At 67.5% G+C, this 55,596-nt stretch carries 52 protein-coding genes and 1 tRNA gene (1 of these 53 only partly in view); 8 read left to right on the forward strand and 45 right to left on the reverse strand.

Annotated elements, in window-relative coordinates; translation table 11 throughout:
• Nucleotides 1–20, forward strand: partial view of a hypothetical protein gene (locus AC3FMM_RS28095; protein ID WP_115710171.1) — the 3' portion only. Its footprint begins 262 nt before the window's first position; only the last 20 of its 282 coding nucleotides appear in the window; its start codon lies off the left edge, out of view; its stop codon occupies nt 18–20.
• A gap of 79 nt (nt 21–99) precedes the next feature.
• Here AC3FMM_RS28095 and AC3FMM_RS28100 read toward each other — a convergent pair whose 3' ends face one another.
• From AC3FMM_RS28100 to pncB, 5 genes are all read right to left on the reverse strand, one after another.
• Nucleotides 100–1,599, reverse strand: coding sequence for a DNA recombination protein RmuC (locus AC3FMM_RS28100; protein WP_115710173.1), 1,500 nt, complete (start codon nt 1,597–1,599; stop codon nt 100–102).
• Between the two features lie 9 nt (nt 1,600–1,608).
• Nucleotides 1,609–2,604 (reverse strand): 2-hydroxyacid dehydrogenase, encoded by a 996-nt coding sequence (locus AC3FMM_RS28105; protein WP_488687773.1) that lies wholly within the window; start codon nt 2,602–2,604, stop codon nt 1,609–1,611.
• A gap of 4 nt (nt 2,605–2,608) precedes the next feature.
• On the reverse strand, nt 2,609–4,033 hold the full coding sequence (locus AC3FMM_RS28110; protein WP_473703210.1) for a sodium:proton antiporter: 1,425 nt from the start codon (nt 4,031–4,033) through the stop codon (nt 2,609–2,611).
• 156 nt (nt 4,034–4,189) lie between these two features.
• Entirely contained in the window at nt 4,190–4,876 is a 687-nt protein-coding gene (locus tag AC3FMM_RS28115) for a LutC/YkgG family protein (protein ID WP_488687774.1), read from the reverse strand.
• Nucleotides 4,877–4,960: 84 nt separating this feature from the next.
• Nucleotides 4,961–6,139 carry a nicotinate phosphoribosyltransferase gene (gene pncB / locus AC3FMM_RS28120; protein WP_115710180.1) on the reverse strand — a complete coding sequence of 393 codons (1,179 nt, stop codon included), beginning with the start codon at nt 6,137–6,139 and terminating at the stop codon, nt 4,961–4,963.
• Between the two features lie 367 nt (nt 6,140–6,506).
• Here pncB and fdxA point away from each other — a divergent pair, with 367 nt between their 5' ends.
• The 3 genes from fdxA (at nt 6,507) to AC3FMM_RS28135 (ending at nt 8,341) form a co-directional block, all read left to right on the forward strand.
• A complete protein-coding gene (fdxA, locus tag AC3FMM_RS28125) occupies nt 6,507–6,830 on the forward strand; it encodes a ferredoxin FdxA (RefSeq protein ID WP_029046281.1) in 324 nt (107 codons plus the stop codon).
• Nucleotides 6,831–6,916: 86 nt separating this feature from the next.
• On the forward strand, nt 6,917–8,026 hold the full coding sequence (locus AC3FMM_RS28130; protein WP_240987681.1) for an NAD(P)/FAD-dependent oxidoreductase: 1,110 nt from the start codon (nt 6,917–6,919) through the stop codon (nt 8,024–8,026).
• Between the two features lie 239 nt (nt 8,027–8,265).
• Nucleotides 8,266–8,341 (forward strand) — tRNA-Asn (locus tag AC3FMM_RS28135).
• A gap of 97 nt (nt 8,342–8,438) precedes the next feature.
• On the opposite strand, the gene AC3FMM_RS28140 is transcribed toward AC3FMM_RS28135, so the two are convergent.
• The 12 genes from AC3FMM_RS28140 to AC3FMM_RS28195 all read right to left on the reverse strand — a co-directional run bounded on the left by AC3FMM_RS28140 (nt 8,439) and on the right by AC3FMM_RS28195 (nt 21,904).
• Nucleotides 8,439–9,206 carry an IclR family transcriptional regulator gene (locus AC3FMM_RS28140; protein WP_115680656.1) on the reverse strand — a complete coding sequence of 256 codons (768 nt, stop codon included), beginning with the start codon at nt 9,204–9,206 and terminating at the stop codon, nt 8,439–8,441.
• 59 nt (nt 9,207–9,265) lie between these two features.
• Nucleotides 9,266–10,426, reverse strand: coding sequence for a CaiB/BaiF CoA transferase family protein (locus AC3FMM_RS28145; RefSeq protein WP_115710182.1), 1,161 nt, complete (start codon nt 10,424–10,426; stop codon nt 9,266–9,268).
• Between the two features lie 12 nt (nt 10,427–10,438).
• A complete protein-coding gene (locus AC3FMM_RS28150) occupies nt 10,439–11,605 on the reverse strand; it encodes an acyl-CoA dehydrogenase family protein (protein ID WP_115710184.1) in 1,167 nt (388 codons plus the stop codon).
• Nucleotides 11,606–11,645: 40 nt separating this feature from the next.
• On the reverse strand, nt 11,646–12,623 hold the full coding sequence (locus tag AC3FMM_RS28155) for a Bug family tripartite tricarboxylate transporter substrate binding protein (RefSeq protein ID WP_115680658.1): 978 nt from the start codon (nt 12,621–12,623) through the stop codon (nt 11,646–11,648).
• Nucleotides 12,624–12,670: 47 nt separating this feature from the next.
• The gene (locus tag AC3FMM_RS28160) at nt 12,671–13,060 is read right to left on the reverse strand and encodes a cupin domain-containing protein (RefSeq protein WP_115710186.1); all 390 of its coding nucleotides are present in this window, start codon (nt 13,058–13,060) and stop codon (nt 12,671–12,673) included.
• 178 nt (nt 13,061–13,238) lie between these two features.
• Nucleotides 13,239–13,934 (reverse strand): two-component system response regulator KdpE, encoded by a 696-nt coding sequence (gene kdpE / locus AC3FMM_RS28165; RefSeq protein ID WP_115680660.1) that lies wholly within the window; start codon nt 13,932–13,934, stop codon nt 13,239–13,241.
• A gap of 31 nt (nt 13,935–13,965) precedes the next feature.
• Complete coding sequence (locus tag AC3FMM_RS28170; RefSeq protein WP_488687775.1) at nt 13,966–16,830, reverse strand: DUF4118 domain-containing protein; 2,865 nt, start codon at nt 16,828–16,830, stop codon at nt 13,966–13,968.
• Between the two features lie 99 nt (nt 16,831–16,929).
• Nucleotides 16,930–17,559 (reverse strand): potassium-transporting ATPase subunit KdpC, encoded by a 630-nt coding sequence (kdpC, locus tag AC3FMM_RS28175; protein WP_115710189.1) that lies wholly within the window; start codon nt 17,557–17,559, stop codon nt 16,930–16,932.
• A 38-nt stretch (nt 17,560–17,597) separates the two neighbouring features.
• Complete coding sequence (gene kdpB / locus AC3FMM_RS28180) at nt 17,598–19,796, reverse strand: potassium-transporting ATPase subunit KdpB (RefSeq protein WP_488687776.1); 2,199 nt, start codon at nt 19,794–19,796, stop codon at nt 17,598–17,600.
• 40 nt (nt 19,797–19,836) lie between these two features.
• A complete protein-coding gene (gene kdpA, locus AC3FMM_RS28185) occupies nt 19,837–21,666 on the reverse strand; it encodes a potassium-transporting ATPase subunit KdpA (protein WP_488687777.1) in 1,830 nt (609 codons plus the stop codon).
• A complete protein-coding gene (locus AC3FMM_RS28190) occupies nt 21,666–21,755 on the reverse strand; it encodes a potassium-transporting ATPase subunit F (protein WP_111517532.1) in 90 nt (29 codons plus the stop codon). Before AC3FMM_RS28190 ends, kdpA begins: the two co-directional genes overlap by 1 nt.
• Nucleotides 21,755–21,904 (reverse strand): hypothetical protein, encoded by a 150-nt coding sequence (locus AC3FMM_RS28195; RefSeq protein ID WP_172581745.1) that lies wholly within the window; start codon nt 21,902–21,904, stop codon nt 21,755–21,757. Before AC3FMM_RS28195 ends, AC3FMM_RS28190 begins: the two co-directional genes overlap by 1 nt.
• A 451-nt stretch (nt 21,905–22,355) precedes the next feature.
• Between AC3FMM_RS28195 and rpsU the strand changes: the two genes are divergently transcribed.
• The 4 genes from rpsU to AC3FMM_RS28215 all read left to right on the forward strand — a co-directional run bounded on the left by rpsU (nt 22,356) and on the right by AC3FMM_RS28215 (nt 24,898).
• The gene (gene rpsU / locus AC3FMM_RS28200; RefSeq protein WP_010814647.1) at nt 22,356–22,568 is read left to right on the forward strand and encodes a 30S ribosomal protein S21; all 213 of its coding nucleotides are present in this window, start codon (nt 22,356–22,358) and stop codon (nt 22,566–22,568) included.
• 163 nt (nt 22,569–22,731) lie between these two features.
• A complete protein-coding gene (nodI, locus tag AC3FMM_RS28205) occupies nt 22,732–23,643 on the forward strand; it encodes a nodulation factor ABC transporter ATP-binding protein NodI (RefSeq protein WP_115680665.1) in 912 nt (303 codons plus the stop codon).
• Between the two features lie 13 nt (nt 23,644–23,656).
• Nucleotides 23,657–24,508, forward strand: a complete 852-nt coding sequence (locus AC3FMM_RS28210) for an ABC transporter permease (protein WP_115680666.1) — start codon at nt 23,657–23,659, stop codon at nt 24,506–24,508.
• Between the two features lie 39 nt (nt 24,509–24,547).
• Nucleotides 24,548–24,898 (forward strand): hypothetical protein, encoded by a 351-nt coding sequence (locus AC3FMM_RS28215; protein WP_240987682.1) that lies wholly within the window; start codon nt 24,548–24,550, stop codon nt 24,896–24,898.
• 4 nt (nt 24,899–24,902) lie between these two features.
• Here the strand turns inward: AC3FMM_RS28215 and AC3FMM_RS28220 are convergent, their stop codons facing one another.
• From AC3FMM_RS28220 to sdhC, 28 genes are all read right to left on the reverse strand, one after another.
• Nucleotides 24,903–26,108: an O-succinylhomoserine sulfhydrylase gene (locus AC3FMM_RS28220; protein ID WP_116313282.1), complete on the reverse strand. Its 1,206-nt coding sequence runs from the start codon at nt 26,106–26,108 to the stop codon at nt 24,903–24,905.
• Nucleotides 26,109–26,452: 344 nt separating this feature from the next.
• Nucleotides 26,453–27,982 (reverse strand): amidophosphoribosyltransferase, encoded by a 1,530-nt coding sequence (gene purF, locus AC3FMM_RS28225; RefSeq protein WP_115680667.1) that lies wholly within the window; start codon nt 27,980–27,982, stop codon nt 26,453–26,455.
• 103 nt (nt 27,983–28,085) lie between these two features.
• Nucleotides 28,086–28,583: a CvpA family protein gene (locus AC3FMM_RS28230; RefSeq protein WP_488687778.1), complete on the reverse strand. Its 498-nt coding sequence runs from the start codon at nt 28,581–28,583 to the stop codon at nt 28,086–28,088.
• A gap of 39 nt (nt 28,584–28,622) precedes the next feature.
• Nucleotides 28,623–29,363 carry an SPOR domain-containing protein gene (locus tag AC3FMM_RS28235; RefSeq protein WP_115710191.1) on the reverse strand — a complete coding sequence of 247 codons (741 nt, stop codon included), beginning with the start codon at nt 29,361–29,363 and terminating at the stop codon, nt 28,623–28,625.
• Nucleotides 29,364–29,470: 107 nt separating this feature from the next.
• Nucleotides 29,471–30,781 carry a bifunctional tetrahydrofolate synthase/dihydrofolate synthase gene (gene folC / locus AC3FMM_RS28240; protein WP_115710192.1) on the reverse strand — a complete coding sequence of 437 codons (1,311 nt, stop codon included), beginning with the start codon at nt 30,779–30,781 and terminating at the stop codon, nt 29,471–29,473.
• Nucleotides 30,782–30,928: 147 nt separating this feature from the next.
• Complete coding sequence (gene accD / locus AC3FMM_RS28245) at nt 30,929–31,801, reverse strand: acetyl-CoA carboxylase, carboxyltransferase subunit beta (RefSeq protein ID WP_062800953.1); 873 nt, start codon at nt 31,799–31,801, stop codon at nt 30,929–30,931.
• Between the two features lie 175 nt (nt 31,802–31,976).
• Complete coding sequence (gene trpA / locus AC3FMM_RS28250; RefSeq protein WP_115710193.1) at nt 31,977–32,777, reverse strand: tryptophan synthase subunit alpha; 801 nt, start codon at nt 32,775–32,777, stop codon at nt 31,977–31,979.
• 1 nt (nt 32,778) lies between these two features.
• A complete protein-coding gene (locus AC3FMM_RS28255; RefSeq protein WP_115710194.1) occupies nt 32,779–33,693 on the reverse strand; it encodes a DNA-methyltransferase in 915 nt (304 codons plus the stop codon).
• Nucleotides 33,693–34,886 (reverse strand): tryptophan synthase subunit beta, encoded by a 1,194-nt coding sequence (trpB, locus tag AC3FMM_RS28260; RefSeq protein ID WP_115710195.1) that lies wholly within the window; start codon nt 34,884–34,886, stop codon nt 33,693–33,695. Before trpB ends, AC3FMM_RS28255 begins: the two co-directional genes overlap by 1 nt.
• Nucleotides 34,887–35,010: 124 nt before the next feature.
• Nucleotides 35,011–35,733, reverse strand: coding sequence for a phosphoribosylanthranilate isomerase (locus AC3FMM_RS28265; RefSeq protein WP_115710196.1), 723 nt, complete (start codon nt 35,731–35,733; stop codon nt 35,011–35,013).
• Nucleotides 35,720–36,538 (reverse strand): tRNA pseudouridine(38-40) synthase TruA, encoded by an 819-nt coding sequence (gene truA / locus AC3FMM_RS28270; RefSeq protein WP_488687779.1) that lies wholly within the window; start codon nt 36,536–36,538, stop codon nt 35,720–35,722. The genes AC3FMM_RS28265 and truA overlap by 14 nt, the downstream gene beginning before the upstream one ends.
• Nucleotides 36,539–36,667: 129 nt before the next feature.
• Complete coding sequence (locus AC3FMM_RS28275) at nt 36,668–39,478, reverse strand: motility hub landmark protein FimV (protein ID WP_488687780.1); 2,811 nt, start codon at nt 39,476–39,478, stop codon at nt 36,668–36,670.
• A 320-nt stretch (nt 39,479–39,798) separates the two neighbouring features.
• Nucleotides 39,799–40,935: an aspartate-semialdehyde dehydrogenase gene (asd, locus tag AC3FMM_RS28280; RefSeq protein ID WP_112773928.1), complete on the reverse strand. Its 1,137-nt coding sequence runs from the start codon at nt 40,933–40,935 to the stop codon at nt 39,799–39,801.
• A 90-nt stretch (nt 40,936–41,025) separates the two neighbouring features.
• On the reverse strand, nt 41,026–41,157 hold the full coding sequence (locus AC3FMM_RS28285) for a hypothetical protein (protein WP_012353360.1): 132 nt from the start codon (nt 41,155–41,157) through the stop codon (nt 41,026–41,028).
• A 99-nt stretch (nt 41,158–41,256) separates the two neighbouring features.
• Entirely contained in the window at nt 41,257–42,324 is a 1,068-nt protein-coding gene (gene leuB / locus AC3FMM_RS28290; protein ID WP_473703219.1) for a 3-isopropylmalate dehydrogenase, read from the reverse strand.
• A gap of 22 nt (nt 42,325–42,346) precedes the next feature.
• Nucleotides 42,347–42,997 carry a 3-isopropylmalate dehydratase small subunit gene (gene leuD / locus AC3FMM_RS28295; protein WP_115710199.1) on the reverse strand — a complete coding sequence of 217 codons (651 nt, stop codon included), beginning with the start codon at nt 42,995–42,997 and terminating at the stop codon, nt 42,347–42,349.
• A gap of 19 nt (nt 42,998–43,016) precedes the next feature.
• On the reverse strand, nt 43,017–44,426 hold the full coding sequence (leuC, locus tag AC3FMM_RS28300) for a 3-isopropylmalate dehydratase large subunit (RefSeq protein ID WP_115710201.1): 1,410 nt from the start codon (nt 44,424–44,426) through the stop codon (nt 43,017–43,019).
• Nucleotides 44,427–44,777: 351 nt separating this feature from the next.
• A complete protein-coding gene (locus AC3FMM_RS28305; RefSeq protein ID WP_012353364.1) occupies nt 44,778–45,479 on the reverse strand; it encodes an ABC transporter ATP-binding protein in 702 nt (233 codons plus the stop codon).
• The gene (gene livG / locus AC3FMM_RS28310) at nt 45,479–46,252 is read right to left on the reverse strand and encodes a high-affinity branched-chain amino acid ABC transporter ATP-binding protein LivG (RefSeq protein ID WP_116313283.1); all 774 of its coding nucleotides are present in this window, start codon (nt 46,250–46,252) and stop codon (nt 45,479–45,481) included. Before livG ends, AC3FMM_RS28305 begins: the two co-directional genes overlap by 1 nt.
• A gap of 23 nt (nt 46,253–46,275) precedes the next feature.
• Nucleotides 46,276–47,538 carry a high-affinity branched-chain amino acid ABC transporter permease LivM gene (locus AC3FMM_RS28315; RefSeq protein ID WP_115680681.1) on the reverse strand — a complete coding sequence of 421 codons (1,263 nt, stop codon included), beginning with the start codon at nt 47,536–47,538 and terminating at the stop codon, nt 46,276–46,278.
• Between the two features lie 34 nt (nt 47,539–47,572).
• Complete coding sequence (livH, locus tag AC3FMM_RS28320) at nt 47,573–48,499, reverse strand: high-affinity branched-chain amino acid ABC transporter permease LivH (protein WP_012353367.1); 927 nt, start codon at nt 48,497–48,499, stop codon at nt 47,573–47,575.
• A 254-nt stretch (nt 48,500–48,753) separates the two neighbouring features.
• Entirely contained in the window at nt 48,754–49,869 is a 1,116-nt protein-coding gene (locus tag AC3FMM_RS28325; RefSeq protein WP_115710203.1) for a branched-chain amino acid ABC transporter substrate-binding protein, read from the reverse strand.
• 534 nt (nt 49,870–50,403) lie between these two features.
• Nucleotides 50,404–51,705 (reverse strand): citrate synthase, encoded by a 1,302-nt coding sequence (gene gltA / locus AC3FMM_RS28330; protein WP_018005206.1) that lies wholly within the window; start codon nt 51,703–51,705, stop codon nt 50,404–50,406.
• Nucleotides 51,706–51,748: 43 nt separating this feature from the next.
• Nucleotides 51,749–52,036, reverse strand: a complete 288-nt coding sequence (locus tag AC3FMM_RS28335; RefSeq protein WP_115680683.1) for an FAD assembly factor SdhE — start codon at nt 52,034–52,036, stop codon at nt 51,749–51,751.
• Between the two features lie 78 nt (nt 52,037–52,114).
• Complete coding sequence (locus AC3FMM_RS28340; protein WP_010814619.1) at nt 52,115–52,816, reverse strand: succinate dehydrogenase iron-sulfur subunit; 702 nt, start codon at nt 52,814–52,816, stop codon at nt 52,115–52,117.
• Between the two features lie 34 nt (nt 52,817–52,850).
• Nucleotides 52,851–54,629 carry a succinate dehydrogenase flavoprotein subunit gene (gene sdhA, locus AC3FMM_RS28345; RefSeq protein WP_111517512.1) on the reverse strand — a complete coding sequence of 593 codons (1,779 nt, stop codon included), beginning with the start codon at nt 54,627–54,629 and terminating at the stop codon, nt 52,851–52,853.
• Between the two features lie 3 nt (nt 54,630–54,632).
• Entirely contained in the window at nt 54,633–54,998 is a 366-nt protein-coding gene (gene sdhD / locus AC3FMM_RS28350; RefSeq protein WP_012353372.1) for a succinate dehydrogenase, hydrophobic membrane anchor protein, read from the reverse strand.
• Between the two features lie 11 nt (nt 54,999–55,009).
• Nucleotides 55,010–55,420, reverse strand: a complete 411-nt coding sequence (sdhC, locus tag AC3FMM_RS28355) for a succinate dehydrogenase, cytochrome b556 subunit (protein WP_062802218.1) — start codon at nt 55,418–55,420, stop codon at nt 55,010–55,012.
• Nucleotides 55,421–55,596: the final 176 nt, after the last annotated feature.

Below are 55,596 nucleotides of genomic sequence, written 5' to 3' on the forward strand. Positions count from 1 at the left end.
CCCCCGAAGAAGACCGCTGAACGGCGCAGCGCCAGTCCCGGCCGGGACCCAGGCCGGCCGCCTCACCCGCTTCCCTCCGACACCTGCCCCGCGGCACGCTCAGGCCCGGCTGTTTTCCGCGTTCTCAGGGCTTTCCGGCATGCCGTCCGCCGGCGCATCAAGCCCGAGCCCCAGCAACTGCTGCGCGGCCTCGCCCGGCAGCGCTTCCACCGTGCGCAGCTTGCGCGCCATCTGCCGCGTGCGCACCTCCGCCTGCTCGATATTGCGCGCAGCACGTTCCAGCGTATCGCGGGTCTTGGCCAGCACGTCGCCAAACTTGCCGAATTCGGTCTTGACCGCGCCCAGCACCTCCCACACCTCGCTCGAGCGCTTTTCCAGCGCCAGCGTGCGGAACCCCATCTGCAGGCTGTTCAGCAGCGCGGTCAGCGTGGTTGGACCGGCCACGGTCACGCGATAGTCGCGCTGCAGCTGGTCGGTCAGGCCGGGACGGCGCAGCACCTCGGCATAAAGCCCTTCGGTCGGCAGGAACAGGATGGCAAAGTCGGTGGTCTGCGGCGGCGCCAGGTATTTTTCAGCGATGGTCTGGGCCTCGCGCCGCAGCGCCGTTTCCAGTTCGCGGCCGAACGCCAGTACGCCGTCCGGATCGCCGCGCTCCTGCGCGTCGACCAGGCGCTCGTACTGCTCCTTGGGAAACTTGGCGTCGACCGGCAGCCAGACCGGCGCATGGTCCCCACCCGCCGCCTTGCCGGGCAGGCGGATGGCAAACTCCACGCGCGCGCCCGAGTTGCGCACGGTCTCGACGTTCTTGCCGTACTGCTCCGGCGTCAGCATCTGCTCCAGCAGCATCTCCAGCTGCACCTCGCCCCAGGTGCCGCGCGACTTCACGTTGGTCAGCACCTTCTTCAGGTCGCCCACGCCCTGCGCCAGCACCTGCATTTCACCCAGGCCGCGATGCACTTGCTCGAGGCGGTCCGACACCAGCCGGAACGATTCGCCCAGGCGCTGCTCCAGCGTCGCGTGCAGCTTCTCGTCGACGGTGCGGCGCATTTCCTCGAGCTTGGCGGCGTTGTTGGCCTCGATGTCCTGCAGCTTCCGCTCCAGCGTGGCACGGACCTCGGCCAGGCGCCGCTCGTTGGCCTCGGACAGTTGCGCCAGCTGCTGCTGCAGGCCGTCGCCAAAGCGGCGCAGCGTGCCGGCCTGCTCGTCGCGCGCCTGCTGCGACTGCAGCATCAGGTGCTGGCGCACCTGTTCCAGTTGCTGGGTGTTGGTCTCGGTCAGCTTGGCCAGCTGCTGCGCAAAGGTGTCGATCTGGTTGTTCTGCAGCGTGGCGATGCCGGTCAGCTGCGACGACAGCGCCTGCTGGAAGCGCAGCATCTGCTGCGCCGACTCGCCGCGGCTGCCGCGCGCGGCCTCGGCCACCTCGGTGCGCACCTCGCGCTCCAGCCGCTCCATGCCGCGGGCCTGCTCCAGCCGCATCTCGTCGAGTTGCCGCGCCATGCCGGCGCCGGATGACCCGGCCTGCTGGCGCAGCAACACGATCACCAGCAGCACGACCGCGAGCAGCGCCGCGGCCAGCGTCAGGAACGGAATCAGGGTCATGCGAAAACCTCAGCGGCGATGCGCCATCACTTCAGGGTTGATCACGGTGGGCGGATGGCCGGCCTGCGGGCCCTGGTCGAGCGCCGCGATCAGGTTGTCGGCCGCGAGCATGGCCATGGCGCGTCGGGTTTTCTCGGACGCGCTGGCGATATGCGGCGTCAGCACGACGTTGGCCACCTTCAGCAGGTCTGGATGGACGGCCGGCTCGCCCTCGAACACATCCAGGCCGGCGCCGAAGATGCGCTTGTCGCACAGTGCCTGCGCCAGCGCGGCATCGTCGACGATGCCGCCGCGCGCCAGGTTCACCAGCGTCGCGGTGGGCTTCATCAGCGCCAGCTCGGCGGCACCGATGGCATGGTGGCTCTGCGGGCCGTACGGCAGCACCAGCAGCAGATGGTCGGACTGGCGCAGCAGGTCTTCCTTGCCGACATAGCGGGCGTTGAGCGCGCGCTCGGTCTCGGCCGGCAGCTGGCTGCGGTTGTGGTACAGCACGTTCATGCCAAACCCGCCCGCACGCCGCGCCAGCGCCTGGCCGATGCGGCCCATGCCGAGGATGCCCAGCGTGCTGCCGTACAGGTCCATGCCGACCAGCATGTCGTAGCTCCAGCGCTGCCACTTGCCGGCGCGCAGGTAGTGCTCGGCCTCGGTGACGCGGCGCGCGGTTGCCATCAGCAGGGCCCAGCCGAAATCTGCGGTGGTCTCGGTCAGCACGTCCGGGGTATTGGTGGCGACGATGCCCGCGGCGGTCAGGGCCGGCAGGTCCAGGTTGTTGTAGCCGACCGCCATGTTGCACACCGCGCGCAGCGCCGGCAGCCCGGCAACGACGCCGGCGTCGATGCGGTCGGCGGCGTTGGCCAGCACGCCGGCCTTGCCGGCCAGCCGCGCCTTCAGGGCCGCGGCGTCGAGCACCGCGTCCTGCTGGTTGTCGTCGACATCGAAATACTGCGCCAGGTGCGCGATGACCTCGGGATAGATGGCGCGGGTGACCAGGACGGACGGCTTCATGGCATCAGATATGGAAGAAGAGGAAGGTCATGATGACGAACAGCGGCACCAGGAAAATGCCCGAATACAGCATGTAGCCGAAAAAGCTCGGCATGCGCACGCCGCGGTTTTCGGCAATCGCCTTGACCATCAGGTTGGGCGCATTGCCAATATAGGTGTTGGCGCCCATGAACACCGCCCCGGCCGAGATCGCGGCCAGCGTCGAGGCATCTCGCGTCATCAGCGTGGCGGGGTCGCCACCGGCGGTATTGAAGAACACCAGGTAGGTCGGCGCATTGTCCAGGAAGGAAGACAGCACGCCCGTCGCCCAGAAATACATGCTGTCGACCGGCTGCCCGTTGGCGTCGCTGACCGCCCGGATCACGCCCGAGAACGCGCCGTCGGTGCCCGCCTTCAGCATGGCGATCACCGGGATGATGGTCAGGAAGATGCCAGCGAACAGCTTGCCGACCTCGAGGATGGGTTCCCAGTTGAATTCATTGCCCACGCGCGCCGAGCGCGGCGTGACCAGCAGCGACACCACCGCCACCACCACCAGCAAGGCGTCGCGCACCGCGGCCTGCAGCGGCACCTCGGTGCCGAGGATATCGAACGAGATCCCGGGCTTCCACAGCCCGCTCATCAGCACCAGGCTGACCACGGCGAGCAGCAGCACGAAGTTGAACTTGCCTTCGATGGCAATGCCGTCCGAATCGGGGGTGGGATCGTGGCGCGGCGGCAGTTCCTCTTCCTTGTTGCGGTAGTAGTACCGGTCGACCAGGTAGAACAGCAGCAGCAGCGCCGCGCAGACGAAGAGCGTTTCCGGAAAGATGTTCTGCAGGGTCCAGAAGAAGTCAACGCCCTTCAGGAAGCCGAGGAACAGCGGCGGGTCCCCCAGCGGCGTCAGCGCGCCGCCGGCATTGGCCACCAGGAAGATAAAGAACACCACCACGTGCGCCACGTGGCGGCGGTTGTCATTGGCGCGCAGCAGCGGCCGGATCAGCAGCATGGCGGCGCCGGTGGTGCCCATGAAGCTGGCCAGGAACGTGCCCAGCGCCAGCATGCCGGTGTTGAGCCCCGGCGTGCCGTGCAGGTTGCCGCGCACGCAGATGCCGCCGGCAACGATATAGAGCGTGGTGATCAGCGCGATGAACGGAATGTACTCGGCCAGCAGCGCGTGCACGGTGCTGACGGCAGCGGCCTGCGCGCCGAACAGAAACGCGAACGGCAGCAGGAACAGCAGTCCCCAGCCGGCGGCGATCTTGCCGTAATGGTGGTGCCAGAACTTCGGGCCGAGCAGCGGCCACAGCGCGATCGACAGCAGGATGCCGGCAAAAGGCAGTCCCCACAGCGGCGACAGCGACGCCCCGTCGAGATCGGCGGCATGGCCGGCGGCGGGAAACGCGGCCAGCATGGCCAGCAGTGGCAACAGCACGGGGGCATGTCGCATCAGGCAGGATCTCCTCGGAAATGCAGCGGTCATGGGCGCGCGCGGCGCGATGCCAAAGCGCGCGGGCAAGCCTGCAAGTGTAATGCAAGCCCTTGCCGCGATTCCCTTGCAGCGTGCATTTTCGGATTGCGGCGCGCTGTCCTCGCGCCCTCCGGCTCAGGCCGCGTCGACCAGGATCACATGCACCCGGTACGGGCCGTGGGCGCCCAGCACGATGGTCTGCTCGATATCGCCGGTGCGCGACGGACCGCTGATGATGTTGGTGGCGCGCGGCAGCTCGCCGCGCTCGCTGCGCACCAGCGCAAACGCATCCTCCAGGCCGGCGACGATGCGCGAGCGCGGCACCACCGCGACATGGGTCTCGGGCAGCAGCGCGGCCGAGGCGAAGGTGGCGGGGCCGGACAGCAGCATCAGCGAGCCGGTCTCGGCAATCGCGCAGAAACATCCGGTGATGCCGACCAGGTCGCCATGCTCGCGGTCGGCCGCGGCGTCGCGCACCGGCGGGCGGCACTCCACTGCCAGCCCTGCGTCCTGCCAGGGCAACCGGCCGAATTCATCCCACGCGACCGCGCGGCGCACCAGGCCCAGGCTGTCGAGATAGCGCACCGTGGCGGCGGGCACCTCGGCCAGGGTCGCGACGCGGTCCACGGTCGAGGCCATGCGCTGCGCCTGCGCCAGGAAGGCTTCGGCCAGGTCCGGCGCCGCGGCCGGACGCGGGCCCTGCGGGTGGCGGGCCAGGTAATCGGCCACGGCGCCGCGTTCTCCCGCGCTGGGCCGGGCCGGCCTGCCCTGGGCGGCACGGATGCGGGCAAAGATGCGGTCGCGGGCGTCGTTGGTTTCCATGGGGCCTGGCTGGAGTGGCAATGCGCAAGGGCGCGATGCGGCGATTATAGGGTCGATACAGCGGCGCAGCTGTGTTGAGGCCGGCTACGCGGCCGGCTGCACCGAATACACCTGGCGCAGGTAGGCCAGGTAGCCGGGATCGTCGCACATGGTCTTTTCCGGCGTGTCAGACAGCTTGGCCACCGGCTGCCCGTTACAGCGCACCATCTTCAGCACGATCTGCAGCGGCGTGTAGCCCAGGTCGTTGGTCAGGTTGGTGCCGACCCCGAACGCCAGCCGGCAGCGGCCGTGGAAGCGCTGGTACAGCTCGATCACGCGCGGGATGTCCAGGCTGTCGCTGAAGATCAGCGTCTTGGTGCGCGGGTCGACGCGGTTGGCGGCATAGTGGGCCACCATGCGCTCGCCCCACAGCAGCGGATCGCCGGAATCGTGGCGCACGCCGTCGAAGAGCTTGCAGAAATACAGGTCGAAGTCGCGCAGGAAGGCATCGAAGCCGTAGGTGTCGGACAGCGCGATGCCCAGGTCGCCGCGGTATTCGCGCGCCCAGCGTTCCAGCGCAAACACCTGCGAGTCGCGCAGCCGCGGCCCCAGCGCCTGGCAGGCCTGCAGGTATTCGTGCGCCATCGTGCCCAGCGGCACCATATTATGCAGGCGCGCGAAGTGGACATTGCTGGTGCCGGCCAGCTGCGGGCCCAGCAGGCGCCGCATGGTCAGCAGCACCTCTTCCTGCCAGTCGCGCGAGAAACGACGACGCGTGCCGTAGTCGGCGATCACGCAATCGCCCAGCTCGGGCGTCTTCAGCAACGCCAGCTTGGTTTCCAGCCGGCGCCGGCCTTCGGCCAGGTCGGGCTCGGGCTGGGTGCGGCGGAAATAGACTTCGTTGACGATGGCCAGCACCGGCACCTCGAACAGGATGGTGTGCAGCCACGGGCCGGTGATGGCAATTTCGATCTCGCCGTTGCCCTGCGGCGACGGGCGCACCGAGACATATTTCTCGTTCAGGTGGAACAGTCCGAGAAAATCGACGAAGTCGCTCTTGATGAAGCGCAGGCCGCGCAGGTAGGCCAGCTCTTCCTCGGTGAAGCGCAGCTGGCACAGGTGCGCCACCTCGGCGCGGATCTCGTCGATATACGGAGTCAGGTCGATACCCGCGTTGCGGCACTTGAAGCGGTATTCCACTTGCGCCTGCGGGAACTGATGCAGCACCACCTGCATCATCGTGAATTTGTACAGGTCGGTGTCGAGCAGGGACTGGATGATCATAGCGGGCCAGACGGCGATGCCGGGGTCAGAACGCCATGCTACCTGAAGTCTGCCCGCAGCCGAATGGCGCGGTGCTGCCGCGCGGCATGCCGGCGAACAGACAAAGCCGCCAGCCGGCCGCCCTGCGTCAAATCAAAAGTACATAAAGAAATAAGAAAACTATCTGATCCGGCTATATAGGCCGGCTATCCTTGCCAGAAGGCTCGGCTACAATATCGGTTTCCGAAAGGCCTCGGCCGGCGTTCGCCCAGCCCATGCTGCCCTGCGGCACGCGGGTACCTCCATGTGATGGATTGGGCGCGTCACGCCGGCAAGAAGCGGCCCCACAGTTTCCCATTAAAAGCCGACCCGTTTTCCTGGAACCGAAATGACTCACGTTGTCACCGAATCCTGCATCCGTTGCCGCTACACAGACTGCGTTGACGTGTGTCCGGTCGATTGTTTCCGCGAGGGCCCCAACTTCCTGGCCATCGACCCGGATGAGTGCATCGACTGCGCCGTGTGCGTGGCCGAGTGCCCGGTGAACGCCATTTACGCCGAGGAAGACGTGCCGGGCGACCAGCAGCAGTTCATCGAACTGAATGCCGAGCTGGCGCGCGCCTGGCCCTCCATCACCAAGACCAAGGCCCCGCTGGCCGAGGCCGAAGAGTGGAAGGACACCACCGACAAGCTGCAGTACCTGGAGCGCTGAGCGCACCGGGCAGCATAGAAAGCCGTCCCCACGCGCTTTCCGCAATGCCGGGCACCCGCGTGCCCAACCAACGTATCAGGACGAAAATGGACTTGAGCATTCCAAATCCCGTTGCCGACACGACCAAACAGGTCGAGGGCGGCAGCCCCGCGGGCGGCCAGCCGCTGGAAATCGACGCGCTGATCGTCGGTGCCGGCCCGGTCGGTCTGTTCCAGGTGTTCGAACTGGGCCTGCTCGAAATCAAGGCCCACGTCATCGATTCCCTGAAGGTCGTTGGCGGCCAGTGCGTCGAGCTGTATCCGGACAAGCCCATCTACGATATTCCGGCCGTGCCCAGCTGCACCGGCCAGGAACTGACCGACAACCTGCTCAAGCAGATCGAGCCGTTCGAGCCCACCTTCCACCTGGGCCAGGAAGTCTCCGTGGTCGAGCGCCGTGAAGACGGCCGCTTCTTCGTCGAGACCTCGCTCGGCACGCGCTTCATCACCAAGACCATTTTCATCGCCGCCGGCGTGGGCTCGTTCCAGCCGCGCACGCTGAAGGTCGACGGCATCGACAAGTTCGACGGCAAGCAGCTGTTCTACCGCGTCAAGGACCCGAGCCGCTTCCACGGCCGCAACCTGGTGATCGTCGGCGGCGGCGACTCGGCGCTGGACTGGACCCTGGACCTGGTCGGCAAGGCCGAGTCGGTGGTGATGATCCACCGCCGCGACGGCTTCCGCGCCGCGCCCGCGTCGGTCGCCAAGATGAAGGAACTGTGCGAGCAGATGGAAATGCAGTTCGTGGTCGGACAGATCAGCGGCTATGAAGAGAAGGACGGCGTGCTCACCGAGATCAAGGTGAGCGGCGCCGACGGCGTGACCCGCCGCCTGCCGCTGGACGACCTGCTGGTGTTCTTCGGGCTGTCGCCCAAGCTGGGCCCGATCGCCGAATGGGGCCTGGACCTTGAGCGCAAGCAGATCAAGGTGGACACGGAGAAATTCCAGACCAATATCCCCGGCATCTTCGCGGTCGGCGATATCAACACCTACCCCGGCAAGAAGAAGCTGATCCTGTCGGGCTTCCACGAGGCTGCGCTGGCTGCGTTCGGTGCTGCGCCGTATATCTTCCCGGAAAAGAAGATCCACATGCAGTACACCACCACCTCGCCGAAGCTGCACAAGGTGCTGGGCGTGGAATCGCCGGTGTTCGACTGACCGGCCATGGCCCACGAAAAAAAGCCGCCGCGAGGCGGTTTTTTTCTGGCACAAAGCCGGAACCGTCGCTATAATGCGGCCTCGCTGTTCAGCGCCACGGTCCCGGGCCGGCAACCAGCCACCCTGCACCACGCGCCAGCAAGCCAGCCTTCGCCGAGCCCCTCCCCTGACAGGAAGTTAATGTCGAAAGGGTGTTGACGAAGAAAAGAGAAACTGGCTATAATTTCTTTCTCAGCTGTTCCCCGATAGCTCAGTCGGTAGAGCGACGGACTGTTAATCCGCAGGTCCCTGGTTCGAGCCCAGGTCGGGGAGCCAACCGATACGGAAGCCCGGTGCAAACGCACCGGGCTTTTTCGTTTGTGGGTCGCAAATGGCTTTGGTTCGGGGCTGCCGCAGCGCCCCGCCCTTTGTTTTACTCCTGCAGCGTAGCGCCGGCGGCCTTCAGCGCCACGACGATCGCCTCTGCATTGGCTTCGACCCGATGCAGCGGCCCAGCCACCGACATCCCGTAGACCACGCCGCCGAGCGATACCGGCATCGCGATGGCCCCCAGGTCGGGGAACGACTCGCCGAAATTCGGATACCACCCCTGCGCCTGCCATTGCTGCATCGCCGCCTCGAATACCCGCAGCGAGTCCACCGTGCGGCCGGTGCGCGACGCAAAGGAAGCGCCGGCCAGCAATTCCGCGCGGCTTTCCCTGGTCATGGTGCCGAGGATGGCGCGGCCGATGGAATTCACATGCGCGTCGCGCAGCTCGCCCGGCGCGGCGATATAGCGCACCGGGTTGGGGGATTCGCGCACCTCCAGATACAGCACGCGCCCGTCGTCCTGCAGCTTGCCGAACACCACGGTCTCGCCGGTGGTGTCGCGCAGCGATTCCAGCACCGGCTGCACACGCTCCAGCAGCGGGTCGTTGCGGGCGATGCGTTGCGCGATATCGAGCAGCCGGCGGGTCGGATAGTAGCCCTGGCGGCGCCCGGTCTCGTACAGATAGCCCAGCGAAGCCAGCGTGCGGATCAGCCCCAGGCAGCTCGACATCGGCGCGCCCAGCAGCTTGGCCAGTTCGGTCAGTGTCAGCGAGCGCCCTTCGCGCGCATAGATTTCCATGATCTCGATCACGCGCAGCGCCGTCTTGACGCTGCCGTAACCGGACTTCTCCGCCGCTTCGTTTGCTGCCATCGTTGGCTTCCTCGACTTCAGTATCCGTTGGCCGGGATTGTACGCGGCGGCAGCGCGGGTCAGTCCTCCTGACGGGCGGCTGGCGGCAAGGCTTGCGGCCAGCTGCGGATATTGCCGGGCGTACGCGAGAAGCGCGTGGGAATGCCCACGCCGCGCAGGCGCCCTTCGCTTGGATGGTCGTATTCGAACATCATGCCGGTGGCGCTCAGGTGCGGGTCGTCGGCGAGGCTGTCGAAATGCGGCACCTCGCTGTGCGGGATGTCGGCATCGCGCAGCAGCGCCAGCCATGCGGCGGTGGTGCGCTGCGCGACGATCTCGGCCAGCGTGGCATAGAGCGCGTCGATATTGGCGCTGCGCGCGGCCGGCGTGGCGTAGCGCGGATCGCTGGCCAGCGGCGCATGGCCGGAGACATCGAAGAAGCGCTGCCATTGCGCGCTGGTGTACGGCAGCAGCGCGATATGCCCGTCGCGGGTGCGGTACGGCTTGCGGTGCAGCGACATCACGCGCGGATAGCCGGCCGGCCCGAGCGGCGGCACGAAGGTCTGCCCGGCCAGCTGTTCCGTGGCCAGGAACGACACCAGCGTCTCGAACATCGGCACCTCGATGGCCTGGCCGCGGCCGGAGCGCTCGCGCTCGTACAGCGCCATCGGAATCGCATAGGCCACGGTCAGCCCGGCGACCTTGTCGGCGAGGATGGTGTTGACGTACTGCGGCCCTTCGTTCGAGTTGGCGCCCTGGAACTGCGCCATGCCGCTGCGCGCCTGGATGATGTCGTCGAACGCGGGCGCGCCGGCGTACGGCCCTGACTCCGAATAGCCATAGGCACCGCAGTAGATCAGCCGCGGATGGTCCGCGCACAGCGAGGCATAGTCCAGCCCGAGCTTGCGCAGCGACTGCGGCCGCACGTTCGAGACAAAGACGTCGGCGCCGGCGATCAGCGCCTTCAGCGCCGCCAGGTCGTCGGGCTGCTTCACGTCCAGCACCACGAACTGCTTGTTGCGGTTCAGGTTCAGGAAGCTGGCGCCCATGGCGGCGTGCCGCGCCGGCTCGGCATGGCGAAACACATCGCCCGCCGGCGGCTCGACCTTGATCACCTCGGCGCCCATGTCGCCGAGGATCTGGGTGGCATACGGCCCCATCGCCACCGAAGTCATGTCGATCACGCGGATCCCGGCCAGCGGCCCGGTCGGCGCACTGCCCTGCACTGCCTTGTCTTGCATCGCCGCTCCCGTTCAGTACGACTTGGGCAAGCCCAGCACGCGCTCGGCGATAAAGCACAGGATCAGCTGCGGGCTGACCGGCGCGATGCGCGGGATATAGGACTCGCGCAGCAGCCGCTCGACCCGGTACTCGCGCGAGTAGCCCATGCCGCCCAGCGTCAGGATCGCGGTCTGGCAGGCATTGTGGCCGGCCTCGGCGGCGAGGTACTTGGCGGCATTGGCCTCGGCCCCGCACGACTGGCCCGCGTCGTAGCGCGCCGCGGCCTTGAGCATCATCAGGTTGGCCGACTCCAGCTGCATCCACGCCTGCGCCAGCGGATGCTGCACGCCCTGGTTCATGCCGATGGGGCGGCCGAACACCACGCGCTCCTTGGCGTACTGCGTGGCGATGGCCAGCGCCGCGCGTCCCAGCCCGATGGCCTCGGCCGCGATCAGGATGCGCTCCGGATTGAGCCCGTGCAGGATGTACTCGAAGCCCTTGCCCTCTTCGCCGATGCGGTCTTCGTCCGGAATGAACAGGTCGTCGATAAACAGCATGTTGGTGTCGACGGCGGCGCGGCCCATCTTGTCGATCTCGCGGATCTCGATCTTGCTGCGGTCGACCCTGGTGTAGAACAGCGACAGGCCCTCGGTCGACTTCTTCACCGACTCCAGCGGCGTGGTGCGCGCCAGCAGCAGCATGCGGTCGGCCACCTGCGCGGTCGAGATCCAGATCTTGCGGCCGCTCACCGAGTAGCCGCCCGGCACCTTGCGCGCAAAGGTCTTGAGCTTGGTGGTGTCCAGCCCGGCGTCGGGCTCGGTCACGCCGAAGCAGGCCTTCTCCTGGCCGGCGATCAGCGGCGGCAGGAAGCGGCCCTTCTGCGCGTCGGTGCCGAACACCACCACCGGGTTCAGGCCGAATACGTTCATGTGCACCGCCGACGCGCCGGTCATGCCCGCGCCCGACTGCGAGATGGTCTGCATCACCAGCGCCGCTTCCAGGATGCCCAGCCCCGCGCCGCCGAAGGCCTCGGGCATGGCCACGCCGAGCCAGCCACCTTCGCACAGCGTCTGGTAGAACTCATGCGGATAGGTGCCGGACTTGTCGAGGCGGTCCCAGTATTCCATGTCGAATTGCGCGCAGACCTGCTGCACCGCCTCGACGATGGAGGCCTGTTCTTCGGAGAGATCGAAATTCATCGCGTTACCTGCTTGCTGTCGTTGTCTGTTCGACGGTGTCTTATTCCGGCTGGATGCCTGCGTCCTTCACCAGCCGCGCCCACTTCTGCAACTCGGCCACGACGAACTGGTTGAGCTCGGCCGGCGTGCTGCCGAAGGGCTCGAAGCCGAGCGCGTGGAACTGTGCCGCATGCTGCTTGCTGGTCGCAATCGCGACCAGCTCGCGGTTCAGGCGCTCGACCACCGGGGCCGGCACTCCGGCCGGGCCGAACACGCCGTTCCACGAGGTCACGTCAAAACCCTTCAGTTCCGGCACGCTCGCCAGCGGCGGCAGGTCCGGCAGCAGCGCGCTGCGCTGCGCGGTGGTGACCGCCAGCGCGCGCAGCTTGCCGGCGCGCACGTTGGCGATGCCGGCGGCAAAGTCGACGAACATGGCCTGCACCTGGCCGCCCATCACGTCGGTCATCGCCGGCGGCGTGCTCTTGTACGGCACGTGCAGCATCTTCAGCCCCGCCATCTTCGACAGCGTCGCGCCCGAGACGATGCCGGTGCTGTTGCCGCTGGCATAGGTCAGGCCCGGATGCGCCTTGGCGTAGTCGACGAACTCGCGCAGCGTCTTGACCGGCAGCGCCGGGTTGACCACCAGCATGAACGGCAGGTTGCCCATGCGCGAGATCGGCGTGAAATCCTTGACCGGGTCATAGCGCAACTGCTTCATCAGCGACGGGTTGGCCGAATGCGTGGTGTTGGTGGTCATGAACAGCGTATAGCCGTCGGCGGGCGCCTTGGCCACGAACTCGGCGGCGATGGTGCCGTTGGCGCCGGGCTTGTTGTCCACCACCACCGGCTGCTGCAGCGACTCGCCCAGGTATTTGGCGGTCAGGCGCGCCACGGCATCGGTGCCGCTGCCGGCGGCAAACGGCACCACCAGGCGCAGCGGCTTGGCGGGGAATTCATCGGCGGCCAGCGCCGGGTTGGCGGCCAGCGCCGCGCTGCAACCCAGCAACAGGCCGGCAAAAGCGTTCTTGAAGGACTTCACGGTGGTTGTCTCCTGTCGTTATGTGCCCTGCCCGTGAGCGCCGCCGGTCAGGCGGGCCGTATCACGCGGTCAGGGGATTCCTCGTAGGGCGGGGAATAGATCACCAGAATCTTCGCCGGCTCGTCGCTGACCACCGTGAAGACGTGCATCTGGTCCGGCGGGAAGAAACAGCAGTCGCCCGGACCCAGCTCGCGGCGCTGGCCGCCGACCTCGGCGACGGCGCGTCCTTCGAGCACGTAGCAGACCTGCTCGATGCCGGGATGCGCGTGCGGCAGCGCGCCCTTGCCCTTCTCGATGGTGCCGTGGATCACTTCCAGGTGGCGCGAACCGACCGTTTCCGGCGCGACCAGCCGGCGGTTGAGCGTGCCGACATGGTTGGCGGGGTGGTAGCCCTCGACCTCGGCGGTCGAGATGAAATACACAGGTTGGTGGGGCATGCGGGTCTCCTGCCTGAATTCATGTTTATGAATAATAGTTTATACAGATGAATTTATCCGTCAAAGGTTTTTTAGTGCGTTTGCGGGTTTACCGGGAGCGGATGGCATGGACGAGCGCCGCCCTCACGCGGCGCGTGATCGATCGCAAACGGATGGTGTGAAGTGGGCTTCCCCGGGCTCAGCCGGCGAAGCGGTAACCCACGCCGACCTCGGTCAGCAGCCACGCCGGCTGGGCCGGGTCGGCCTCCAGCTTGTGCCGCAGGTGCCCCATGTAGACGCGCAGATAGTGGCTGCTGTCGGCATGGGACGGTCCCCACACTTCGCGCAGCAGCTCGCGGTGCGTCATGACCTTGCCGCGGTGCGCCAGCAGCACGGCAAGCAGGCGGTATTCGATCGGGGTCAGGTGCACCGCCTCGCCGCCGCGCGTGACCTGCCGGTTGGCGAGGTCGACGGCGACATCGCCGAACGCCACCTGCGCCCGCCCCTGCGCGCCGGCGCGCGCATGCCGGCGCAACAGCACACGCAGCCGCGCCACCAGCTCGCCCACGCCGAAGGGCTTGGTCAGGTAGTCGTCGGCGCCGGCGTCGAGCGCGCGGATCTTCTCGGTCTCGTCGGTGCGCGCCGACAGCACCAGCACTGGCACTTCGGTCCAGGTGCGCAGCTCGCCGATCATCGACACGCCGTCGCCGTCGGGCAGGCCCAGGTCCAGGATCACCAGGTCGGGCTGGCGCGTGCCGGCCTCGATCAGGCCGCGCTGCAGCGTATCGGCCTCGTGCACGATGCAGCCCTCGTCCTGCAGCGCCGCGCGCACGAAGCGGCGGATATGGGGCTCGTCTTCCACCAGCAGCACCGTGGGCGAAAACTCGAATGGCATGACGCGTTGCTTCCTTGCAAGTTGGGCGGCTTCAGGCCGGCACGCCGGCCGCTTCGGGTTCCAGCACGGGCGGGGTGCCGCGCGGCAGCGTGACCACGAAGCGCGCTCCGGCCCCATCGACCTTCGCGGCCTGCGCCGGATGCACCGGCTCGACCCGGATGCTGCCGCCGTGCGCCTGCACGATCGCCTCGCACACGGCCAGGCCCAGGCCCACGCCGCTGGTGACGGATTCGCGCTCGCCGCGCGTGAATTTTTCGAACACCTGGCGTGCCATCGCGGCCGGCACGCCGGGGCCGTCGTCCTCGACGATCAGATGCACCGACGCTTCGGTGACCTCGCCGCGCAGCCGGATCTCGGTGCCCGGCGCGGTGTACTTGGCGGCGTTCTCGAGCAGGTTGCACAGCACGCGCTCGATCAGCACGCCATCGCATTCCACCAGCGGCAGCGCCGACAGGTCGGCCACCACCACGCGGTGCCGCGCGAGCGCATCGCGCAGCGATGCCAGCGCCGCGCCGGCCAGTTCCTCGAACGACTGCCAGGTCTTGCGCAGCGCCACGTCGGGGCCCTGCAGGCGGGCCATGTCGAGCAGGTTGGCCACCATCGCATGCATGCGCCGCGCCTGGTCGCGCATGGCACCGACCGTTTCGGCCACGCCCGGCGCCAGCGGCGGCGTGCCGCGCTGCAGGGTCTCGGCCATGCCGATCAGGCTGGTCAGCGGCGTGCGCAGGTCATGCGACACCGCCGCCAGCAGCGAGCTGCGCAAACGTTCGGACTCCATCGTCAACAGGGCCTGCTGCGCGACCTCGACGTAATGCAGCCGCTCCAGCGCAATCGCGATCAGCGTGGCGAAGACATCGGCCTGGCGCCGCAGCGCTGGCTGCGCGAAGGCACGCCAGGCGCGCGGCTCGACTGCGAGCACGCCGCGCACCTGCATCGGCGCTTTCAGCGGCAGGTACAGCACCGTGCCCGCCGGCAGCGTGTCGGTGCCGGTGCCGGCCGGCTGGCCGTGGTTGAACACCCATTGCGCCAGCACATGGTCGATGGCGTCGCTCTGCGCCGCGACGCCGGCTTGTGCATCGCTCTCGGCATCGGTTGCAGCAGGCAGCAAGCGCCCTTTCGGGCCGGCCAGGAAGAACGCCGTGCGCGCGTCGAACGCCGCGCGCAGGAAGCGGCTGCCGATGGCGATGATCTGTGCATCGGTCAGCGCCGCCGACAGTTCGCGCGCCAGTTCGTACAGCGTGCGCGCGTCGGTCTCGCGCTGGACCGACACGCGCGCCTGCTCGCGCAGCCCGGCGGTGAGCTGCCCGATCACCAGCCCCACCGCCAGCATCACCAGGAAGGTCACCAGGTATTGCACGTCGCTGACCGCGAACGACAGCTGCGGCGGCACGAAGAAGAAGTCGAACGCGCCCACCGCCACCAGCGCGGCGAAGGCGCCGGCGGTGCGTCCGTGGCGCAGCGCCACCCCCGCCACCGCCAGCAGGAACAGCATGGCGATATTGACCAGGTCGAACCATGGCCGCGCCAGCGCCGACAGCGCGGTGGCGCCGGCGCACCAGGCCACCGCCCACAGCAGGCCGGGCCACTGCGCCGGACCGACCTCTTCAACTTGCGGTTGGACGCCATGCGCATTGCGGACGGCATCGGGCGCATCATGCCGGACCCCGTCGGCGGCGACGCGGATCACGTCGACCTCCGGACACGCGGCCGCCAGCGCATCGGCAAAGCTGCTGCGCCCGAACAGCCAGGCGCGCGCACCCAGCCACGGCGCCAGCAGCTGCGCCAGCCACGCATGCAGGCGGCCCGGCAGCGCACCGCCACGGTCACGCCAGCGCGCCGGGGTGCGGCCGATCATGACCTTGGTCAGGTTGTGCCGCCGCACATAGCCGGCCACCGCCGCCACCATGTCGCTGCCGGCCAGGGTCTCGGTGCGCGCGCCCAGCGACTCGGCCAGCCGCGTGGCCTCGTCGAGCTGCGCGCGCAGCGGGTCAGGCACCGGCGCCAGCCGCGGCACCGACACTGTCACCACATGGCAGTCGCAATCGAGCTGCGCCGCCAGCCGGCGCGCGCTGCGCACCACCTGCGCGGCATCGCTGCCGAGGCCGATGCAGGCCAGCACGGCTTCGCGCGTGCGCCACACCGGCTCGATCGACGCCTGCTGGCGGTAGGCGCGCACATCGTCGTCGACGCGGTCGGCGGTGCGGCGCAGCGCCAGCTCGCGCAGCGCGATCAGGTTGCCCTTGCGGAAGAAGTGCTGCACCGCGTGGCGGGCCTGTTCGGGGACGTACACCCGGCCTTCGCGCAGCCGGCGCAGCAGCTCGTCGGCGGGCAGGTCGACCAGCACCACTTCGTCGGCCTCGTCGAAGACCGCGTCGGGCACGGTCTCGCGCACGCGGATGCCGGTGATGCCGGCCACCGCCTGGTTCAGGCTGTCGAGGTGCTGGACGTTGACGGTGGTCCAGACGTCGATGCCGGCCGAGCGCAGCTCGGCAATGTCCTGCCAGCGCTTGGGATGGCGGCTGCCGGGCGCGTTGCTGTGGGCCAGTTCGTCCACCAGCACCAGCGCCGGCCGGCGTGCCAGCGCGGCGTCGAGGTCGAATTCCTGCAGCGCGCGGCCACGGTGCTCGAGCACGCGCCGCGGCAGTTGCTCGAGGCCTTCGGCCAGCGCCTCGGTCTCGGCGCGGCCATGGCTTTCGACCACGCCCACCACCACATCGCCGCCCTGTTCACGCAGCGCGCGTGCCGCCGCCAGCATCGCAAAGGTCTTGCCGACCCCCGCCGAGGCGCCGAAGTAGATGCGCAGGCGTCCGCGCGCGGCGCGTTCGCCGTCGGCCTGCAGGCGTTGCAGCAGGTGGTCGGGATCGGGGCGGAGGTCGTCGGCTGGGCGCGCGGGCATGGTGGGCGCGCTCACGTTGCGGCAGCGCGAGCGCAGCCAGATTGTGCCATGCAGGCCGGCGCGAGGCCCGCCGCGAGGTTCGCCGCGAGGTTTGCCGCCTCAGCGCGCCGGCAGCGCATCCAGTGCCAGGTTCAGCTGCAGCACGTTGACTCCGGCCTCGCCCAGCACCGGCAGCAGCGGCCTGTCGGTATGCGCCGCGATCAGCGCGCGCACCTGCGCGAGCGGCACACCCCGCGCCCGCGCCACGCGCGCCGCCTGGTACTCGGCCGCGGCCACGCTGATATGCGGGTCCAGGCCGCTGCCGGAGGCGGTGACCAGGTCCACCGGCACCGGCGCGGTGTTGCCGGGATCGGCCGCGCGCAAAGCCTCGATGCGCGCGCGTGCCGCGTCGGCCAGCGCCGGGTTCGACGGCCCCAGGTTGGAGCCGCCGGAAGCCCCGCCGTTATAAGGCATTGGCGCGGTCGCCGAGAGCCGGCCCCAGAAGTCCCCGGGCGCGGAGAACGGCTGGCCGATCAACTCGGATCCCAGCACCTTGCCGTCGCGCACGATCAGCGAGCCGGCCGCCTGGTGCGGAAAGGCCGCGCCGGCAATCATGGTGATCGCCGCGGGGTACAGCAGGCCGGTCAGCAGCGACAGCGCCAGCAGGATGACCAGCGCCGGGCGCATCAGGCCGCCCTGTTCTTCGGTGTGCGCGGCGTGCGCGGTGTCGGCAGTGATTGGATTGGACATGGTTGCTCCGAACATTGTTTGGGTCGGGTCGGGTCGGATCAGGCCCAGCCCATGGCGGCCAGGCCCAGGTCGATCAGCTTGATGCCGGCAAACGGCAGCGCGATGCCGCCCAGCCCGTACACCAGCAGGTTGCGGCGCAGCAACGCGGCGGCGCCGAGCGCGCGGTAGCGCACGCCACGCAGCGCCAGCGGGATCAGCACCACGATGATCAGCGCGTTGAAGATCACCGCCGACAGGATCGCCGATGCCGGCGTGGCGAGCCCCATCACGTTGAGCAGGCCGAGCTGCGGATAGGTGGTGGCAAAGGCCGCGGGAATGATCGCGAAATACTTGGCCAGGTCGTTGGCCACGCTGAAGGTGGTGAGCGCGCCGCGGGTCATCAGCATCTGCTTGCCGATGCCGACGATCTCGATCAGCTTGGTCGGGTTGCTGTCGAGGTCGACCATGTTGCCGGCCTCGCGCGCGGCCTGGGTGCCGCTGTTCATGGCGACCGCGACGTCGGCCTGCGCCAGCGCCGGGGCGTCGTTGGTGCCGTCGCCGGTCATCGCCACCAGCCGCCCTTCGGCCTGATACTGGCGGATCAGCGCCAGCTTGGCTTCGGGCGTGGCCTCGGCAAGGAAGTCATCGACGCCCGCCTCGGCGGCGATCGCGGCGGCGGTCAGCCGGTTGTCGCCGGTGATCATCACGGTGCGGATGCCCATGCGGCGCAGTTCGCCGAAGCGCTCGCGGATGCCGCGCTTGACCGTGTCCTTCAGCTCCACCACGCCCAGCACGCGCACCTCGGCCCCGCCCAGCTCGGCCACCACCAGCGGCGTGCTGCCGGCCCGCGCCACGTCCTCGACCGCGTGCGTGACCGCATCGGGAAACTTGCCCGCATGCTCGGCCACGTAGCGGCGCACGGCATCGGCCGCGCCCTTGCGCACGCTGCGCCGCGACGCGCCGTCGTCGAGGTCGACGCCGCTCATGCGCGTCTGCGCGCTGAACGGCACGAACACCGGCCGCGCCGCACCCATGCCCGGGGCGTCGGCGCCGGCCTGCCGGCGCGCCAGCGCCACGATGCTGCGGCCCTCCGGGGTTTCATCGGCGAGCGACGACAGCCACGCCGCGGCCGCCAGCTGGCGTTCGCTCACGCCCGGTGCCGGCAGCATCCGCGCGGCTTGGCGGTTGCCCAGCGTGATCGTGCCGGTCTTGTCGAGCAGCAGCACGTCGACGTCGCCGGCCGCTTCCACCGCGCGGCCCGAGGTCGCGATCACATTGGCCGCCATCATGCGGCTCATGCCGGCCACGCCGATCGCCGACAGCAGCCCGCCGATGGTGGTCGGGATCAGGCACACCAGCAGCGCCACCAGTACCGTCACCGTGACCGGCAGCCCCGCGCCCGTCACCAGCACGCTGTAGGCGGAGAACGGCAGCAGCGTGGCCGTGGCCAGCAGCAGCACCATCGACAGCCCGACCAGCAGGATGGTCAGCGCCAGCTCGTTGGGTGTCTTCTGGCGCCGCGCGCCTTCCACCATCGAGATCATCCGGTCGATAAAGCTCTCGCCGGGATTGGTGGTGATGCGCACCACGATCCAGTCGGACAGCACGCGGGTGCCGCCGGTGACCGACGAGAAATCGCCGCCGGATTCGCGGATCACCGGTGCCGACTCGCCCGTGATGGCGCTTTCGTCGACCGAGGCCACGCCTTCGATGACCTCGCCGTCGCCGGGGATCATGTCGCCGGCTTCGGCCAGCACCACGTCGCCGCGGCGCAGCGTGGTGGCCGGGCGCACCTGCATGGCACCGTCGCGGCGGCCCTCGGTCAGCACGCGCGCGCTCGCGGTGCGCTTGAGCCCGCGCAGCGACGCGGCCTGCTGGCGGCTGCGCCCCTCGGCCAGGGCCTCGGCAAAGTTGGCAAACAGCACGGTGACCCACAGCCAGATCGTGACCGCGACGATAAAGCCGGCGCTTTCCGGGGCATGCGGCTGCGGCGCGACCATCGCGCGCAGCGCCAGCAGCGTGGTCAGGACGGCGCCGGCATAGACCACGAACATCACCGGGTTGCGCAGCTGCTCGCGCGGCGACAGCTTGCGCAGCGCCGCGAGCAGCGCCGGGCGCACCAGCTCGGGCGACAGCAGGCGGCGCGGCGCGCGCGCGGGGTCGTGCGCGGCATCGTGGGCTGGATCATGGGCGGCGCCGTCCTCGGCGCGCTCCGGGGCGGCCTGGGGCCGCGTGGTCAGGGTATCGGGTTGCATCATGGGAACAGGTTCGCGAGTGGCGATTCGTCAGGACTGGCGATCAGCGCGCGGCGCCGGCCAGCACGCCCTGCAGGTGTTCGGCGACCGGACCCAGCGCCAGCGCCGGGACATAGGTCAGCGCGCCCACCATCAGCACGGCGCCGGCCAGCAGCACCACGAACAGCGCGCCGTGCGTGGGCATGGTGCCGCCGGTGGCCGGCAGCTTCGGCTTGGCCGCCAGCGAGCCTGCCAGCGCCAGTACCGGGATCACGATCCAGAAGCGGCCGAACCACATCGCCGCGGCCAGCAGCGTGTTGTAGAACGGGGTGTTGGCCGACAGTCCCGCGAACGCGCTGCCGTTGTTGTTGGCCGCCGACGACAGCGCGTACAGGATCTCGGAAAATCCGTGCGTGCCCGGGTTGAGCACCCCCGCGCGGCCCGCCCCCGCCATCACCGCCACCGCTGTGCCCAGCAGCACCAGCAACGGCGTGACGAGGATCACGATCACGGTCATCTTCATCTCGAAGGCCTCGATCTTCTTGCCGAGGTATTCCGGCGTGCGGCCGATCATCAGGCCGGCGATGAACACCGCCAGCACCGCATAGACCAGCATGCCGTACAGGCCGGAGCCGACCCCGCCGAACACCACCTCGCCCAGCTGCATCAGCAGCATCGGCACCATGCCGCCCAGCGCAGTGAAGGAATCGTGCATGGCATTGACCGCGCCGCACGACGCCGCCGTGGTGATCGCCGCGAACAGCGCGGAGGCGGCCACGCCGAAGCGCGTTTCCTTGCCTTCCATATTGCCGCCCGCCTGCAGCGCGGAGCCCGCGTGGTCCAGCGGCAGCGCGGACAGTACCGTCCCGGCGCGCTGCTCGGCGAGCGCGGCCAGGCACGCCATGGCCACGAACAGCAGCGTCATTGCCGCCAGCACCGCCACGCCCTGGCGCCGGTCCTGCACCATCTCGCCGAAGGTGAAGCACAGCGCGGCCGGGATCAGGAAGATCGCCAGCATCTCGATCAGGTTGGACAGCGCGGTCGGGTTCTCGTACGGATGCGCCGAGTTGGCGTTGAAGAAGCCGCCGCCGTTGGTGCCCAGCATCTTGATCGCCTCTTGCGACGCCACTGGCCCCATCGGCAGCGTCTGCGTGTGCGCCGTGGCGGCACGGGTCAGCGCCGGGCCTTGCGCATCGGCAACCGGATTGCCGGCGGCGTCCGTGACCGGCTGGCTGTAGGTCACCGGACGCAGCAGCGCGGCGTCGCGATAGCCGCTGAAGTTCTGGATCACGCCCTGGCTCGCCAGCATCAGCGCAATGGCCGAGGCCAGCGGCACCAGCACGTACAGCGTGATGCGTGTCAGGTCGACCCAAAAGTTGCCGATGCCGCCGGCGCGCTGGCGCGCAAAGCCGCGGATCAGCGCGAACACCACGGCGATGCCGGTGGCCGCCGAGACAAAGTTCTGCACCGTCAGCGCCAGCATCTGCGTCAGGTAGCTCATGGTCGATTCGCCGGCATAGCCCTGCCAGTTGGTGTTGGCAACGAAGCTGACGGCGGTGTTGAAGGCCGAGTCCGGCGACACCGCGCCGAAGCCCTGCGGGTTCAGCGGCAGCCAGCCCTGCAGGCGCTGCAGCGCATAGACCGCCACCGCGCCGAGCAGGTTGAAGGCAAGCACGGCCAGCGCGTAGCGCCGCCAGCCCATCTGCGCGCCGCCCCGCTCGCCGCCAGGCACGCCGGCGAGCCGGTACAGCGCGCGCTCGAGCGGCCGGCCCCAGCCGGTCAGGCGGTAGCGGTCGTCTTCGACCGCGCGGCGCAGGTAGCGGCCAAGCAAAGGGGCCAGGGCCAGCAGGATGGCCAAGTACAGGGCCAGCAGGCCCGGGAAATCGGTCGGCATCAGAACTTCTCCGGACGGCACAGCGCAATCAGCAGGTAGAGGAAGATGGCCACGGCAAGCACGCCGGCCAGCAGTTCAGTCCAGTCCATCAGCGGTCTCCGGCGGTGGTGGCGCCCGGCTGGGGCCGGTCCGCGGCAGATACCGGCCGCGCCGGGCCGCACAGCCATGCGCACAGCGCGACCAGGGCGACGCTGGCGGCGCCGAAGGCAATCAGAACGAGCAGGAACATCGCATCCATGTCGAGCAGAATCGTGAGTGGCAGACGTCACCCAGATTAGGGATGCGGGGATAAAAACGGGGTAGAAAGGCCCGCTGCGGCTGTAAAAACGGTATAAAGACGGCTTGCGATCCGGCGCCGACGCAGCGGAACGCTGAAGTGGCCTGGCGATAACTTCCAGGCCCGGCCGCCGCGCCTGCGTTGCACTGCATTCTTGACAGCGCCGTCGTATACATGCCATAGTTACGGGCGTATAGCATTCATGGAAACCGGTACTGTCAGGCTCCAGTTATGTTCGGACCTGGCGCTATCACCCCTGACACTGGTTGCACGGACTGAAACGTCCACATCTTTCAGGTTCGCGGGGGCGCACCAGGGCATTGGCCCGGCGTGCAATACCAGTCGCTCCGGCGACCGCAGTTTCCCCCCGTGTGAACCAGCCGCCCCGGCGGCAATCCCCTAAAGGACTGAATTGACTAAGATCGTCTTGAAACCCGGTGAGCCCGTTGAAGTTGCAATGCGGCGTTTCCGTCGCGCCATTCTGCAGACTGGCCTGATCGTTGAACTCAAGAGCCGTACCGCTTACGAGAAGCCGACGACCGAGCGCAAGCGCAAGAAGAAGGCCGCCGAAGCACGCCTGCGCAAGCGCCTGCGCATGCAGATGCTGCCGAAGAAGATGTACTGATTCCGGTACGCTTCGCCGCCTGGCCTAGCCAGGCAAAAAAACCGCCAGTTCGCTGGCGGTTTTTTTATTCCCGCGCCTGCTGCACCGCGCCAACCGAGGCCGGCGCGGATGACCGGCATAATGGCGGATATTGCGCCGTTGCGGCGCCACACCGGACCCTGCCTTGACTGCCATCCTCGAATTGCGCAAGGTGCGCAAGCAATACGGCGACACGGTCGTGGTCGACGACCTCGACCTGCAGGTTTTCCGCGGCCAGTGCTTCGGCCTGCTGGGCCCCAACGGCGCTGGCAAGACCACCACGCTGCGGCTGCTGCTGGGCCTGACCACGCCGCTGGCGGGCACGCTGACGCTGTGCGGCGAGCCCATCCCCGAGCGCGCGCCGCAGGCGCGCATGCGCGTGGGCGTGGTGCCACAGTTCGACAATCTCGACCCCGACTTCTCGGTGATCGAGAACCTGCGCATCTTCGGCCGCTACTTCGGGCTGTCGTCGGCCGAGATCGAGCGGCGCGTGCCGAAGCTGCTGGAATTCGCGCGGCTGGAAAACCGCGCCGACGCGCAGGTGCGCGACCTCTCCGGCGGCATGCGCCGGCGCCTGACCGTGGCGCGCGCGCTGATCAACGACCCGGACCTGCTGGTAATGGACGAGCCCACCACCGGCCTCGACCCGCAGGCGCGCCACCTGATCTGGGAGCGGCTGAAGTCGCTGATGGCCAGCGGCAAGACCATCCTGCTGACCACGCACTTCATGGAGGAAGCCGAGCGGCTGTGCAACTACCTGTGCGTGATCGACGGCGGCCGCAAGATCGCCGAAGGCAAGCCGCACGAGCTGATCGACAGCCAGATCGGCTGCGACGTGGTCGAGGTCTATGGCGATGAACTGGAAACGCTGCGCGGCACGCTGACACCGCTGGCGCAGCGCACCGAAATGAGCGGCGAGACGCTGTTCTGCTACGTGCGCGAGCCCGCCCCGCTGCTGGCGGCGCTGCACGGCAGGAGCGGCGTGCGCTACCTGCACCGCCCGGCCAACCTCGAGGACGTGTTCCTCAAGCTGACCGGCCGCGAGATGCGGGACTGAAACAAGGGACGACATGAGCGAACAGGACCCCCGCGCGGACGCCGCCGATGCCTCCCCCGCCGCCGCCATGGCGTCGCGCCAGACCTATCCGCAGCCGCTGCTGCCGCGCAACCTGCGCAACTGGATGATGGTCTGGTACCGCAACTACATGGTGTGGAAGAAGCTGGCGATTCCGTCGATGATCGGCAACCTGGCCGACCCGATGATCTACCTGTTCGGCCTCGGCCTCGGGCTCGGGCTGATGGTGGGCCAGGTCGACGGGGTGTCGTATATCGCCTTCCTGGCGGCCGGCACCACCGCGTCCAGCGTGATGATGTCGGCCAGCTTCGAGTCGATGTATTCGGCGTTCTCGCGCATGCATGTGCAGCGCACCTGGGAAGCGATCATGCATGCGCCGCTGACGCTGGGCGACGTGGTGCTGGGCGAGATCGCCTGGGCCGCCAGCAAGGCGGTGCTGTCGGGGCTGGCCATCATGCTGGTGGCGGGCGCTCTCGGCTATGCGCAGATGCCGGGGGCGCTGCTGGCGTTGCCGGTGATCGTGCTGGCCGGGATCGCCTTCGCCGCGCTGGCGATGATCGTCACCGCGCTGGCGCCGAGCTACGACTTCTTCATGTTCTACCAGACCCTGGTGATGACGCCGATGCTGCTGCTGTCGGGCGTGTTCTTCCCGCTGGAACAGCTGCCCGAAGGCGTGCAGGCCGCCGCCAAGGCGCTGCCGCTGGCGCACGCCGTGGCGCTAATCCGGCCGCTGATGCTGGGCCGCCCGCTCGACGGCGCCAGCCTGCACCTGGCGGTGCTGGCCGCCTATGCGGTCATCGCGCTGGTGGTGTGCCTGGTGCTGCTGCGCCGCCGGCTGCTGCGCTGACTCGACCCCATGCCAGGCACAACCAATACCAAGAGTTTTATGCCGTCTTTATTTCTCCGCCTGCGTCGCAACCTGCGCAACCATAGCGAAACCTGCGCCACCCTGCCGCGCATCGCCCCGATGCTGGCGGCCGCCTGCGCCGTCGCGTCGCTGTCCGCTTGCATGGTGGTCGGCGCCACCGTGGCGGTCGGCAGCGCCGCGGTGTCGACGGTGGCGACGGTGGGCTCGGCCGCGGTCAGCGTGGCCTCGACCGCGGTCGGCGCCACCTACGACGTCACCGCCGCCGGCGTCAAGGCGATGGCCGGCAGCGACGAGCCCGCGCCGCTAGCGCAGCCACCGCAAGGGCCAGTCCTGCAAGAACAGGCCCCGGTGGTCGCGGCGACCGAGTAGCGCCTCAGTCGCCCAGGCCGCGCAGCAGGTCGGCCTTCAGGTCCTCGACCGACTCCAGCCCCACCGCCAGGCGGATCAGCCCTTCGCCGACGCCCGCGGCCGCCTTGGCCTCGGGGCTGACGCGCGCATGCGTGGTGGTGTACGGGTGCGTGATGGTGGTGCGGGTGTCGCCCAGGTTGCCGGTGATCGAGCACAGCCGCGTGTTGTCGATCACGCGCCAGGCATTGGCGCGCTGCTGCTCGGGCGTGGCACCCTTGAGCTCGAACGAGACGATGGCGCCACCGCCGCTTTGCTGGCGCATCGCGATCTGGTGCTGCGGGTGCGACGCCAGCGCCGGGTGGAACACGCGCGCCACCGCCGGATGCGATTCCAGGAACTGCGCCAGCGCCAGCGCGCTCGCCGAATGGCGCTCCATGCGGATTGCCAGCGTCTCCATGCCCTTGAGCAGCACCCAGGCATTGAAAGCCGACAGCGTCGGCCCGGCGGTGCGCACGAACGGGAACACCTTGCCCATGATGAAGTCGTGCGTGCCCAGCACCGCGCCGCCCAGCACGCGGCCCTGGCCGTCGATATGCTTGGTCGCGGAATGCACCACGATGTCGGCGCCGAACTTCATCGGCTGCTGCAGCGCGGGCGAGCAGAAGCAGTTGTCGACCACCAGCAGCGCCTTGGCGTCGTGGGCGATATCCGCCACCGCGGCGATGTCGGCCACCTCGGTCAGCGGGTTCGATGGCGTCTCCAGGAAGAACAGCCTGGTGTTGGGCCGCACCGCGGCGCGCCACGCTTGCAGGTCGGTCGGATCGACAAAGGTGGTCTCGACGCCGAACTTGGCGAAGATATTGTTGAACAGCGTCATGGTCGAGCCAAAGATCGCGCGCGAGCTGACCAGATGGTCGCCGGCCTGCATCGACGACAGCACCACCGACAGGATCGCGCTCATGCCCGAGGCCGTCGCCATGCAGGCCTGCGCCCCTTCCAGCGCGGCCAGGCGCGACTGGAACATCGACACGGTCGGGTTGGTGAAGCGCGAATAAGTGTAGCCCTCTTCCGAGTTGGCAAAGCGCTCGGCGGCCTCGGCGGCGCTGTTGAAGCAGAAGCTCGAGGTCAGGTACATGGCCTCGGAGTGCTCCATGAACTCGCTGCGCAGCGTGCCGGCGCGCACGCCGAGGGTATCGATGCCGAGCGATTCGGGATTGAGCGGTTGGTTCATGCTGGTGGCGCGGTCGTACCCGCGCAAATGCGATGGTTGCGACAAGCTGCGCAGCGCCCGGCGGACGGCGCGCGGCCATGAAAAAAGCCCGTGCGATCGGATGGTCGGATCGACGGGCTTGCTGTCCTGCGTATGCGTATGGCCTTGGGCTTCAGGCTGTGGCGGCCGGCTTCCGGGCATCGTCGCGCCGGCAAGGCGCTGCGCAGCGGGAAATCTTGCTGGCCACCATCTCTTTAGCTGTTTCGGGCTGTACCCGCGTCCGCAAGCTGACTGTCAAATCGACGCCCGGCCATGTTACGGCCGGGCATCGCATTCGTCAACGCGCGCCAACGCGGTGGCGGGGCTTACTCGTTGCCGCCGGAGCGCTGCAGGTGCAGTTGCGAGCGCTCGGTGTCGCCACCGGTGCCGTCGCGGTCGGCCTGGCTGCGCGCGGTTTCCAGGCGGTCGAGGTAGGCCTCGTCGATATCGCCGGTGATGTAGCGGCCGTCGAAGCACGAGGCGTCGAAGTCCTTCAGCGCGGGGTTGATGTCGCGCACCGCCTGCTTCATCGCCTCCACGTCCTGGTACACCAGCTTGTCGGCGCCGATGATCTTCGCGATCTCTTCGTGCGTGCGGCCATGCGCCACCAGTTCGCTGCGGGTCGGCATGTCGATGCCGTACACGTTGGGGAACTTCACCGGCGGCGCGGCCGAGGCGAAGATCACCTTGTTGGCGCCGGCGTCGCGCGCCATCTGCACGATCTCGAACGAGGTGGTGCCGCGCACGATCGAGTCGTCGACGATCAGCACGTTCTTGCCCTTGAACTCCACGCCCATGGCGTTGAGCTTCTGGCGCACCGACTTCTTGCGCACCGCCTGGCCCGGCATGATGAAGGTGCGGCCGACGTAGCGGTTCTTGAAGAAGCCTTCGCGGTAATTGACGCCCAGGCGGTTGGCCACCTGCATCGCGGCCGGCCGGCTGCTGTCGGGGATCGGCATGACCACGTCGATATCGCCGGCCGACACTTCCTGGCGGATCTTCTCGGCCAGGTAGTCGCCCATGCGCAGGCGCGCGTCGTAGACCGGCACGCCGTCGATGCACGAATCCGGGCGGGCCAGGTAGACGTATTCGAAGATGCACGGCGTCAGCACCGGGTTGTCGGCGCACTGCTTGCTGTAGAGCTTGCCGTCGAGGTCGATGAAGATGGCCTCGCCCGCCCCCACGTCGCGCTCAAACTTGTAGCCGATGCCTTCCAGCGCCACCGACTCCGAGGCCACCATCCATTCCTTGCCGGTGGGGGTCTCGACGCTGCCCAGGCACAGCGGGCGGATGCCGAACGGGTCGCGCACGGCCAGCATGCCGTAGCCGGCGATCTGCGCGGCGATCGCGTACGAGCCGCGCACGCGCCGGTGCATACCCGCCACGGCCTTGAAGATCATTTCCGGATCGAGCGCCATGCCGTTGCTGGCGCGCTGCAGCTCGTCGGCCAGCACGTTCAGCAGCACTTCGGTGTCCGAATGCGTGTTGATGTGGCGGCGGTCGCGGCGGAACATTTCCTCGCGCAGCTGCTGCCAGTTGGTCAGGTTGCCGTTATGCGCCAGGATGATGCCGTAGGGGGCGTTGACGTAGAACGGCTGCGCCTCTTCCTCGCTCGAGGCCGAGCCGGCGGTCGGGTAGCGCACCTGGCCGATGCCTGCCGTGCCCGGCAGGCCGCGCATGTTGCGGGTGCGGAAGACATCGCGCACCAGGCCGTTGGCCTTGTGCATGTGGAAGGTACTGCCGTTGGCGGTGGCGATGCCGGCAGCATCCTGTCCGCGGTGTTGCAACAACAGCAGGCTGTCGTAAATCAGTTGGTTGACAGGCGTGGCTGAAACCACACCGACGATACCGCACATGCCAAGCTCCCAGGAAAGGCTTTGATTCAGGGGGCGCAGCCCGGCCCGGGATCCTCCGGGCCCGAAGGCCTGCGTTACTACCAGCCGCGCAACGTGCCCGGCCTTATGTCTTCACGTACTTCGCCAGCTCCGGCGGCAACCATGGCTTGATCGATTCCATGGCCTGCATCACATACGGGCGGCTCACCGCATCGCGCCAGAACGGTTCTTCCGGCAATTTCGTCAGGCTGGCCAGCGTCACCATCACCATCACCAGCAGCACGCCGCGCAGCAGGCCGAACACCAGTCCCAGGCCGCGGTCGGCGGGCTTGAGGCCGGTGCTCTCCAGCAACTGCCCTACCACCATGCCGGCCAGCGAGGCCCCCAGCACGGTGCCGATCAGCAGCACCACGAAGCCCAGCGCATGGCGGCCCAGCTCGCCGCCCGGCAGGGACTCGGGCATCCAGCCCGCGGCCACCGCACCGTAGCGGAACGCCACCCAGAACGCCACCACCCAGCCGATCAGCGACAGCACCTCGCGCACCAGCCCGCGCAGCACGCCCAGCAGGCCCGAGGCCAGCAGGATGAAGACCACGGCGTAGTCGAAGAAAGTCGGCTGCATCGTTGCAGGCGGCCGGGCACGCGCGCGGCCGCGGCGCCCTTACTGTTCCACGACCTTCGAAGTCAGCCCCACGGCGCGCACGCGCTTGTCGGCGGCATCGGCGGCGTCGCGGTCGTTGAAGGGACCGGCGCGCAGCAGGATGCGCTCGCCATCGGCCAGCACTTTCTTTTCGACATAGGCCGGCACCTTGCTCGCCTTCAGCTTGGCCAGCCAGCCCTTGGCGCGCTCCTCGGAAGAAAACGCGCCGATCAGGATCAGGTACTTGCCGCTGCCGGTCTTGGCTTCGGCCCGGGTTTCAGGTTTCGGCTCGGGCCTGGCTTCGGTGCGCGCAGCGGGCTTGTCGGCCGCAGCTGCCGCGGGCTTCGGCGCATTGACGATTTCCTCGCCGGCATCGAGCGCCGCGGCGTCGTTGCGGGAGGCCGGCGAGGCCGGCGCGGGCGGCAGCGGATCGGCCTTGCGCGGCTCGACGCGCGGCTTCTGCGAGCTGGTCACACCATTGGCGACCTTGACCGAGACATCGTCGGACACCGGCCGCGGCTTGGTCTCGAATACGATCGGCAGCACGATCACGGCGGCCACCATCAGCACCACGGCGCCGATCAGCCGGCGGCGCGCGCGCTGCTTCTGCGGGAATTCAGGGTCCAGCGTGTCGTCGGCATACTCGTCGGCGAGGCGGCGCGACGAGGCGATGCCCGCACCCGTATCGGCGCGCTGGCGCCGGGCACGCTCGGGTGCCGGGTCGTTGCCCTTGCGGGAGGAAAACAGCGAAAGCAGGCCCATAGATTGGTTCGGTGATACGGCCCCGTGGGCCGCTCGTTGCGTTTGCCGCTCAGTGATCGGCCAAGGCCGCCGGGGTTGCCAGGTCAGCGCGCGCCGGGGCGCCCGCTTCAGTTTGCCTGCGTGGCACGGTAGGCCATCACGCCGGCGACGGTATAGAACGATCCGAAGACCAGAATTCTATCATTCTCGGTGGCGCGCTCGATGGCGTCGCGGAATGCCGCCTCGGGGCTGGAAAAGCAGGACGCGGTGGCATCCGGGCCGGGGCGGAAGCCCCCTGCTTCCAGCTTGCCGAGCAGGTCCGCGGCGCTGGCCGCGCGTTCGGTCGGCAGGTCGCACAGGCACCAGTGGTCGACCTTGTCGGCCACATGCTGGAGCACGCCGGCGATATCCTTGTCCTGCATCGCGCCGAACACGGCGTAGGTGTAGCGGAAGAAGCCCATGTTCTCGAGGTTCTGACCCAGCGTCGCCGCCGCATGCGGATTGTGCGCCACGTCCAGGATCACGGCCGGGCGGCCCGGCAGCACCTGGAACCGGCCCGGCAGCTCGACGAAGGCCAGGCCGTTGCGCACTTCCTGCGCGCTCACCGGCAGGCGCTGGCGCAGCGCCTGCAGCGCCGCCAGCGCGGCGGATGCATTCAGCAGCTGGTTGGCGCCGCGCAGCGCCGGATAGCCCAGGCCGTTGAGCTTGCGCCCGCCGCCGCTCCAGTCCCATTGCTGGCGCTCCTGGCCCTTGGCGGCCTGGAAATGGTAGTCGCGCCCCACCAGCCACAATTCGGCGCCGACCGCTTCGGCGTGCGCCACCAGCGACTTGGGCGGCACCGGGTCGCCGCAGATCGCCGGCACGCCCGGACGGAAGATGCCGGCCTTCTCGAAGCCGATTTCCTCGCGGGTGTTGCCCAGGTACTGGGTATGGTCGATATCGACGCTGGTGATGATGGCGCAGTCGGTATCGATCACATTGGTCGCATCGAGGCGGCCGCCCAGCCCGACCTCGAGGATGATCGCGTCCAGGCCGGAAGCCGCGAAGAAATGGATGATCGCCAGCGTGGTGAATTCGAAGTAGGTCAGGCTGACCGGGTCGGCAAAGCTGTTGCGCGCGCGCTCGACCGCCTCGAAGTGCGGCAGCAGTTGCGCGTCGGTCGCGATCTCGCCGTTGAGGCGCGCGCGCTCGTTGAACGAGATCAGGTGCGGCGAGGTATGGCAGCCTACCTTGTAGCCGGCTTCCAGCAGGATGCGCTCGAGCATGGCGCAGGTCGAGCCCTTGCCATTGGTGCCGCCCACGGTGAAGACGGTGGCGTCGATGCGCAGCCCGAGGGCCTCCTTCACGCGCGTGATGCGCGTCAGGCCCATGTCGATGCCCACGGGATGGGCGGTTTCGAGATGGGCGAGCCATTCGGGGAGCGTGTGGAAGACAGGCATTTCGGGTGTGCGATGGAACCGTTTGAAGCGTTTGCTACCAGATTCGGGCAGGCACGCGCAAAGTCAAGGGTGCGCGCCGGCGGGCGTCCAGAAAAGGCGAAAGGCGCGTCAACCACCCGCGCCTTCGGTACCGCGATATTGGCGGCGTCAGGCCACCGCGTCGGCCGGCTGCTTCTGCAGCAGCGCCAGCAGTTGCGCCAGTTCGGCGCGCATCTTGCGGCGATCGACAATCATGTCGACGGCGCCCTTGGTCAGCAGGAACTCCGAGCGCTGGAAGCCTTCCGGCAGCTTCTCGCGCACGGTCTGCTCGATCACGCGCGGGCCGGCGAAGCCGATCAGCGCCTTGGGCTCGGCGATCACCACGTCGCCCAGGAAGGCGAACGAGGCCGACACGCCGCCCATGGTCGGGTCGGTCAGCACGCTGATGAACGGCAGCTTGGCCGCGCTCAGCTGGTTCAGCATCGCCGTGGTCTTGGCCATCTGCAGCAGCGACAGCAGGCTTTCCTGCATGCGCGCGCCGCCGGTGGCGGTAAAGCAGATGAACGGCACCTTCTGCTCGAGCGCGGCCTGCGCGCCGCGCACGAAGCGCTCGCCCACCACCGAGCCCATCGAGCCGCCCATGAACTCGAACTCGAAGCAGCTCGCCACCACCGGGATGGTGTGGATGGCACCGCCCATCACCACCATGGCATCGGTCTCGCCGGTCTCGTCCATGGCGGCCTTGATGCGGTCGGGGTACTTCTTGGAGTCCTTGAACTTGAGCGCGTCGACCGGCACGATTTCCTGGCCGATCTCATAGCGGCCTTCGGCGTCGAGCAGCGCGTCGAGGCGCGCGCGCGCGCTGATGCGCATATGGTGGTCGCACTTGGGGCAGACGTGCAGGTTGGCCTCGACGTCGGTCCGGTACAGGGTGGACTCGCACGACGGGCACTTGACCCACAGCCCCTCGGGGATGCCCTTGCGGGTGCTGGGGTCGGTCTGTTGAATCTTGGGGGGCAGGAGTTTATCCAACCAGCTCATGAAAGCTCCTTTCGGATAGCTGCGCACCGCCGGCAAACCCTGTGTCAGGGCGAACTTCGGCAGGTGGCAGGGAATCAACCCGCGAATTTACCACGGCGGGCCCATGACCTCGAAGCGCGGCGGGCTTACTGGGCACGCCGCGTCACTTCTTGAGCCCTTCCGGGCGAAGATCCGGTCACTTGGCGTCCAGGGCCTGGCGGATCTCCGCGATAAACGCCTGCAGCGCGGCCACCGCCTGCTCGCGCGGCGTATCCTCCAGCAACTGCACCAGCCGGCTGCCGATCACCACCGCATCGGCCACGCTGCCGATCGCGCGCGCGGTCTGCGCGTCGCGGATGCCGAAGCCCACCCCGACCGGCAGGTTGGCATGCTGCTTGATCAGCGGCAGGCGCGAGGCCACGCTGTCCAGGTCGATCGATGCGGAGCCGGTCACGCCCTTGAGCGAGACATAGTAAAGATAACCGCTGGCGACCTTGGCCACAGCCTCGATGCGTGCATCGGTGGAAGTCGGGGCCAGCAGGAAGATCGGGTCCATGCCGTGGTCGCGCATGAGTCCGGCGAACGACTCGCACTCCTCGGGCGGATAGTCGACCACCAGCACGCCGTCGACGCCGGCCGCGCTCGCAGCCTTGGCAAAGGCCTCTTCGCCCATGCGCTCGATCGGGTTGGCATAGCCCATCAGCACCACCGGCGTGTCCGCATTGGCCTGGCGGAACTCGCGCACCCACTGCAGCACCTGGGTCAGCGACACGCCCTGCGCCAGCGCGCGCTCGGAGGCGCGCTGGATCACCGGGCCGTCGGCCATCGGGTCGGAGAACGGCACGCCCAGCTCGATCACGTCGGCGCCGCCCGCCACCAGCGCGTGCATCAGCGCCACGGTCAGGCCGGGCTCCGGATCGCCGGCGGTGATGAACGGAATCAGGCCCTTCTTCTGCTGCGCGGCCAGCGCCGCGAACGTCTTCTGGATACGGGACATATCAGGGAATCAGGTGAGGCCGCGGCGCCGGCGAGACATCGTCGTTGGCGGCGGCCAGGGTTGGGGTCGCATCGGGCTCGAGCGCGGGCATGGCCTCTGCGGCAGCGGCCACGCGCCCGCACGCTACCTGCACGTACTCCGGGTTGATCTCGTAGCCGACAAAGCGCCGGCCGTGGCGCAGGCAGGCCACCGCGGTGGTGCCGCTGCCGGCGAACGGATCCAGCACCAGGCCGCCCGGCGGGCAGCTCGACAGCACCATGCGCTCGACGATCTCCAGCGGCTTCTGCGTCGGGTGGTTGGCGCGCTCCGGGTCCTGGCGGTGGATGCGCGAGACGCTCCACAGGTCCTTCGGGTTGTAGCCCACCTCCAGCCACTTCTTGCCCTCGAAGCGCGGCCGGCTGCGCGCCTTCTTGGTCTCGGCGTCGTACGGGATGCGCACCGGGTCGAGATCGAAGTAGTAGTCGCGCGCCCTGGCAAAGAAGCCGATGTTGTCGTGCACCGACGAGAACTTGCGCGTGGTGCCGCCCATGCTGGGCACGCGGCGGTCCCAGATGATCTCGTTGATCATGGTCAGGCGCCGCTTGAGCATCACGAACAGCTCCGGCGAGTACTGCCAGGTGCAGAACAGGTAGAGCGTGCCCCTGGGCGCGAGCTTGGGCACGACCGCGTCCATCCAGCGCTCGGACCAGTCCAGGTAGGCCTGGCCCGACAACAGGTCGGAATCGTTGCCGTAGTCCTTGCCCAGCCCGTACGGCGGATCGGCGACGATCAGGTCGACCGAGCCGTCCGGCAGGCGGGCAATGCCCTCGAACATGTCTTCCTGGAACAGGCGCAGCGCGGCGGAGTCGGGCGCGCCGGCAGCATCCGGCGCGCCGGCGCCGCCCACGGCAAGTCCGGTCGGAGGCAGCGCGCGCATCAGAGCTTGAGCCCCGCGCGCTCGGCCACGGTGTGCATGTCCTTGTCGCCGCGGCCGGACAGGTTCACCAGCAAGAGCTTGTCCTTGGGCAGCGTCGGCGCCAGCTTGCAGGCATAGGCGATGGCGTGGCTCGATTCCAGCGCCGGGATGATGCCCTCGATGCGGCAGCAGTCGTGGAAGGCCTTGAGCGCCTCATCGTCGGTGACTGGCACGTACTGCGCGCGGCCGCTGTCCTTGAGCCAGGCATGCTCGGGCCCGACGCCCGGGTAGTCCAGGCCGGCCGAGACCGAATGGGTCTCGATGATCTGGCCGTTGTCGTCCTGCAGCAGGTAAGTACGGTTGCCGTGCAGCACGCCCGGCGTGCCGCCGGTGAGCGAGGCCGCGTGGCGGCCGGTGTCGAGGCCGTCGCCGGCGGCTTCGACGCCGATCAGCTGCACATCCTTGTGTTCGATGTACGGGTAGAAGATGCCCATGGCATTGGAGCCGCCGCCGACGCAGGCGATCACCGCATCCGGCTGGCGCCCGGTCATTTCGGGCATCTGCACCTTGGCTTCCTCGCCGATCACGCACTGGAAGTCGCGCACCATCATCGGGTACGGATGCGGGCCGGCCACGGTGCCGATGATGTAGAAGGTGTTCTCGACGTTGGTGACCCAGTCGCGCATGGCCTCGTTGAGCGCGTCCTTGAGCGTGCGCGAGCCGCTTTCCACCGGCACCACGGTGGCGCCAAGCAGCTTCATGCGGTAGACGTTGGCGGCCTGGCGCTTGACGTCCTCGGCGCCCATGTAGACCACGCATTCCATGCCGAAGCGCGCGGCGATGGTGGCCGTGGCCACGCCGTGCTGCCCGGCCCCGGTCTCGGCGATCACGCGCGGCTTGCCCATGCGTTTGGCCAGCAGCGCCTGGCCGATGACGTTGTTGATCTTGTGCGCGCCGGTGTGGTTCAGGTCCTCGCGCTTGAAGTAGATCTGCGCGCCGCCGAGCGTCTCGCTCCAGCGCTGCGCGTGGTAGATCGGCGACGGGCGGCCGACGAAGTGCTTCAGCTCGCGGCGGAATTCGGCATCGAACTCCGGGTCCTTCTGGTAGTGCGCATAGGCATCGCGCAGCTCATCGAGCGCGTGCACCAGCGTTTCGGACACGAAGGTGCCGCCATAGGGGCCGAAATGGCCGCGGGAATCGGGCAGGTCGTACATGTCTAGGCTCTTCGGAACAGCGGCCTTGCCTCAGCCGGCAAGGGCGCATAGTTGACTGGAGTGCGCGATGGCCGCACTGAAGCGGCTGACACGGGGTGGGCGGGGAAGCGGGCTTCGATCCGGCTCATCCGGCCTCGGCGCTGCGGACAGCGCGCACGAACTCGGCAATGCGGGCGTGGTCCTTCACGCCCTTGGCGGCCTCTACCCCGCTGCTGACATCGACGGCGTAGGGGCGCACGCGTTCAATCGCGCCAGCGACGTTTTGCGCGTTCAACCCACCACTCAAAACGATGCGAGGAGCGCCGCTTGCGTTCGGGTTGCCGGTTGCCATAACCGGGGGATTGGGCGGAAGCCATGCCGGAGGAATCAGGGTCCAGTCGAAGACGTGGCCGCCACCGCCATAGCCTTCGACGAAGGCATCGAGCAGCAAGGCAGCGGCATCACGGTATTGATCGGCGAATTCTACCAAATCGAGCCCCGCACGGACACGGGCGGCGCGCAGGAACGGCAACGCGCAGCGCTGGGCGGCCTGGGTGCAGAACTGCGGGGTTTCGTCGCCATGCAGCTGCAGCAAGGTCAGGGGCACCCGCTCCGCGACGTGGGCGATGTCTTCCAGGTCGGCGTTGACGAACAGGCCGGTCACCGTGACGAACGGCCCGGCGGCCTCGGCCAGCGCCGCGGCTTGCGCCACGTCGACGTAGCGCGGGCTGTTCGGGTAAAACACCAGCCCGATCGCGTCGGCGCCGGCGTCGACGGCGGCGCGCACGTCGTCCTCGCGGGTCAGGCCGCAGATCTTGATGCGGGTGCGCTGCGGCAGGTGCGCCGCACTGCCCTCAGGCTGCGTCATCGAACACTCCATGGAACAGGCTCGCGGACGGGTCGGCCGCGGGGATCGGGTAAGCATCAGGATACTTGACCCCGACCAGGTAGAGGCCATCCGGCATGAAGGTCGGCGCCGCCAGCTTGCGGTCGCGCCCCGCCAGCACCTGCGCCAGCCACTGCGGCGGGTAGCGCCCGCGCCCCACCGCCACCAGGCAGCCCATCAGGTTGCGCACCATGTGGTGCAGGAAGGCGCTGGCGCGGAAGCGCAGGAACACCCAGTTGCCGTGGTCGCGGATAGTGACGTCGTACATGGTCTTGACCGGCGACTTGGCTTGGCATTCGGCGGCGCGGAACGCGGAAAAGTCGTGCTCGCCGATCAGGTGCGCGGCGGCTGCGCGCATGGCGTCCACGTCGAGTCGTTGCCCCGGCGGCAGCATCTGGTAGCCGGCGCGGCCATGCACCAGCGGCACCCGGTGCGGGCCGGTGTAAAGCGCGTAGTAATACATGCGCTCGTACGCCAGGAAGCGGGCGTGGAAGCCGTCGTCCACCGGCAGCGCCCACTGCAGCGCGATCGACGGCGGCAGGAAGGCGTTGACGCCGCGCACCCAGGAAAAGGGTTCGCGCGCCAGCTCGGTATCGAGGTGGATCACCTGGCCCAGCGCGTGCACGCCGGTATCGGTGCGCCCCGCCACCGTGGTCACCAGGCGCACGCCGGCAAAGCGCTCGATGGCGTCTTCGAGGTGGTCCTGGACGGTATTGCGGTGCGGCTGCGACTGCCACCCGGAAAAGGCGGCGCCGTCGTAGTGCAGGCCAAGGGCGATGCGGTTCATGTCAGGGGAAAAAGCATGGCGGCGCACTCGCTATGCGCGCCGAAAAAGCAAATGCGCCGGAAGGGACGCTTCCGGCGCATCGCTTCGGGCCGCGGCAGCGCCTGCCGCGGCCGGACCGCCAATGATAGCTCAGGCCACTTCCAGCAGCAGCGAGCGGGCCTCGGCCTGCAACGGATCCTGCGACTGGTCGACCACTTCCTGCAGCAGTTCGCGCGCCCCTTCCTTGTCGCCGATCTCGATATAGGCGCGCGCCAGGTCCAGCTTGATCTGCATGTCGCGCCCGCCGTCCATGCCGTCGGCCGACAGGGTGCTCGGCGACACACTTTGGCCCAGGCTACCGGCAGTATCGGGCGCCACGCGCGACAGGTCGATCGGCTCGGCCAGCTTGCCGTCGCGCAGCATGGTGGTGGCGGGAAGCGGCACCGAGGCCTCGTCCAGCGCGGCCGGGCTCGCGGCGTTGCCTTGCGTCGCGCTGCCCAGGTCCAGCGACAGTCCGGACATGTCGAACTCCAGCGGGCGGCCGCGGGTCGGCGTGTCGAGCGTCGGCACGTCGTCATCGGCGAGCGGATCGGCGCCCGGCACGCCCATGTCGAGGCGCACCGCCTCGCCCGGCTGCGGCGTCTCGGTGCCGAACACCATCGCCGCGGAGGCCGGCGCGACGATGGGGTCGCCGGCGGCCGGTGCCGGGAAGGCATCCAGCGGCAGCGACAGGTCACCCAGCGACGGCTCCAGCCGCGCGATCGAAGCAGGATTCTGCGACGGATCCTGCGTGCGCCACTGATCGGTTGCCGGCGATGCCGTATCGGGGCCCGCCGCCTCCGGCGTCACCACCATGAACAGCGCGTTGCCGGGCTCCAGCGCGCGCCCCATTTCCGCGGCCTTCAGCCATTCCGCTCCGTGTCCGCCGGTCTGGGCGAACATTTCCTCTGCAATCACGCGGAACCCTTCCACATCCTGTCTGTTGCTGTAAATCTCCAGGAGCTTGAGCCGTACCGGCTGCTGCTCCGGGTGTTTCTCCAGGGCTTCGCGCAGGATTTCCTCTGCCTGCACATCGCGCCCGTAGGCGATATAGACCTCGGCCTCGGCGATCGGGTCGACCTCGTTGGCTTCCGGCGTGTTGTTGCCGATGCGGAAGTCGGCGCCGAACACGCTGTGCTGCGAGGTGTCGACGCTCTGGCCGCCGGCGGTGCCGAACAGCGAGTTGGCACCTGCCATCACCGTGCTCTCCTGCGACAGGATGCTGTCGCCGAAGCCGGTGGCCTCGCTCTCCTTCTGCTTCTGGCGGCGGCGATAGATCGCGTACACGCCCAGCAACGCCACCAACAGGCCACCGCCCGGCAGCAGCATGGGGTTGGCCAGCAGGCCATCGAGGAACGACGGCTCGGGCACCGGCTCGGGCTGCGCGACCACCGGCGGCACAGGTTTGGCCGAAGGTGTCGATGCGGCGGCCTGGGCCGCGCTGGCTGCCACGCCGGCGGCAGGCTGCGAGGCGGGGGCCGCGGCCACGGCGGAGGCTGCCGCGGGCGCCACGGCGGCCGCGGCACTGGCGCCGGCCGCATTCGCAACCGCGGCAGCGGTTGCTGCGGCCGCCGCGGTGGCCGCCACGGCGTCGGCCTTGGGCGGCTCGGCCGGCACTACGACCGGCGCTGCCGCCGCCCTGGCAGCGGCGTCGGCCTTTTCCTTGTCGGCCAGCGCGGCCTCGTTGGCCTGGCTGAGCTTGGCGATCTCGGCGTTCTTCAGCTCGAGCAGCTTCTGCATGTCGCCGACGTTCTTTTGCAGCTGCGCCAGGCGTGCCTCGGCTTCCTTCAGCTGCCGCTCGCGCGCGACGTCGGCCTCGGCCTTGGCCGCGGCGTCGGCCTGCGCGCCACGCGCTGCCTTGCTGAGCTTCAGTTCATCGCGCGGGCCGTCGGTCGGTGCCGTCTGCTCTTGCACCCGCGCGGTCACGTTGCCGGACTGCTGGCGGCCGCTGTCGGGCTCGACCGCTTTGGCCGCGGCGGCGCTGGCCAGCCGGCTGCGGTAGGCGTCGAAGCCCTGCGTGCGCGCCACCACTTCGCGGCGCGCGGCCCTGGGCGTCACCGCCTGCGCCTGCTGCTGGGTCGGCACCTGCAGCACCGCACCGCTGCGCAGGCGGTTCATGTTGCCGCCGATGAAGGCGTTGGGATTGTTGCGATAGAGCGCCACCAGCATCTGGTCCAGCGAGACCGATTCCTGGCCCTGCACGGCTTCGCCGGCAATGCCATAGAGCGTGTCGCCGCGCTGCACGGTGTAGCCGCCGCCGGGAGCCATGTCGGTGCCGGCGGCCGGCGTCGCCGCGGCGCGCCGAGTGCCCTGGCGCGAGGGACGGGCCGGTGCGGCAGGCCGGGCCGGCTCCGCGTCGGCGCCGGACGCAGTCTGCTGCGCCGGCGCGGGTGACGCGGCGGCAGGTGCCGGCGCGGCCGGTGCGTCGGGCGTGGCGGCCTGCACAACTGGTGCCGGCGAGAAAGTCTGGCTGGAAGCCCTGGCCCCGGCGGGGTCGAGCAGGAAGGTGTAGGCGCGCGAGACCTTGCCGCTGGCCCAGCTCATGTCGACCAGGATATCGACGAAGGGCTCGCTGATCGGCTGGCTGGAGCGGACCCGTGCCACGTAGCTGCCGTTGGCGCGGCGCTCCAGTTCCAGCCGCAGGTTGCCGACGCTTGGCAGATAGGTCAGCCCGGCCGCGGCATAGGCGCCCGGCGGCGCCAGCTTGACGCTGAGCCCGGCGGCCTCCTCTGCGGTGACCCCGCTGATGTCGATCTCAGCCTGCAGCGGCTGCCCCAGATTCGACTGAACCCGCAATTGCCCGAACCCCGCGGCATACGCGGCCGGCTGCGCAAGCAGCAGGCCCAGTGCCGTGACGGCCAGCGTTGACCAGCGCTGACGGGCAGTAGGCGCATCTTTCCGGCGATGTTGGCTCACACTCACCTTGTGCTCCGTTATGTTTTAGTAGCGATATGAATCGACAAACCGACCCCGACAACCGACTCCATTAACCAGGTCCGCCCGGCCGGCGGGGCATTCTGAACGGCCCCTTTGCGGCCCTTTGCGGCCCTTTGCCAGCCTGCGCGCAGGCGCCCGTCCCTGCGGGGCGCGGGGCGCATGCCGGCGTATTGTGACGCATCGCCCAGCAAAATAGGCGCCCGGATACAACAACGCCGCGCATGGGCGCGGCGTCGTAAGCAAAGCGCTGCATTCTGTTGCCTGGCTGCAACGGGCGCAACCAGGCCACAGGTGGCGGCCTGCGATCAGGACTCGATCAGGATACGCAGCATGCGGCGCAGCGGCTCGGCCGCGCCCCACAGCAGCTGGTCGCCGACCGTGAAGGCCGACAGGTACTCGCCGCCCATCTGCATCTTGCGCAGGCGGCCGACCGGGATGGTCAGCGTGCCGGTCACGGCCGCGGGCGTCAGGTCGGTCATGCTGGCTTCACGCGTGTTCGGCACCACCTTGGCCCACGGGTTGTGGGCGGCCAGCATGCCTTCGATCTCGTCCAGCGGCACGTCGCGGCGCAGCTTGATGGTCAGCGCCTGCGAATGGCAGCGCATCGCGCCGATGCGCACGCACAGGCCGTCGACGGCGATCGGCGTGGCGCCGGTCGCGCCCAGGAAGCCCTCGCCGCGGCCCAGGATCTTGTTGGTCTCGGCGCCGCCCTTCCATTCTTCCTTGGACTGGCCGTTGCCCAGGTCCTTGTCGATCCAGGGGATCAGGTTGCCGGCCAGCGGCACGCCGAACTGCTTGGTTTCTTCCGCCGACAGGCCGTGCTGGGTCGACAGGATCTGGCGGTCGATCTCCAGGATGGCGGAGGCCGGGTTGTCGAGCAGCGGCTTGACCGACGCGTTCAGCGTGCCGAACTGGGTCAGCAGCTCGCGCATGTGCTGCGCGCCGCCGCCCGAGGCCGCCTGGTAGGTCATCGAGGTCATCCACTCGATCAGGTCGGCCTGGAACAGGCCGCCGAGGCCCATCAGCATGCAGCTGACGGTGCAGTTGCCGCCGATGAAATTCTTCACGCCCTTGGACAGCGCGTCCTTGATCACACCCTGGTTGACCGGATCCAGCACGATGATGGCATCGTCCTTCATCCGCAGCGACGACGCCGCATCGATCCAGTAGCCCTTCCAGCCCGCCGCGCGCAGCTTGGGGAAGACCTCGTTGGTGTAGTCGCCGCCCTGGGCGGTCAGCACCACGTCGCACTTCTTCAGTGCCTCGATGTCGTTGGCATCCTTGAGCGTGGTTTCGTTCTTGGCCATGGCGGGCGCCTTGCCGCCGGCATTGGACGTGCTGAAGAAGACGGGTTCGATGTGGTCGAAATCACGCTCTTCCTGCATGCGCTGCATCAGGACGCTGCCGACCATTCCCCGCCAACCGACGAGACCTACAATCATGATTTACCTCGGATGTGATTTTTACTTCCCCGCCATTTTCCTCGCCCGGCGTGGCTGCGCGGGGAAGACGGGCAGGCACGACGAACGGATCTAGGCGATCGCGGTTTTAATAATGGTTTTAATCGTCGTTGCGGTCTGGCCGAGCGAAATCGTGCCAACCGGGCCGCGGGTAGCGGTCAGGGCGACAACAGCAGTCAGGGTGGACTGGGAAAATCGGGCCATCGGCAGAGTCTACACGATTTTGCGGCGCTGCCGCAGCGTGCAAATTGGGGACAAATAAAACGCAGGGCACCGCGATTGCGGTGCCCTTTTGCGTGTGACTTACAGTGCCGCCAGCACGGCCTCACCCATCTCGCGGGTGCCCACCTGCTTGCAGCCCGGCGTCAGGATGTCGCCGGTGCGGTAGCCCTGCGCCAGCACCTTCTTGACCGCACTCTCGATGCGGTCGGCCTGCTCGGCGCGGTTCAGCGAGTAGCGCAGCATCATCGCCGCCGACAGGATGGTGGCCAGCGGGTTGGCGATGCCCTTGCCGGCGATGTCTGGCGCCGAGCCGTGCGACGGCTCGTACAGGCCCTTGTTGTTGGCATCCAGCGACGCCGACGGCAGCATGCCGATCGAGCCGGTCAGCATCGCCGCCTCGTCCGACAGGATGTCGCCGAACATATTGCCGGTGACGATCACGTCGAAGCTCTTGGGCGCCTTGACCAGCTGCATCGCGGCGTTGTCGACGTACATGTGCGACAGCTCGACCTCCGGGTATTCCTTGCTGACATCGATCACGATGTCCTTCCAGAACTGGAAGGTCTCGAGCACGTTGGCCTTGTCGACGCTGCACAGCTTCTTGCCGCGCTTGGCCGCGGCCTGGAACGCCACGTGCGCGATGCGGCGGATTTCGGGCTCGCTGTAGCGCATGGTGTCGAAGGCTTCGCGCGCGCCCTGGAACAGGCCGTCCGGCGCTTCGCGCAGGCCGCGCGGCTGGCCGAAGTAGATGTCGCCGTTCAGCTCGCGCACGATCAGGATGTCGAGCCCAGCCACCAGTTCGGGCTTCAGGCTCGAGGCGCCGGTCAGTTCCGGATAGCAGATCGCCGGACGGAAGTTGGCGAACAGCTGCAGGTGCTTGCGCAGGCCCAGGATGGCCTGCTCGGGGCGCAACGCGCGCTCCAGGCTGTCGTACTTCCAGTCGCCGACGGCGCCGAACAGGATGGCGTCGGCTTCCTTGGCCAGCTTCAGCGTGTTCTCCGGCAGCGGATGGCCTTCGGCCTCGTAGCCGGCACCGCCCACGGGCGCGGTTTCGAGTTCGAACTTCTCGTCGAGCGCGTTCAGGACCTTGACGGCCTCCGCAACGATTTCGGGACCGATGCCGTCACCCGGCAGGACTGCGATCTTCATTGTTGTCTTCCTCGGTTGAGTCTTATCCGACCAGGCGGTTGTTCAGCCACGGCATCTTCGCCACGCGCTCGGCCTCGTAGGCCTTGATCTTGTCGGCATGGCGCAAGGTCAGGCCGATATCGTCGAAGCCGTTCAGCATGCAGTACTTGCGGAACGGGGCGATGTCGAACTCGTAGCCCTGGCCAGACGGCGTGATCACGGCCTGCTTGTCCAGGTCGATGGTCAGCTGGTAGCCGTTGAACGCGTTGGTCTCGTTGAACAGGTGGTCGACCTGCTGCTCGCTCAGCACCACCGGCAGCAGGCCGTTCTTGTAGCAGTTGTTGAAGAAGATGTCGGCAAAGCTGGGCGCGATCACGGCGCGAAAGCCGTATTGCGACAGCGCCCACGGCGCGTGCTCGCGCGAGCTGCCGCAGCCGAAGTTACGGCGCGCCAGCAGGATCGACGCACCCTGGTAGCGCTGCTGGTTCAGCACGAAGTCCGGGTTCAGCGGACGCTTGCTGTTGTCCATGCCGGGCTCGCCGACATCCTTGTAGCGCCACTCGTCGAACAGGTTGGGACCGAAGCCGGTGCGCTTGATCGACTTCAGGAACTGCTTCGGGATGATGGCGTCGGTGTCGACGTTCTCGCGGTCGAGCGGCGCGACCAGGCCGCTGTGTACGGTGAACTTTTCCATGGGTTCCTTCCTTGCTTGTTCAGCCCAGCTTGCGGATATCGACGAAATGGCCCTCGATGGCGGCCGCAGCGGCCATCGCCGGGCTCACCAGGTGAGTGCGCCCGCCCGCGCCCTGGCGGCCTTCGAAGTTGCGGTTCGAGGTCGACGCGCAGCGCTCGCCCGGATCGAGGCGGTCGGCGTTCATCGCCAGGCACATCGAGCAGCCCGGCTCGCGCCATTCAAAGCCCGCGGCCTTGAAGATCTTGTCCAGGCCTTCGCGCTCGGCTTGCTCCTTGACCAGGCCCGAGCCCGGCACCACCATCGCCAGCTTCACGTTGCCGGCGACCTTGCGCCCCAGCTTCTGCACCACCCACGCAGCGGCGCGCATGTCTTCGATGCGGCTGTTGGTGCACGAGCCGATGAAGACCTTGTCGATATTGATGCTCTCGACCGGCACGTTGGGCTGCAGGCCCATGTATTCCAGCGCGCGCTCCATCGCATTGCGCTTGTTCGGGTCCTTTTCCTTCTCCGGGTCCGGCACGCGGTCTTCGATGCTGATCACCATTTCCGGCGAGGTGCCCCAGGTCACCTGCGGGCGCACCTCTTCCGCGCGCAGCTCGACCACCTGGTCGAACTTGGCACCGGCATCCGAATGCAGCGTGCGCCAGTACGCCACGGCCTGCTCCCACTCCACGCCCTGCGGTGCGTACGGGCGGCCCTTGACGTATTCCAGCGTGACATCGTCCACCGCCACCAGGCCGGCGCGCGCGCCCGCCTCGATCGCCATGTTGCAGACCGTCATGCGGCCTTCCATGGTCAGGTCGCGGATGGCAGAGCCGGCAAACTCGATGGTGAAGCCGGTGCCGCCGGCGGTGCCGATCTTGCCGATGATGGCCAGCACGATGTCCTTGGCGGTGCAGCCGCGCGGCAGCTTGCCTTCCACCCTGACCAGCATGTTCTTGGCCTTCTTGCCCAGCAGCGTCTGCGTGGCCAGCACGTGCTCGACTTCCGAGGTGCCAATGCCATGCGCGAGCGCGCCGAAGGCGCCGTGGGTGCTGGTATGCGAGTCGCCGCACACCACCGTCATGCCCGGCAGCGTTGCGCCCTGCTCCGGCCCGATCACGTGCACGATGCCCTGGCGGTGGTCGTTCATCTTGAACTGGGTGATGCCATAGCTGTCGCAGTTGGCGTCGAGCGTATCGACCTGCAGCTTCGACACCGGATCGGCAATGCCCTGGCTGCGGTCCGTGGTCGGCACGTTGTGGTCCGACACCGCCAGGTTGGCGCTGATGCGCCACACCGGACGCTCCGCCATCTTCAGGCCCTCGAACGCCTGCGGGCTGGTCACTTCATGCAGCAGGTGGCGGTCGATATAGAGCAGCGTGGTGCCGTCTTCCTCGACGTGGACGGTGTGGTCATCCCAGAGTTTGTCGTAGAGCGTCTTGGCCATGATGCGATGGCGGGCCGAATGACCGGTCCCTTGCAGGAGAGGTCCGCGGTAACCGCAGTAGTTTGCAGGGGGTTTTTGTTCGCTTCGGTCGCGGTGGCGTATACGGTGGTCGATTACGACCATCGCGATGATCGCGCCGGAAGCCGCCTGAAGCGAGCGTTATTTCAAGCGTTGCCGCAATGCTTGACTTGGCAATCGATTATGCCACAGGGGGTATGGGGATCAGCGCCTGCCCGGTCGGGACGGCGCGTGGAATGTAATGTGATTGGCGAAAGGGGGCTTTCGCGGATGGCGAAAACGCGGATGGCGCAAGGAAGCGGCCGCCGCGGCAGGCGCGGCGGCCGGCCGGCGTCAGCCGCCGAGGTAGGCGGCCTTGATCCGGTCGTTGGCGAGCAGGTTGGCGCCGGTATCGGCCAGCACTACCTTGCCGGTCTCCAGCACATAGCCCCGGTCCGCCACCTGCAGCGCCTTGTTGGCGTTCTGCTCGACCAGGAACACGGTGACGCCCTCGTCACGAATGGTGCGGATGATGTCGAAGATCTGCGCGATGATCAGCGGCGCCAGGCCGAGCGTGGGCTCGTCCAGGAGCAGCAGGCGCGGCCGGCTCATCAGCGCGCGGCCGATCGCCAGCATCTGCTGCTCGCCGCCCGACATGGTGCCGGCGCGCTGGCCGGCGCGCTGGTTCAGGCGCGGGAACAGCTTGAACACATGCTCGATGCCCGCCTCGATCTCGTCGCGCTTGGCGAAGAAGGCGCCCATCTTCAGGTTTTCCAGCACCGTCAGGCTGGGGAACACGCGCCGGCCCTCGGGCGAGATCGCCATGCCCAGGCGCATGATCTCGTGGGTCGAGCGATGGGTGATGTCCTGCCCTTCGAACAGCACGCGTCCGCTCGAGGCGCGCGGGGTGCCGCACACGGTCATCATCAGCGTCGTCTTGCCGGCGCCGTTGCTGCCGATCAGGGTGACGATTTCCCCCTTGTTGACTTCGATCGATACGCCCGACAGCGCCTCGACGGCGCCGTAGTGGGTATGGACCTGTTCCAGCTTCAGCATCAGTCCTCTCCCAGGTAGGCCTTGATCACGCGCGGGTCGTTGCGCACTTCCTCGGGCTTGCCAATCACGATCGGCTTGCCGTGCTCCATCACCAGGATGCGATCGGACACGCCCATCACCAGGCTCATGTCGTGCTCGATCAGCAGCACGGCAATGCCGAACTCGCGCCGCAGCTGGTCGATCAGCTGCTGCAGCTCGATCTTCTCCTGCGGGTTCAGGCCGGCGGCGGGTTCGTCCAGCATCAGCAGGCGCGGCTGGGTGATCATGCAGCGCGCGATCTCGAGCCGGCGCTGGTGGCCGTAGGACAGCGTGCCCGCCTCGCGGTTGGCGACGCCGGTCAAACCCATGCGCTCCAGCCATTGCGCGGCGCGCTGCAGCGCCTCGCGCTCGGCGCGGCGGTAGGCCGGGGTTGCGAACAGGCCGCGCAGGATGCCGGACTGCACCTGCAGGTGTTGCGCCACCATCAGGTTCTCGACCACGGTCAGGTTCTTGAACAGGCGGATGTTCTGGAACGTGCGCACCAGGCCCTTGCGCGCCACCATGTGGCTCGGCAGGCCGGCAATGGCATGGCCGTCGAGCGTCACGTTGCCCGCGGTCGGCTTGTAGAAGCCGCCGACGCAGTTGAACACCGTGGTCTTGCCGGCGCCGTTGGGGCCGATGATGGCGAAGACCTCATCCTTGCGCACATCGAAATCGATGCCGTCGACGGCCAGCAGGCCGCCAAAGCGCATCTGCAGGCCCGACACCGTGAGCAGTTCTGCCGTTGTATTCATCGGCGCATTCATCATCGGCGCATTCATCGGGGAAGCTCCACGTGCGGGCGGCTCGCGGGCAACAGGCCCTGCGGACGCCACATCATCATCAGCACCATCACCAGGCCGAAGATCAGCATGCGATATTCGGCGAAGCCGCGCGCCACCTCGGGCAGCACGGTCAGCAGGATCGCCGCCAGGATCACGCCCAGCTGCGAGCCCATGCCCCCCAGCACCACCACGGCCAGCACCAGCGCCGATTCGATGAAGGTGAACGATTCCGGGTTGACCAGGCCCTGGCGCGCGGCGAAGAACGCGCCGCCCAGGCCGGCGAAGGATGCCCCCAGCGTGAACGCCGACAGCTTGATGCGGGTCGGGTTCAGGCCCAGCGAGCGGCACGCGATCTCGTCCTCGCGCAGCGCCTCCCAGGCGCGGCCCATCGGCATGCGGATCAGGCGGCTGGTGACGAACAGCGTGAAGCCGACCAGCAGCAGCGCGATCAGGTAAAGGAAGATCACCATGTGCTGGCTGGCGTAGTCCAGTCCGATCAGCTCGTGGAAAGTGCGCGCGCCCTCGACGCTGGCGCTGCGCGCCATCTCGATGCCGAACACGCTGGGCTTGGGGATGCCCGAGACGCCGTCCGGGCCGCCGGTCAGGCTGGTCAGGTTGTTCAGCAGCAGGCGGATGATCTCGCCGAAGCCAAGCGTGACGATGGCCAGGTAGTCGCCGCGCAGGCGCAGCACCGGGAAGCCGAGCAGGAAACCGAAGCCCGCCGACATGGCCGCCGCGATCGGCAGGCATTCCCAGAAGGTCAGGCCGAAATACTGGTTCAGCAGTGCGTAGGTGTAGCCGCCCACCGCATAGAAGCCGACATAGCCCAGGTCGAGCAGGCCGGCATAGCCCACCACGATATTCAGGCCCAGGCCCAGGATCACGTAGATCAGCGCCAGCGTGGCCACGTCGACCGCGCCGCGCGAGCCGAAGAACGGCCACACCAGCCCCACCGCCAGCAGCACCCACACCGCCACGCGCTGCCGCTGCGCGCCCAGCTGCGGCAGCGCCGGCAGGCGCACCGCGCTGCCGGCGCGCGACAGCATCGGCTTGAACAACTGGAACAGGAACACCGCCGCCACGGCCAGCCACACCGGCCGCCAGTGCGGTTCCAGCACCACCTTGTAGCCTTCCAGCTTGAGCTGCAGGCCCAGGATGGGGATGGTCAGGATGGCGGTCATCACGGCCGCCGTGATCGCGTTCTTCAGCGACTGGCCCGGCGTGGCGCCGCGCGCGGCGGCCTTGGCCGCCGGCATCGCAGATACGTTATTGGTCATGGTTTCGCCCCCCTCAGACCTTTTCGACATCAGGCTTGCCCAGCAGCCCGGTCGGACGGAACAGCAGCACCAGCACCAGCAGGCTGAATGCGACCACGTCCTTGTATTCGGCCGGCATGTAGCCCGAGGCGAAGGTTTCCGCCAGGCCCAGCAGCACGCCGCCGAGCATCGCGCCCGGGATGCTGCCGATGCCGCCCAGCACCGCCGCGGTAAAGGCCTTGATGCCGGCAATGAAGCCGATGAAGGGATTGAGCTTGCCGATGGTCAGCCCGATCAGCACGCCGCCCACCGCCGCCAGCATCGCGCCCAGCACGAAGGTGAACGAGATCACCTTGTTGGTGTCGATGCCCAGCAGGTTGGCCATGCGCATGTCCTCGGCGCAGGCGCGGCAGGCGCGGCCCATGCGCGAGCGGCCGATGAACAGCGTCAGCGCCACCATCAGCGCCAGCGTCACGCCGACGATCAGCAGGCGCGAGTACGGCACCGTCACGGTGAAGTCGCCGCCCATCTGGAACTCGATGGCGCCCGAGATCAGCACCGGCACCGAGACATCGCGCGCACCCTGCCCGATCTGGACATAGTTCTGCAGGAAAATCGACATGCCGATGGCCGAGATCAGCGGCACCAGCCGCGGCCCGCCGCGCAAGGGGCGGTATGCCACCCGCTCGACCGCATAGCCGTAGACGCCGGTCACCATCACCGACACCAGCAAGGCGGCGCCGAGCACCAGCGGCAGGGGATAGCCTGCCTGGGCGCCGATGGCGGTGAGCGTGACCAGGCCGACATAGGCACCGATCATGTAAATCTCGCCGTGCGCGAAATTGATCATGCCGATGATGCCGTAGACCATTGTGTAGCCGATGGCGATCAGCGCATAGATCGCACCCAGCGTCAGGCCGTTGACCAGCTGCTGGGTGAACTGTGGAAGGAATTCATTCATTGGGGGAAGCCTCGTAGGCGCCGGAACTGGCCTCGGCGGAGATGCGCCAAAACCATTCGAACTTGCCAAAGCAAGGTGTTCTCCCTCTCCCCGCATGGGGAGAGGGCCGGGGTGAGGGGTGGTTTAGCGAGGAGCCACATCAAGCGGGGCCAACGTTTTTACCCACAGCCGTCAGCTTTTGACCCGCCTGCCCTCACCCCCTGCCCCTCTCCCGCAAGCGGGAGAGGGGAGCACCCCGTCGGGATGCGAACGCCTCAGTTGGCGGCCGTCTTGCTGGCGTCCTTGTGCCAGGTGTAGACCACGAACTTGAAGGACTTCAGGTCGCCCTTGGCGTCGTACTCGACCTTGCCGATCGGGGTGGTGAAGGCGTTCTTGTGCATGTACGCCGCGACCTTGGTGGGATCGGTGCTCTTGGCGCCGGCGATGGCGTCGCCGATGATCTTGACGGCGGCATAGGCCGGCATCTGGAACGGGCCGTTGGCGTCACGCTTCTTGTCGGCAAAGGCCTTGACGAGGCCGGAGTTGGCCGGATCGGCCGAGAAGTCGGCCGGCAGCGTCACCAGCATGCCTTCCGACGACGGGCCGGCGATCGCGGTCACGTCCTTGTTGCCCACGCCCTCGGGGCCCATGAAGGTGGCCTTCACGCCCTGCTCGCGTGCCTGGCGCAGCAGCAGGCCCATTTCCGGGTGGTAGCCACCGAAGTAGACGAAGTCCACGCCCTGCGACTTGAGCTTGGTGATCACGGCCGAGTAGTCCGAGTCGCCGGCGTTGATGCCTTCGAACACGGCCACCGGGATCTTGGCGGCTTCCAGGTCCTTCTTCACCGAGCTGGCGATGCCCTGGCCGTACGACTGCTTGTCGTGCAGCACCGCGACCTTCTTCGGCTTGATCTTGCCGATGATGTACTGGGCGGCGGCCGGGCCCTGCTGGTCGTCGCGGCCGATGGTGCGGAAGATGAAGTTGCGCTTCTTGGTCTCGGTCAGCTGCGGCGCGGTGGCCGACGGCGTGACCATCACGATGCCTTCGTTCTCGTAGATGTCCGAGGCCGGGATGGTCGAGCCCGAGCACACGTGGCCGATCACGTACTTGATGTTCTGGCTGACGATCTTGTTGGCCACGGCCACGGCCTGCTTCGGCTCGCAGGCGTCGTCCATCAGCACCACCTCGAACTTGTTGCCGCCGGCGCCGCCGGCTGCGTTGATCTGTTCGACCGCGGTCAGCGCACCGGCCTTGACCATGTCGCCATACTGCGCCACCGAGCCGCTCATCGGGCCGGCAATGGCGATCTTCACGGTTTCGGCGTTGGCGGCGGCGCCGAAGGTAGCCAGCATGGCAGCCAGCGAGATGGTGGAAAGGCGGGACAGCGTCATCAGGAGCTCCTCGATTTATGTTTGGGTCATCCGGGCAGAAACGGTATGACCTGCGCAATCGAACAACACCCGCGGACGACTGGGATCGGGACTTGCGACAAGCGCGGCCCGAGACGCGGAAGTCGGGCCTGCAAGGAAGAGACAGCGTATGCGGGGCCCGGCAAGTGTCAGTCCCGCTGAGGTATGGGGACCAAGGTTCGGAAAGACAACGTTTGATGCGTTCTCTATTGCGCAAGCGATTCGCCTGCCCCGCTTGCCGCACCGCAAGCCGGAAGGGTGGCCCGGCTGCCGTCGGCAAAGCAGCCCGCATTATAGGGTCAAATTTCCTGCCGCACGCGACTATCGCACAATTTATGCGGAATGGATTTGGGAAAACGCGACACAATCATCCACAAATTGCGCTCCGGACCATTCAGGGTGCAATTTCCTGCCCTTCTCCGCGCCGCGCTGCACAACCGCGTCCGGCCCACAAAGACAAACGCCCCGGCGGGGCCGGGGCGTCTGGAATTGCTGCACTGCGCAGCGGCGGGCAGCTTAGCGCTTGGCCACGTCCGGCACATCGCGGGTGGCGGCGCCAACGAACAGCTGGCGCGGACGGCCGATCTTGTATTCCGGATCGGTGATCATCTCTTCCCACTGCGAGATCCAGCCCGGGGTGCGGGCCAGCGCGAAGATGCAGGTGAACAGCGAGGTCGGGATGCCCAGCGCGCGCTGCACGATGCCCGAGTAGAAGTCGACGTTCGGGTACAGCTTGCGGCTGACGAAGTACTCGTCTTCCAGCGCGATCTTTTCCAGCTCCATGGCGAGCTTGAACAGCGGGTCGTTGTGCAGGCCCAGTTCGTTCAGCACTTCATGGCAGGTTTCGCGCATCAGCTTGGCGCGCGGATCGTAGTTCTTGTACACGCGGTGGCCGAAGCCCATCAGGCGCACGCCCGAGTTCTTGTCCTTGACCTGCTTGATGAACTCGGGGATGTTGTCGACGCTGCCGATTTCTTCCAGCATCTTCAGCGCGGCTTCGTTGGCGCCGCCGTGGGCCGGGCCCCACAGGCAGGCCACGCCGGCGGCGATGGCGGCGAACGGGTTGGTGCCCGACGAACCGGCCAGGCGCACGGTCGAGGTCGACGCGTTCTGCTCGTGGTCGGCGTGCAGGATGAAGATGCGGTCCAGCGCGCGCTCCAGCACCGGGTTCACGGTGTACGGGGCGCACGGCGTGGCGAACAGCATGCGCAGGAAGTTGCCCGAGTAGGACAGGTCGTTCTGCGGATAGATGTAGGGCTGGCCGATGTTGTACTTGTACGCCATGGCGACCATGGTCGGCATCTTGGCGATCAGGCGGATGGCCGAGATCTCGCGCTGGTGCGGATCGTCGATATCCATGGCGTCGTGATAGAACGCGCTCATGGCACCCACCAGGCCGGTCAGCACGGCCATCGGATGGGCATCGCGGCGGAAGCCGCGCATGAAGAACTGCAGCTGCTCGTGAACCATGGTGTGGTTCATCACGTGGCCGACGAATTCTTCCTTCTGCTTGGCGTTGGGCAGCTCGCCCTTCAGCAGCAGATAGCAGGTCTCGAGGTGGTCGCACTTCTGCGCCAGCTGCTCGATCGGGTAGCCGCGGTACAGCAGCTCGCCCTTGTCGCCGTCGATATAGGTGATCTTGGAATTGCACGAAGCCGTCGACATGAAACCGGGGTCGTAGGTGAACTTACCGGTTTGTCCGTACAGCTTGCGAATGTCGATCACGTCCGGGCCAACCGTACCCTTGTAGATCGGCAGCTCAACGCTGGGGGAACCATCGGAGAACGATAGCGTGGCTTTCACATCGGACGGCGTCATGTCGGATCCTTCAAATGCTGTGAATAATAATGTTGACCAAAACTCAGACCGTACGCAGCAGGCCAATGACTCGCTGCATCGGGGGCGTGTCGAGCTCACCGTCCAGTTCCTTGCGCGCAAGGAGCAGGTCCATCAACTCGTTGTCGCTGAGTTCGAACAGCTGGCTCAGCGCAGCCACATCCTCGTCGGACAGGCTCTCCTCGTAACGGTTGAAGAAACGTTCGACGATGATGTCGTTCTCCAGGAGGCCGCGGCGGGCACGCCAGCGCAACCGGGCGCGCTTGTGCGGATCGGCCTGATGGGAGAAGGTGGTGGCAGGACTCTCGGTCATGGCTTCCTACTTTCGGCGCGCCCGCCAGATATAGCCGCTCTGGCTGACGCGCCGCTTACTACTTAGACAGCCGCGGAATCACACCGCGCGGCGGACCATCAGTTCCTTGATCTTGCCGATGGCCTTGGTCGGGTTCAGACCCTTCGGGCACACGTCGACGCAGTTCATGATGCTGTGGCAGCGGAACAGGCGGTACGGGTCGTTCAGGTTGTCCAGGCGCTCATTGGTGGCCTGGTCGCGGCTGTCCGCGATGAAGCGGTAAGCCTGCAGCAGGCCGGCCGGGCCGACGAACTTGTCCGGGTTCCACCAGAACGACGGGCACGAGGTCGAGCAGCTGGCGCAGAGAATGCACTCGTACAGGCCATCCAGCTCGTCACGCTCTTCCGGCGACTGCAGGCGCTCTTTTTCGGGCGGCGGCTCGTCGTTGATCAGGAACGGCTTGATCGAGTTGTACTGCTTGAAGAAGTTCGTCATGTCGACGATCAGGTCGCGCACCACCGGCAGGCCGGGCAGCGGACGCAGCACGATGCGATCCGGCAGCTCGCGCATGTTGGTCAGGCAGGCCAGGCCGTTCTTGCCGTTGATGTTCATCGCGTCCGAGCCGCACACGCCTTCGCGGCACGAACGGCGGAACGAGATGGTCTCGTCCAGCTTCTTCAGCTTTACCAGCGCGTCCAGCAGCATGCGCTCGTGGCCGTCCAGCTCGACCTCGTAGGTCTGCATGCGCGGCGCCGCGTCCTTGTCCGGATCGTAGCGGTAGACTTCGAAAATACGCTTCATTTCTGTGGGTCCTGTTGTCTCTACGATGCGGTGCTCAGAAGGTACGGGCCTTCGGCGGCACGCTTTCCACCGTCAGCGGTTCCATCTTCACCGGCTTGTAGTCGAGGCGGTTGCCTTCGCTGTAGAACAGCGTGTGCTTGAGCCAGTTCTGGTCGTCGCGGTTGGGGAAGTCGCTGTGCGCATGGGCACCGCGCGATTCCTTGCGGGCCGCCGCCGAGATCATGGTGGCCTTGGCCACTTCCACCAGGTTGGCCACTTCCAGGGCTTCCACCAGCGCGGTGTTGAAGACCTTGGACTTGTCCTTCAGGTGGATGTTGGCGGCACGCTCGGTCACTTCCAGGATGCGCTCGACGCCTTCGTCCATCAGCTTCTGGGTACGGAACACGCCGGCATGCGACTGCATGTTCTTGCGGATGTCGTTGGCGACGTCCTGCGTGTACTCGCCCGACGACGAGGCCTGCAGCTTGGCCAGGCGCGACAGCGCGAGGTCGGCGGCATCGGCCGGCAGCGGCTTGTGTTCCTTCTGCTTCAGGTTCTGCGCAATGATGTGGTTGCCGGCGGCGCGGCCGAACACCACCAGGTCGAGCAGCGAGTTGGTGCCCAGGCGGTTGGCGCCGTGCACCGACACGCACGAGCATTCGCCGATCGCGTAGAAACCGTTCAGGACTTCGTTCGGGTTGCCGTTCTTCGGCACCACGACCTGGCCGTGGTAGTTGGTCGGGATGCCACCCATCTGGTAGTGGATGGTCGGGACCACCGGGATCGGTTCCTTGATCGCGTCGACGTTGGCGAACTTCAGGCCGATCTCGCGGATCGACGGCAGGCGCTTCATGATGGTCTCGGCACCGACGTGGGTCAGGTCGAGCAGCACGTAGTCGCCGTTCGGGCCGCAGCCGCGGCCTTCCTTGATTTCCTGGTCCATCGAGCGCGAGACGAAGTCGCGCGGCGCCAGATCCTTCAGCGTCGGCGCATAGCGCTCCATGAAGCGCTCGCCGTCCTTGTTGCGCAGGATACCGCCTTCGCCGCGCACGCCTTCGGTGATCAGCACGCCCGCGCCGGCCACGCCGGTCGGGTGGAACTGCCAGAACTCCATGTCTTCCAGCGGCACGCCAGCGCGCGCTGCCATGCCCAGACCGTCACCGGTGTTGATGAAGGCGTTGGTGGAAGCGGCGTAGATGCGGCCGGCACCGCCGGTCGCGAACAGCGTGGTCTTGGCCTCGAGGATGTAGACCTCGCCGGTTTCCATTTCCAGCGCGGTCACGCCCAGCACGTCGCCGTCCTGGTCGCGGATCAGGTCCAGCGCCATCCATTCGACGAAGAAGTGGGTCTTGGCGCGCACATTGCGCTGGTACAGCGTGTGCAGCAGCGCGTGGCCGGTACGGTCGGCCGCGGCGCAGGCGCGCTGCACCGGCTTCTCGCCGTAGTTGGCGGTGTGGCCGCCAAACGGGCGCTGGTAGATGGTGCCGTCGGGGTTGCGGTCGAACGGCATGCCGAAGTGTTCGAGCTCGTACACGACCTTCGGGGCTTCACGGCACATGAACTCGATCGCGTCCTGGTCACCCAGCCAGTCCGAGCCCTTGATGGTGTCGTAGAAGTGATAGTGCCAGTTGTCCTCGCTCATGTTGCCGAGCGAGGCACCGATGCCGCCCTGCGCCGCCACGGTGTGCGAGCGGGTCGGGAACACCTTGGACAGCACGGCCACGTTCAGGCCGGCTTCCGCGAGCTGGAGGGATGCGCGCATCCCGGCGCCGCCAGCACCGACGATGACCACGTCAAAGCGGCGACGCGGCAATCCAGTCTTGACTGCGACCATTTATTACACCCTCCAGAGAATCTGAGCAGCGTAGCCCGCGCAACCGACGAGCCACAGAATCGTAAGAACTTGCAGCACGAGGCGCACCGCCATCGGCTTCACATAGTCCATCCAGATATCGCGCACGCCGATCCAGGCGTGATACAGCAGCGACAGGATGGTCAGGAACGTGATGATCTTCATCCACTGGTTGGCGAAGAGCCCTGCCCACGCTTCATACGAAGCGCCGTTCGACAGCAGGAAGGCAATCGCCAGGATCACGGTGAAGACCACCATGACCACGGCGGTGACGCGTTGCGCGAGCCAGTCTTTCAGGCCGTAGTGCGCACCGACGACAAGACGCTTGGGACCGATATTGTTATTTGCCACCTTGATTCTCCTCAGAACAGGCCGAACAGCTTCAGGCCGAAAATCAGGGTAAGCAGCAGGCTCACAACCAGCACGCTGACGGCAGACTTGGCCGAGGCGGGCTTGGAGACACCAACGTGCACGTCCAGCAGCAGGAAGCGGATCCCGGCGCAGAAGTGATGCAGATAACCCCAGATCAGGGCCAGCACAACCAGCTTGACAAAGCCGCCGGACAGAAGGGCCGAGAACTTTGCGAAGCTCAGTTCGGAGGTGATGCTCTGCTCAAACAGATACAGGACGAAGGGAAGGAGGAGGAACATCAGTGCACCGCTCACGCGATGCAGGATGGATACCTTGCCGGCCCAGGGCAACCGATATTTCGCGATCTGCGAAATACCGATATTCCGGAACTCCGGCCTGGCTTGTTTGACGGCTTCAGCCATGCGAGACCCCATTAGCGGTAAACAAAGAAACGAAACTGCCATTGCCTGCATGCAACGGGATGCATTAGGGCAAATCCATGAGATTTTAGCGCCTTTGTTGCGCGCTGCACCAATAATTTTCTGCTATCACGGCCCGACAAGCGCCGCCCGACAATCGCACACTCCGCACATCCGGC

Source organism: Cupriavidus sp. 207A1 (assembly GCF_057798955.1).

What these genes read in the sequence shown, in the direction of transcription:
- AC3FMM_RS28285 (WP_012353360.1), bottom strand. Translation starts at nt 41,157, where the DNA reads ATGGCCCGATTTTCCCAGTCCACCCTGACTGCTGTTGTCGCCCTGACC.
- AC3FMM_RS28265 (WP_115710196.1), bottom strand. Translation starts at nt 35,733, where the DNA reads ATGACGCAGCCTGAGGGCAGTGCGGCGCACCTGCCGCAGCGCACCCGC.
- AC3FMM_RS28140 (WP_115680656.1), bottom strand. Translation starts at nt 9,206, where the DNA reads ATGGCAGCAAACGAAGCGGCGGAGAAGTCCGGTTACGGCAGCGTCAAG.
- AC3FMM_RS28235 (WP_115710191.1), bottom strand. Translation starts at nt 29,363, where the DNA reads ATGGGCCTGCTTTCGCTGTTTTCCTCCCGCAAGGGCAACGACCCGGCA.
- sdhC (WP_062802218.1), bottom strand. Translation starts at nt 55,420, where the DNA reads ATGGCTGAAGCCGTCAAACAAGCCAGGCCGGAGTTCCGGAATATCGGT.
- truA (WP_488687779.1), bottom strand. Translation starts at nt 36,538, where the DNA reads ATGAACCGCATCGCCCTTGGCCTGCACTACGACGGCGCCGCCTTTTCC.
- AC3FMM_RS28100 (WP_115710173.1), bottom strand. Translation starts at nt 1,599, where the DNA reads ATGACCCTGATTCCGTTCCTGACGCTGGCCGCGGCGCTGCTCGCGGTC.
- folC (WP_115710192.1), bottom strand. Translation starts at nt 30,781, where the DNA reads ATGCCTGTCTTCCACACGCTCCCCGAATGGCTCGCCCATCTCGAAACC.
- AC3FMM_RS28160 (WP_115710186.1), bottom strand. Translation starts at nt 13,060, where the DNA reads ATGCCCCACCAACCTGTGTATTTCATCTCGACCGCCGAGGTCGAGGGC.
- AC3FMM_RS28315 (WP_115680681.1), bottom strand. Translation starts at nt 47,538, where the DNA reads ATGCCGGCGGCCAAGGCCGCCGCGCGCGGCGCCACGCCGGGCCAGTCG.
- kdpC (WP_115710189.1), bottom strand. Translation starts at nt 17,559, where the DNA reads ATGTCCAATCCAATCACTGCCGACACCGCGCACGCCGCGCACACCGAA.
- AC3FMM_RS28130 (WP_240987681.1), top strand. Translation starts at nt 6,917, where the DNA reads ATGGACTTGAGCATTCCAAATCCCGTTGCCGACACGACCAAACAGGTC.
- trpB (WP_115710195.1), bottom strand. Translation starts at nt 34,886, where the DNA reads ATGTACGACCTGCCCGATTCCCGCGGCCATTTCGGCCCCTATGGCGGC.
- AC3FMM_RS28105 (WP_488687773.1), bottom strand. Translation starts at nt 2,604, where the DNA reads ATGAAGCCGTCCGTCCTGGTCACCCGCGCCATCTATCCCGAGGTCATC.
- accD (WP_062800953.1), bottom strand. Translation starts at nt 31,801, where the DNA reads ATGAGCTGGTTGGATAAACTCCTGCCCCCCAAGATTCAACAGACCGAC.
- AC3FMM_RS28230 (WP_488687778.1), bottom strand. Translation starts at nt 28,583, where the DNA reads ATGCAGCCGACTTTCTTCGACTACGCCGTGGTCTTCATCCTGCTGGCC.
- gltA (WP_018005206.1), bottom strand. Translation starts at nt 51,705, where the DNA reads ATGACGCCGTCCGATGTGAAAGCCACGCTATCGTTCTCCGATGGTTCC.
- livH (WP_012353367.1), bottom strand. Translation starts at nt 48,499, where the DNA reads ATGAATGAATTCCTTCCACAGTTCACCCAGCAGCTGGTCAACGGCCTG.
- kdpA (WP_488687777.1), bottom strand. Translation starts at nt 21,666, where the DNA reads ATGCCGACCGATTTCCCGGGCCTGCTGGCCCTGTACTTGGCCATCCTG.
- AC3FMM_RS28110 (WP_473703210.1), bottom strand. Translation starts at nt 4,033, where the DNA reads ATGCGACATGCCCCCGTGCTGTTGCCACTGCTGGCCATGCTGGCCGCG.
- purF (WP_115680667.1), bottom strand. Translation starts at nt 27,982, where the DNA reads ATGTGCGGTATCGTCGGTGTGGTTTCAGCCACGCCTGTCAACCAACTG.
- sdhA (WP_111517512.1), bottom strand. Translation starts at nt 54,629, where the DNA reads ATGGTCGCAGTCAAGACTGGATTGCCGCGTCGCCGCTTTGACGTGGTC.
- AC3FMM_RS28255 (WP_115710194.1), bottom strand. Translation starts at nt 33,693, where the DNA reads ATGCGCGCGCTGCCTCCGACCGGACTTGCCGTGGGCGGCGCCGGCGCG.
- livG (WP_116313283.1), bottom strand. Translation starts at nt 46,252, where the DNA reads ATGAATACAACGGCAGAACTGCTCACGGTGTCGGGCCTGCAGATGCGC.
- AC3FMM_RS28145 (WP_115710182.1), bottom strand. Translation starts at nt 10,426, where the DNA reads ATGCAAGACAAGGCAGTGCAGGGCAGTGCGCCGACCGGGCCGCTGGCC.
- AC3FMM_RS28335 (WP_115680683.1), bottom strand. Translation starts at nt 52,036, where the DNA reads ATGACCGAGAGTCCTGCCACCACCTTCTCCCATCAGGCCGATCCGCAC.
- leuD (WP_115710199.1), bottom strand. Translation starts at nt 42,997, where the DNA reads ATGGAAAAGTTCACCGTACACAGCGGCCTGGTCGCGCCGCTCGACCGC.
- asd (WP_112773928.1), bottom strand. Translation starts at nt 40,935, where the DNA reads ATGATTGTAGGTCTCGTCGGTTGGCGGGGAATGGTCGGCAGCGTCCTG.
- AC3FMM_RS28325 (WP_115710203.1), bottom strand. Translation starts at nt 49,869, where the DNA reads ATGACGCTGTCCCGCCTTTCCACCATCTCGCTGGCTGCCATGCTGGCT.
- AC3FMM_RS28115 (WP_488687774.1), bottom strand. Translation starts at nt 4,876, where the DNA reads ATGGAAACCAACGACGCCCGCGACCGCATCTTTGCCCGCATCCGTGCC.
- AC3FMM_RS28210 (WP_115680666.1), top strand. Translation starts at nt 23,657, where the DNA reads ATGAGCGAACAGGACCCCCGCGCGGACGCCGCCGATGCCTCCCCCGCC.
- leuB (WP_473703219.1), bottom strand. Translation starts at nt 42,324, where the DNA reads ATGAAGATCGCAGTCCTGCCGGGTGACGGCATCGGTCCCGAAATCGTT.
- AC3FMM_RS28305 (WP_012353364.1), bottom strand. Translation starts at nt 45,479, where the DNA reads ATGCTGAAGCTGGAACAGGTCCATACCCACTACGGCGCCGTCGAGGCG.
- fdxA (WP_029046281.1), top strand. Translation starts at nt 6,507, where the DNA reads ATGACTCACGTTGTCACCGAATCCTGCATCCGTTGCCGCTACACAGAC.
- AC3FMM_RS28150 (WP_115710184.1), bottom strand. Translation starts at nt 11,605, where the DNA reads ATGAATTTCGATCTCTCCGAAGAACAGGCCTCCATCGTCGAGGCGGTG.
- pncB (WP_115710180.1), bottom strand. Translation starts at nt 6,139, where the DNA reads ATGATCATCCAGTCCCTGCTCGACACCGACCTGTACAAATTCACGATG.
- AC3FMM_RS28340 (WP_010814619.1), bottom strand. Translation starts at nt 52,816, where the DNA reads ATGAAGCGTATTTTCGAAGTCTACCGCTACGATCCGGACAAGGACGCG.
- kdpE (WP_115680660.1), bottom strand. Translation starts at nt 13,934, where the DNA reads ATGCCATTCGAGTTTTCGCCCACGGTGCTGCTGGTGGAAGACGAGCCC.
- AC3FMM_RS28195 (WP_172581745.1), bottom strand. Translation starts at nt 21,904, where the DNA reads ATGGATGCGATGTTCCTGCTCGTTCTGATTGCCTTCGGCGCCGCCAGC.
- AC3FMM_RS28190 (WP_111517532.1), bottom strand. Translation starts at nt 21,755, where the DNA reads ATGGACTGGACTGAACTGCTGGCCGGCGTGCTTGCCGTGGCCATCTTC.
- AC3FMM_RS28170 (WP_488687775.1), bottom strand. Translation starts at nt 16,830, where the DNA reads ATGCCCGCGCGCCCAGCCGACGACCTCCGCCCCGATCCCGACCACCTG.
- trpA (WP_115710193.1), bottom strand. Translation starts at nt 32,777, where the DNA reads ATGTCCCGTATCCAGAAGACGTTCGCGGCGCTGGCCGCGCAGCAGAAG.
- AC3FMM_RS28220 (WP_116313282.1), bottom strand. Translation starts at nt 26,108, where the DNA reads ATGAACCAACCGCTCAATCCCGAATCGCTCGGCATCGATACCCTCGGC.
- AC3FMM_RS28215 (WP_240987682.1), top strand. Translation starts at nt 24,548, where the DNA reads ATGCCGTCTTTATTTCTCCGCCTGCGTCGCAACCTGCGCAACCATAGC.
- leuC (WP_115710201.1), bottom strand. Translation starts at nt 44,426, where the DNA reads ATGGCCAAGACGCTCTACGACAAACTCTGGGATGACCACACCGTCCAC.
- kdpB (WP_488687776.1), bottom strand. Translation starts at nt 19,796, where the DNA reads ATGATGCAACCCGATACCCTGACCACGCGGCCCCAGGCCGCCCCGGAG.